Source organism: Cellulomonas alba, from assembly GCF_030362835.1.
Taxonomy (GTDB): Bacteria; Actinomycetota; Actinomycetes; order Actinomycetales; family Cellulomonadaceae; genus Cellulomonas; species Cellulomonas alba.
In genome coordinates this window covers 286,690-342,782 of the sequence record NZ_JAUCGQ010000001.1, presented here as the reverse complement: position 1 = coordinate 342,782, position 56,093 = coordinate 286,690, and the positions used below count along the sequence as shown (strand labels likewise).

Annotated in this window: 55 protein-coding genes (2 of these 55 only partly in view); 32 read left to right on the top strand and 23 right to left on the bottom strand. The window is 73.5% G+C overall.

Going from position 1 to position 56,093, the window contains the following annotated elements:
• Positions 1 to 393: the 3' portion of a cytochrome c oxidase subunit 4 gene (locus QRT04_RS01595; protein ID WP_289453133.1), read on the top strand. The gene continues 6 nt to the left of window position 1, outside the view; the window shows 393 of its 399 coding nt (coding positions 7-399); the start codon falls outside the window, past its left edge; it ends in the stop codon at positions 391 to 393.
• Between the two features lie 83 nt (positions 394 to 476).
• On the opposite strand, the gene QRT04_RS01590 is transcribed toward QRT04_RS01595, so the two are convergent.
• From QRT04_RS01590 to ctaE, 7 genes are all read right to left on the bottom strand, one after another.
• Positions 477 to 1,211 (bottom strand): class I SAM-dependent methyltransferase, encoded by a 735-nt coding sequence (locus QRT04_RS01590; RefSeq protein ID WP_289453132.1) that lies wholly within the window; start codon positions 1,209 to 1,211, stop codon positions 477 to 479.
• Positions 1,212 to 1,314: 103 nt separating this feature from the next.
• Positions 1,315 to 2,043, bottom strand: a complete 729-nt coding sequence (locus QRT04_RS01585; RefSeq protein ID WP_289453131.1) for a 2-phosphosulfolactate phosphatase — start codon at positions 2,041 to 2,043, stop codon at positions 1,315 to 1,317.
• Positions 2,044 to 2,109: 66 nt separating this feature from the next.
• Positions 2,110 to 2,739, bottom strand: a complete 630-nt coding sequence (locus tag QRT04_RS01580; RefSeq protein WP_289453130.1) for a superoxide dismutase — start codon at positions 2,737 to 2,739, stop codon at positions 2,110 to 2,112.
• A gap of 117 nt (positions 2,740 to 2,856) precedes the next feature.
• On the bottom strand, positions 2,857 to 4,584 hold the full coding sequence (gene qcrB, locus QRT04_RS01575; RefSeq protein WP_289453129.1) for a cytochrome bc1 complex cytochrome b subunit: 1,728 nt from the start codon (positions 4,582 to 4,584) through the stop codon (positions 2,857 to 2,859).
• Positions 4,581 to 5,615: a cytochrome bc1 complex Rieske iron-sulfur subunit gene (gene qcrA / locus QRT04_RS01570; RefSeq protein WP_289453128.1), complete on the bottom strand. Its 1,035-nt coding sequence runs from the start codon at positions 5,613 to 5,615 to the stop codon at positions 4,581 to 4,583. The genes qcrB and qcrA overlap by 4 nt, the downstream gene beginning before the upstream one ends.
• Positions 5,612 to 6,397: a cytochrome bc1 complex diheme cytochrome c subunit gene (qcrC, locus tag QRT04_RS01565; RefSeq protein ID WP_289453127.1), complete on the bottom strand. Its 786-nt coding sequence runs from the start codon at positions 6,395 to 6,397 to the stop codon at positions 5,612 to 5,614. The genes qcrA and qcrC overlap by 4 nt, the downstream gene beginning before the upstream one ends.
• Positions 6,398 to 6,447: 50 nt before the next feature.
• On the bottom strand, positions 6,448 to 7,095 hold the full coding sequence (ctaE, locus tag QRT04_RS01560; protein WP_289453126.1) for an aa3-type cytochrome oxidase subunit III: 648 nt from the start codon (positions 7,093 to 7,095) through the stop codon (positions 6,448 to 6,450).
• Between the two features lie 288 nt (positions 7,096 to 7,383).
• Here ctaE and QRT04_RS01555 point away from each other — a divergent pair, with 288 nt between their 5' ends.
• Both QRT04_RS01555 and trpD read left to right on the top strand, forming a co-directional pair.
• On the top strand, positions 7,384 to 7,797 hold the full coding sequence (locus QRT04_RS01555; RefSeq protein ID WP_289453125.1) for a response regulator transcription factor: 414 nt from the start codon (positions 7,384 to 7,386) through the stop codon (positions 7,795 to 7,797).
• Positions 7,794 to 8,840, top strand: coding sequence for an anthranilate phosphoribosyltransferase (gene trpD / locus QRT04_RS01550; protein WP_289453124.1), 1,047 nt, complete (start codon positions 7,794 to 7,796; stop codon positions 8,838 to 8,840). The genes QRT04_RS01555 and trpD overlap by 4 nt, the downstream gene beginning before the upstream one ends.
• A gap of 164 nt (positions 8,841 to 9,004) precedes the next feature.
• On the opposite strand, the gene QRT04_RS01545 is transcribed toward trpD, so the two are convergent.
• The gene (locus QRT04_RS01545) at positions 9,005 to 9,286 is read right to left on the bottom strand and encodes an Lrp/AsnC family transcriptional regulator (RefSeq protein ID WP_289453123.1); all 282 of its coding nucleotides are present in this window, start codon (positions 9,284 to 9,286) and stop codon (positions 9,005 to 9,007) included.
• A gap of 8 nt (positions 9,287 to 9,294) precedes the next feature.
• Positions 9,295 to 11,154 (bottom strand): DEDD exonuclease domain-containing protein, encoded by a 1,860-nt coding sequence (locus tag QRT04_RS01540; protein WP_289453122.1) that lies wholly within the window; start codon positions 11,152 to 11,154, stop codon positions 9,295 to 9,297.
• 186 nt (positions 11,155 to 11,340) lie between these two features.
• On the opposite strand from QRT04_RS01540, the gene QRT04_RS01535 reads away from it, so the two are divergent.
• The gene (locus QRT04_RS01535) at positions 11,341 to 11,532 is read left to right on the top strand and encodes a hypothetical protein (protein ID WP_289453121.1); all 192 of its coding nucleotides are present in this window, start codon (positions 11,341 to 11,343) and stop codon (positions 11,530 to 11,532) included.
• 3 nt (positions 11,533 to 11,535) lie between these two features.
• Here the strand turns inward: QRT04_RS01535 and QRT04_RS01530 are convergent, their stop codons facing one another.
• Entirely contained in the window at positions 11,536 to 13,338 is a 1,803-nt protein-coding gene (locus QRT04_RS01530; RefSeq protein ID WP_289453120.1) for an AMP-dependent synthetase/ligase, read from the bottom strand.
• Positions 13,339 to 13,530: 192 nt separating this feature from the next.
• On the opposite strand from QRT04_RS01530, the gene QRT04_RS01525 reads away from it, so the two are divergent.
• A complete protein-coding gene (locus QRT04_RS01525; protein ID WP_289453119.1) occupies positions 13,531 to 14,475 on the top strand; it encodes an ROK family glucokinase in 945 nt (314 codons plus the stop codon).
• A 27-nt stretch (positions 14,476 to 14,502) separates the two neighbouring features.
• Here the strand turns inward: QRT04_RS01525 and QRT04_RS01520 are convergent, their stop codons facing one another.
• A complete protein-coding gene (locus tag QRT04_RS01520) occupies positions 14,503 to 15,075 on the bottom strand; it encodes a hypothetical protein (protein WP_289453118.1) in 573 nt (190 codons plus the stop codon).
• A 107-nt stretch (positions 15,076 to 15,182) separates the two neighbouring features.
• Here QRT04_RS01520 and QRT04_RS01515 point away from each other — a divergent pair, with 107 nt between their 5' ends.
• From QRT04_RS01515 to QRT04_RS01505, 3 genes are all read left to right on the top strand, one after another.
• Positions 15,183 to 15,983 carry a lysophospholipid acyltransferase family protein gene (locus QRT04_RS01515; RefSeq protein ID WP_289453117.1) on the top strand — a complete coding sequence of 267 codons (801 nt, stop codon included), beginning with the start codon at positions 15,183 to 15,185 and terminating at the stop codon, positions 15,981 to 15,983.
• A 127-nt stretch (positions 15,984 to 16,110) separates the two neighbouring features.
• Positions 16,111 to 17,331, top strand: a complete 1,221-nt coding sequence (locus QRT04_RS01510; protein ID WP_289453116.1) for a pyrophosphate--fructose-6-phosphate 1-phosphotransferase — start codon at positions 16,111 to 16,113, stop codon at positions 17,329 to 17,331.
• A complete protein-coding gene (locus QRT04_RS01505; protein WP_289453115.1) occupies positions 17,328 to 18,680 on the top strand; it encodes a class II 3-deoxy-7-phosphoheptulonate synthase in 1,353 nt (450 codons plus the stop codon). Before QRT04_RS01510 ends, QRT04_RS01505 begins: the two co-directional genes overlap by 4 nt.
• A 156-nt stretch (positions 18,681 to 18,836) precedes the next feature.
• Here QRT04_RS01505 and pknB read toward each other — a convergent pair whose 3' ends face one another.
• Both pknB and QRT04_RS01495 read right to left on the bottom strand, forming a co-directional pair.
• On the bottom strand, positions 18,837 to 20,828 hold the full coding sequence (pknB, locus tag QRT04_RS01500) for a Stk1 family PASTA domain-containing Ser/Thr kinase (protein WP_289453114.1): 1,992 nt from the start codon (positions 20,826 to 20,828) through the stop codon (positions 18,837 to 18,839).
• 45 nt (positions 20,829 to 20,873) lie between these two features.
• On the bottom strand, positions 20,874 to 22,031 hold the full coding sequence (locus QRT04_RS01495; RefSeq protein ID WP_289453113.1) for a lytic transglycosylase domain-containing protein: 1,158 nt from the start codon (positions 22,029 to 22,031) through the stop codon (positions 20,874 to 20,876).
• A 142-nt stretch (positions 22,032 to 22,173) separates the two neighbouring features.
• Here QRT04_RS01495 and QRT04_RS01490 point away from each other — a divergent pair, with 142 nt between their 5' ends.
• Complete coding sequence (locus QRT04_RS01490) at positions 22,174 to 22,584, top strand: Rv2175c family DNA-binding protein (protein WP_289453112.1); 411 nt, start codon at positions 22,174 to 22,176, stop codon at positions 22,582 to 22,584.
• A gap of 33 nt (positions 22,585 to 22,617) precedes the next feature.
• Here the strand turns inward: QRT04_RS01490 and QRT04_RS01485 are convergent, their stop codons facing one another.
• Positions 22,618 to 23,739 (bottom strand): polyprenyl synthetase family protein, encoded by a 1,122-nt coding sequence (locus QRT04_RS01485; RefSeq protein ID WP_326522447.1) that lies wholly within the window; start codon positions 23,737 to 23,739, stop codon positions 22,618 to 22,620.
• Between the two features lie 9 nt (positions 23,740 to 23,748).
• Complete coding sequence (locus QRT04_RS01480; protein WP_289453111.1) at positions 23,749 to 24,276, bottom strand: hypothetical protein; 528 nt, start codon at positions 24,274 to 24,276, stop codon at positions 23,749 to 23,751.
• A gap of 114 nt (positions 24,277 to 24,390) precedes the next feature.
• Between QRT04_RS01480 and QRT04_RS01475 the strand changes: the two genes are divergently transcribed.
• The 6 genes from QRT04_RS01475 (at position 24,391) to QRT04_RS01450 (ending at position 29,118) form a co-directional block, all read left to right on the top strand.
• Positions 24,391 to 25,542, top strand: coding sequence for a DUF4192 family protein (locus QRT04_RS01475; RefSeq protein ID WP_289453110.1), 1,152 nt, complete (start codon positions 24,391 to 24,393; stop codon positions 25,540 to 25,542).
• Between the two features lie 96 nt (positions 25,543 to 25,638).
• A complete protein-coding gene (locus tag QRT04_RS01470) occupies positions 25,639 to 26,031 on the top strand; it encodes a universal stress protein (protein ID WP_289453109.1) in 393 nt (130 codons plus the stop codon).
• 177 nt (positions 26,032 to 26,208) lie between these two features.
• Positions 26,209 to 27,780: an RNA polymerase sigma factor gene (locus QRT04_RS01465; protein WP_289453108.1), complete on the top strand. Its 1,572-nt coding sequence runs from the start codon at positions 26,209 to 26,211 to the stop codon at positions 27,778 to 27,780.
• Positions 27,781 to 27,924: 144 nt separating this feature from the next.
• Entirely contained in the window at positions 27,925 to 28,284 is a 360-nt protein-coding gene (locus QRT04_RS01460; protein WP_289453107.1) for a VOC family protein, read from the top strand.
• The gene (locus QRT04_RS01455; protein WP_289453105.1) at positions 28,281 to 28,634 is read left to right on the top strand and encodes an ArsR/SmtB family transcription factor; all 354 of its coding nucleotides are present in this window, start codon (positions 28,281 to 28,283) and stop codon (positions 28,632 to 28,634) included. Before QRT04_RS01460 ends, QRT04_RS01455 begins: the two co-directional genes overlap by 4 nt.
• The gene (locus QRT04_RS01450) at positions 28,615 to 29,118 is read left to right on the top strand and encodes an SRPBCC domain-containing protein (RefSeq protein WP_289453104.1); all 504 of its coding nucleotides are present in this window, start codon (positions 28,615 to 28,617) and stop codon (positions 29,116 to 29,118) included. Before QRT04_RS01455 ends, QRT04_RS01450 begins: the two co-directional genes overlap by 20 nt.
• Before the next feature lie 84 nt (positions 29,119 to 29,202).
• Here QRT04_RS01450 and QRT04_RS01445 read toward each other — a convergent pair whose 3' ends face one another.
• Positions 29,203 to 29,457 carry a DUF7455 domain-containing protein gene (locus tag QRT04_RS01445; RefSeq protein ID WP_289453103.1) on the bottom strand — a complete coding sequence of 85 codons (255 nt, stop codon included), beginning with the start codon at positions 29,455 to 29,457 and terminating at the stop codon, positions 29,203 to 29,205.
• A gap of 117 nt (positions 29,458 to 29,574) precedes the next feature.
• Between QRT04_RS01445 and QRT04_RS01440 the strand changes: the two genes are divergently transcribed.
• A complete protein-coding gene (locus tag QRT04_RS01440; protein WP_289453102.1) occupies positions 29,575 to 31,704 on the top strand; it encodes a DNA gyrase/topoisomerase IV subunit B in 2,130 nt (709 codons plus the stop codon).
• Positions 31,705 to 31,762: 58 nt separating this feature from the next.
• Here the strand turns inward: QRT04_RS01440 and pcp are convergent, their stop codons facing one another.
• Positions 31,763 to 32,410, bottom strand: a complete 648-nt coding sequence (gene pcp / locus QRT04_RS01435; protein ID WP_289453101.1) for a pyroglutamyl-peptidase I — start codon at positions 32,408 to 32,410, stop codon at positions 31,763 to 31,765.
• Between the two features lie 158 nt (positions 32,411 to 32,568).
• Between pcp and QRT04_RS01430 the strand changes: the two genes are divergently transcribed.
• Together QRT04_RS01430 and QRT04_RS01425 are read left to right on the top strand one after the other, a co-directional pair.
• Positions 32,569 to 33,594 (top strand): GNAT family N-acetyltransferase, encoded by a 1,026-nt coding sequence (locus QRT04_RS01430; RefSeq protein WP_289453100.1) that lies wholly within the window; start codon positions 32,569 to 32,571, stop codon positions 33,592 to 33,594.
• 140 nt (positions 33,595 to 33,734) lie between these two features.
• Positions 33,735 to 34,496, top strand: a complete 762-nt coding sequence (locus QRT04_RS01425; RefSeq protein WP_289453099.1) for a lysoplasmalogenase — start codon at positions 33,735 to 33,737, stop codon at positions 34,494 to 34,496.
• Positions 34,497 to 34,509: 13 nt separating this feature from the next.
• Here the strand turns inward: QRT04_RS01425 and QRT04_RS01420 are convergent, their stop codons facing one another.
• Positions 34,510 to 36,981, bottom strand: a complete 2,472-nt coding sequence (locus QRT04_RS01420) for a DNA gyrase/topoisomerase IV subunit A (RefSeq protein ID WP_289453098.1) — start codon at positions 36,979 to 36,981, stop codon at positions 34,510 to 34,512.
• Between the two features lie 134 nt (positions 36,982 to 37,115).
• Here QRT04_RS01420 and QRT04_RS01415 point away from each other — a divergent pair, with 134 nt between their 5' ends.
• Genes QRT04_RS01415 through QRT04_RS01400 form a run of 4 tightly spaced genes read left to right on the top strand, consistent with a single transcriptional unit; the run spans position 37,116 to position 42,357 of the window.
• Positions 37,116 to 39,809, top strand: a complete 2,694-nt coding sequence (locus tag QRT04_RS01415; RefSeq protein ID WP_289453097.1) for a GNAT family N-acetyltransferase — start codon at positions 37,116 to 37,118, stop codon at positions 39,807 to 39,809.
• Positions 39,810 to 39,869: 60 nt separating this feature from the next.
• On the top strand, positions 39,870 to 40,463 hold the full coding sequence (locus tag QRT04_RS01410; RefSeq protein WP_289453096.1) for a DUF5998 family protein: 594 nt from the start codon (positions 39,870 to 39,872) through the stop codon (positions 40,461 to 40,463).
• The gene (locus tag QRT04_RS01405; protein WP_289453095.1) at positions 40,460 to 41,647 is read left to right on the top strand and encodes an alkaline phosphatase family protein; all 1,188 of its coding nucleotides are present in this window, start codon (positions 40,460 to 40,462) and stop codon (positions 41,645 to 41,647) included. Before QRT04_RS01410 ends, QRT04_RS01405 begins: the two co-directional genes overlap by 4 nt.
• Before the next feature lie 53 nt (positions 41,648 to 41,700).
• Entirely contained in the window at positions 41,701 to 42,357 is a 657-nt protein-coding gene (locus QRT04_RS01400; RefSeq protein WP_289453094.1) for a thymidine kinase, read from the top strand.
• A gap of 43 nt (positions 42,358 to 42,400) precedes the next feature.
• Here the strand turns inward: QRT04_RS01400 and sepH are convergent, their stop codons facing one another.
• Positions 42,401 to 43,474: a septation protein SepH gene (gene sepH, locus QRT04_RS01395; protein ID WP_289453093.1), complete on the bottom strand. Its 1,074-nt coding sequence runs from the start codon at positions 43,472 to 43,474 to the stop codon at positions 42,401 to 42,403.
• Positions 43,475 to 43,678: 204 nt separating this feature from the next.
• Between sepH and QRT04_RS01390 the strand changes: the two genes are divergently transcribed.
• On the top strand, positions 43,679 to 44,524 hold the full coding sequence (locus QRT04_RS01390) for an inositol monophosphatase family protein (protein WP_289455675.1): 846 nt from the start codon (positions 43,679 to 43,681) through the stop codon (positions 44,522 to 44,524).
• 184 nt (positions 44,525 to 44,708) lie between these two features.
• Positions 44,709 to 45,008, top strand: coding sequence for a DUF4193 domain-containing protein (locus QRT04_RS01385; protein WP_289453092.1), 300 nt, complete (start codon positions 44,709 to 44,711; stop codon positions 45,006 to 45,008).
• 89 nt (positions 45,009 to 45,097) lie between these two features.
• Here the strand turns inward: QRT04_RS01385 and QRT04_RS01380 are convergent, their stop codons facing one another.
• Positions 45,098 to 45,562: a DUF3093 domain-containing protein gene (locus tag QRT04_RS01380; RefSeq protein ID WP_289453091.1), complete on the bottom strand. Its 465-nt coding sequence runs from the start codon at positions 45,560 to 45,562 to the stop codon at positions 45,098 to 45,100.
• Between QRT04_RS01380 and dut the strand changes: the two genes are divergently transcribed.
• The 4 genes from dut to QRT04_RS01360 all read left to right on the top strand — a co-directional run bounded on the left by dut (position 45,561) and on the right by QRT04_RS01360 (position 48,041).
• Positions 45,561 to 46,100, top strand: a complete 540-nt coding sequence (gene dut / locus QRT04_RS01375) for a dUTP diphosphatase (protein WP_407653528.1) — start codon at positions 45,561 to 45,563, stop codon at positions 46,098 to 46,100. The two genes, QRT04_RS01380 and dut, sit on opposite strands and share 2 nt — an antisense overlap.
• Before the next feature lie 78 nt (positions 46,101 to 46,178).
• Entirely contained in the window at positions 46,179 to 46,877 is a 699-nt protein-coding gene (locus tag QRT04_RS01370) for a DUF3710 domain-containing protein (RefSeq protein WP_289453089.1), read from the top strand.
• Entirely contained in the window at positions 46,874 to 47,242 is a 369-nt protein-coding gene (locus QRT04_RS01365; RefSeq protein ID WP_289453088.1) for an OB-fold nucleic acid binding domain-containing protein, read from the top strand. Before QRT04_RS01370 ends, QRT04_RS01365 begins: the two co-directional genes overlap by 4 nt.
• 1 nt (position 47,243) lies before the next feature.
• Positions 47,244 to 48,041, top strand: coding sequence for a DUF3159 domain-containing protein (locus QRT04_RS01360; protein WP_289453087.1), 798 nt, complete (start codon positions 47,244 to 47,246; stop codon positions 48,039 to 48,041).
• On the opposite strand, the gene QRT04_RS01355 is transcribed toward QRT04_RS01360, so the two are convergent.
• Positions 47,974 to 48,648: a potassium channel family protein gene (locus tag QRT04_RS01355; RefSeq protein WP_289453086.1), complete on the bottom strand. Its 675-nt coding sequence runs from the start codon at positions 48,646 to 48,648 to the stop codon at positions 47,974 to 47,976. The genes QRT04_RS01360 and QRT04_RS01355 overlap by 68 nt on opposite strands.
• A complete protein-coding gene (locus QRT04_RS01350) occupies positions 48,645 to 49,295 on the bottom strand; it encodes a potassium channel family protein (protein ID WP_289455674.1) in 651 nt (216 codons plus the stop codon). Before QRT04_RS01350 ends, QRT04_RS01355 begins: the two co-directional genes overlap by 4 nt.
• Positions 49,296 to 49,388: 93 nt before the next feature.
• Between QRT04_RS01350 and QRT04_RS01345 the strand changes: the two genes are divergently transcribed.
• The 4 genes from QRT04_RS01345 (at position 49,389) to acnA (ending at position 55,820) form a co-directional block, all read left to right on the top strand.
• Positions 49,389 to 51,389, top strand: a complete 2,001-nt coding sequence (locus QRT04_RS01345) for an APC family permease (protein ID WP_289453085.1) — start codon at positions 49,389 to 49,391, stop codon at positions 51,387 to 51,389.
• Positions 51,379 to 52,641: a class I SAM-dependent RNA methyltransferase gene (locus tag QRT04_RS01340; RefSeq protein WP_289453084.1), complete on the top strand. Its 1,263-nt coding sequence runs from the start codon at positions 51,379 to 51,381 to the stop codon at positions 52,639 to 52,641. Before QRT04_RS01345 ends, QRT04_RS01340 begins: the two co-directional genes overlap by 11 nt.
• A 132-nt stretch (positions 52,642 to 52,773) precedes the next feature.
• Complete coding sequence (locus QRT04_RS01335; RefSeq protein ID WP_289453083.1) at positions 52,774 to 52,938, top strand: translation initiation factor 2; 165 nt, start codon at positions 52,774 to 52,776, stop codon at positions 52,936 to 52,938.
• A gap of 140 nt (positions 52,939 to 53,078) precedes the next feature.
• Positions 53,079 to 55,820 carry an aconitate hydratase AcnA gene (gene acnA, locus QRT04_RS01330; protein ID WP_289453082.1) on the top strand — a complete coding sequence of 914 codons (2,742 nt, stop codon included), beginning with the start codon at positions 53,079 to 53,081 and terminating at the stop codon, positions 55,818 to 55,820.
• Positions 55,821 to 55,877: 57 nt separating this feature from the next.
• Here acnA and QRT04_RS01325 read toward each other — a convergent pair whose 3' ends face one another.
• A protein-coding gene (locus QRT04_RS01325; RefSeq protein ID WP_289453081.1) for an alpha/beta hydrolase crosses the window boundary here: on the bottom strand, positions 55,878 to 56,093 show its final stretch. Its footprint extends 699 nt past the window's final position; the window shows 216 of its 915 coding nt (coding positions 700-915); the start codon falls outside the window, past its right edge; it ends in the stop codon at positions 55,878 to 55,880.

Genomic DNA, 56,093 nt, shown 5'->3' with positions numbered 1-56,093 from the left:
CTCGAGGTCAAGCTCTTCCTCTACGGGATCCTGTTCTTCTTCCCCGTCGGTCTGATCTACGGCGTGTGGAGCCACGGCGAGCCCGTCGGCACCGTGGGCATCCCGCTCGTCGGTGGCCTCGTCGGCATGATCGGCGCCTATCTCGCGCTCCTCTCGCGGCGGATCGACCCGCGGCCCGAGGACGACGAGCAGGGGGAGATCGCCGAGGGCCAGGGCGACCAGGGCGTGTACAGCCCGTGGTCGTGGTGGCCGCTGGTCATCGGTGCCGCGGCGGCGATCGCGTTCCTCGGTCTGGCGGTCGGCTTCTGGCTCACCGGCATCGGTGTCGCGCTCGCGATCATCGGCCTCGTCGGCTGGGTGTTCGAGTTCAGCCGCGGGATCCACGCGCACTGACCCCACGACGGATCAGCGACGGCCCCCTCCAGCTTCCTGGCGGGGGCCGTCGCCGTTGCGAGGGCCGGGCGCCGCCGCCCGGTTCAGCGCCGACGCAGCACGATGAGCGGCGTCGCGTAGTGCTCCGTGACGACACCACCGAGCTCTCGCGCCGCGTCCGCAGCCTCGTCGACCTCCGCCGCCGACCAGTTGCTGAACGTCGTGAACAGGTCGCGCACCTGGTCGGAGCTCAGCCGCACGGACCAGCGGAACCGTCGAGCGGTCACCACCTCGAAGTGGCCGCCGGCCGTCAGAGCGACGGGCCACTCGGCCGGGTCGAGGGCCCGCTCCGTCCGAGGCGGTGCGCCCCGGCGGGCCACGATGTCGCCGACGCGCTCGCGGAACGGCGTCGTCACCGCGGGGTCGCCGAACTCGTTCATCCAGACCGCGAGGTGGCCGCCGTCGGCCAGCGCGTCGTGCAGCCGCGGGAGCACGAGGTCGAGGTCGAGCCAGTGCACCGCGGTGGCGCAGACCGCCAGGTCGAACGACGCGGCGTCCAGGACCGCGGACTCCGCCGTGCTCGGGAGCACGACAGCGTCCGGGTAGCGCTCCCGGAGCTCCGCCGCGAGCGCCGGACCCGGTTCGACCGCCGTCACGCGCATGCCCGCGTCGAGGAGCGGACCGGTGGCCTGACCGGTGCCGGCGCCGAGATCGAGCACCCGGCCGCCGGGCTGGAGGAGCCCGAGCTCGGCGAGCTCGCCCCACAGCGCTGCGGGGTACGGAGGCCGCGCCCGCGTGTACAGGCTCGCGTGCCGGTCGAAGTGCTGCGGACCTGTCATCCCGCCGAGGATACGAGGCCGGTCAGCAGCCGCAGGGCCGGCTCCGCGATGCGTGCGAGGGCGAGCGGTGCCCGGTCGTGCGACGCGGTCGGCTGACGCGGTGTCACGGCCGGACCGGGACGTAGACACCGTCGTGCAGGACCGCGGCCGCGTCGCCGCGATCGACCTCCGCAGCGATGACGACGTCCGAGGTGAAGCCGGCCGATGCGAGCTCCCTCCCGCTCTGGCAGGGCAGGAGCGACGCCTGCGCGCGGTCCGCGACGCCGTCCCACACGTCTCGCGCCCGGGCCGCCGCCTCCGACGGCCGTGCGCCGCCGTCGACGAGCGCGTCCACGACCGCACCGGCGCCCCAGAGGTCCTCCTCGGCGCGGCGGATCGTGCCGTCGTCCCGGCGTTCACCGCACGCGACCACGAGCGTGCGTGCGCCCGGGTGGCGAGCACGGATCCAACGCCCCACGGCGTGCGCGTTGTACAGCGCCGCCCCGATCACGACGCGGCCCGAGGCGGCCAGCTCCGCGCTCACGGCTGCGCCGTTGGGGGATGGCAGCACGAGTCGGCGCACGTCCGCCGCCGTGCGGACCGAGGCGGGGGAGAGCGACACCTCGCCGGGTCCGGCGGTGCGTCGGTGCGACGCGAGCCGGGCGTGGTGGCGTTCGGCGAGCACGGCGGCCTCGCGCCCGTCCAGGTCGCACGGGACCACCTCGATGCCGCGGTCCGCGGCGACCGCGAGCGTCGTCGTGAAGCTCAGGACGTCCACCACGACGAGGACGTCGGCGCCGGCGAGATCTGGCTCGTCCTGCCACCAGGCGACGTCGACACGCGAGCTCGGCACCCCGGTTGTCTACCAGACGACGAAGGGCCGCACCCGTGCGGGGTGCGGCCCTTCGAGGCTGTGGCGTCAGACGGCGGGGACGATGAGCCCCGCGGTCTGCGAGCGGGCACGGTCGAAGCGCGCCGCCGCGTCGGACCAGCTGACGATGTTCCACCACGCCTTGACGTAGTCCGCCTTGACGTTGACGTAGTCCAGGTAGAACGCGTGCTCCCACATGTCGAGCACGACCACCGGGACGAGGCCGAGCGCGATGTTGCTCTGCTGGTCGTAGAGCTGCACGATCACGAGCTTCTGACCGATCGAGTCCCACGCCAGGATCGACCAGCCCGAGCCCTGGATGCCCACGGCGTTGGCGGCGAAGTGCTTCTGGAACGCGTCGAACGAGCCGAAGAACTCGTCGATCGCGGCACCGAGCTCGCCGTCGGGGCGGTCGCCACCCTCGGGGGAGAGGTTCTGCCAGAACACGGAGTGGTTGACGTGGCCGCCGAGGTTGAACGCGAGGTTCTTCTCGTGGAGGTTGACCGCGGCGTAGTCGCCCGACGCGTGCGCCTCGGCGAGCTTCTCGAGCGCCGTGTTCGCACCCGTCACGTAGGCGGCGTGGTGCTTGTCGTGGTGCAGCTCCATGATCCGGCCCGAGATGTGCGGCTCGAGCGCCGCGTAGTCGTAGGGCAGGTCGGGAAGTGAGTAGTCAGCCATGCGCGATTACCTCTCCTGCATCAGGCCGCGACCGACTGTTCGGTCGGCGGCGGAAACGCGAGCGGGCGGCTCGCCGTCACGGCGAGCCGCCCGACCCCGGTCAACTCTTGTCGAGATTCAGTGATCGCGCGCGTCGGCGCTCAGGTGGTCCCGGCCGTCGGACACGACGCCCGCACCGACTCCCGCCGTGACCTCGGCGTGCGCGTCTGCCGCGGCCAGCGAGTCGTGCTCGCCGTGCGAGTGCGCAGCCGCGAGCTCCGCGGGCGTGACCGGCTCGACGCGGTCCTCGTAGAAGACCGTCGAGATCCGCTGGCGCATGCGGTCGATGCGGTAGCCCTTGCGGCGCACTCCGCGCGAGTCCTCCGCCGGCTCGATCTCGAGCGGACGGATCGCGTCGTGCTGCACGCGGATCCAGCGCTCGTGCGCGTCGAGCGGCTTGTGCACCTCGATGTACTCGCCGCTGGCGAACCGCACGATGCGGCCCGTCTCGTGGCCGTGGAGCACGAGCTCGCGGTCCTTGCGCTGCAGGCCCAGGCAGATGCGCTTGGTCACCCAGAACGCGAACCACGGGCCGACGAAGATCAGCACACGGAACGCCCACGTGATGTCGTTGATCGACAGGTGGAAGTGCGTCGCGATCAGGTCGTTGGAGCCTGCGAGCACGAGGATCAGGAACGCGACGAGCAGCGAGACGCCGAAACCGGTGCGGAACGGTCGGTTGCGCGGCCGGTCGAGCAGGTGGTGCTCACGCTTGTCGCCGGTCACCCACGCCTCGAGGAACGGGTAGATCGCGAGCGCCGTGAAGAGCACGCCCGGCACGATCATGGCGGGCACGATGATGTTGAGCGACAGCGTGAAGCCGCCGATCACGATCTCGGCCTGGCCCGGCATCAGACGTAGCGCACCCTCGAGGAAGAGCATGTACCAGTCGGGCTGCGCACCCGCGGAGACGGGGGACGGGTCGAACGGACCGTAGCTCCACACCGGGTTGATCGACATCGTCGCGCCCATCAGCGCGATGACTCCGAACACCAGGAAGAAGTAGCCGCCCGCCTTCGCGACGTAGATCGGGAACAGCGGGTAGCCGACGACGTTCTTGTTCGACCGGCCCGAGCCCGGGTACTGCGTGTGCTTGTGCAGCACGACGAAGAACAGGTGCAGGCCGATGAGCGCCAGGATCAGGCCGGGCACCACGAGGATGTGCACGGTGAACAGGCGGGGGATGAGGTCCTGGCCCGGGAACTGGCCGCCGAACAGCAGGTACGAGGCGTAGGTGCCGATGATCGGGACGGCGAGCGCGACGCCGTCGGCGATGCGCAGGCCGTTGCCCGACAGGACGTCGTCCGGCAGCGAGTAGCCCGAGAAGCCGGCCAGCAGGCCGAGGATCAGCAGCGTGAAGCCGACCAGCCAGTTGAGCTCGCGCGGCTTGCGGAACGCGCCGGTGAAGAAGATCCGGAACATGTGCGTGACGATCGACGCCATGAAGATCAGCGCGGCCCAGTGGTGGATCTGTCGCATGAGCAGACCACCGCGGACCTCGAACGACAGGCGCAGCGTGGAGGAGAACGCCTCCGACATCTGCACGCCGTTCAGCGACGCCCAGGGCCCGTGGTAGACCGTCTCCGTCATGCTCGGCACGAAGAACATCGTCAGGAAGATGCCGGAGATGATCAGCGTGATGAAGCTGTAGAGCGCGATCTCGCCGAGCAGGAACGACCAGTGGTCGGGGAAGATCTTCCGCGCGAACGTCTTGACGGCCGCGCCGAGGCCGGTGCGCTGGTCCAGGTAGTCGGCGGTGCCGGCGGCGAGCCGCTCGGTGCGCGTCGGGGCGGCGGTGGTGCTCACTTGAGACGCTCCCAGAAGCTCGGGCCGACGGGCTGGTGGAAGTCGCTCTGTGCGACCAGGTAGCCCTCGTCGTCGACGGTGATCGGCAGCTGCGGAAGGGGTCGCTTGGCGGGCCCGAAGATGACCTTCGCGCCGTCCGCGACGTCGAACGTCGACTGGTGGCACGGGCACAGCAGGTGGTGCGTCTGCTGCTCGTACAGGGCCACGGGGCAGCCGACGTGCGTGCAGATCTTCGAGAACGCCAGGATCCCGTCGTACGACCAGCCCACGCCCTGCTCGCGCTTGATGTCGCGCGGGTCGAGGCGGAGCAGCAGCACGACGGCCTTGGCCTTCTCGTCGAGCGGGTGAGGCTCCTTGTCGAGCCCCTCGGGGATGATGTGCCAGACCGAGCCGATCGTGACGTCGGAGGCCTTGACGGGACGGCCGACCGGGTCGGTCGTGAGTCGCGTGCCCTTCTTCCACATCGTGTGCTTCAGCTGGCCGATGTTCCAGTCCTCGCCGATGTTGCCGATGAGGGCCAGCACGATGGGCAGCGGGAAGAGCGCGAGCGCCGTGATCATGGCGCCCTTGAGCACGCCGCGGCGGCCGATCGCCGAGTCGGCGGCGCCGTCCTTGAGGACCTCGATCGCCCCGGCGCGCGTGTCGTCGTCGCTGCGCTGCTCGTGGCGCTCCTCGGACTTCTCGTGGTCGTTCATGAGCGCCTTGGCCCAGTGGATCGCCGCGGTGCCGATGCCGAGCAGGGCGAACGCGAGCCCGAGGCCGAGCGCGAGGTTCGACCGGCGCATCTCGACGGGAGTCGTGCCCGGGGGCCACACGAAGTAGGCGATCAGGAAGAACAGCGTGCCCAGGATCGAGATCGTGAACAGCGCGACGACGATGCGCTCGGACTTCTTGTTCGCGTGCTCGTCGAGGTCACCCATGCGCGGGTGGTGCTTCTCGAACCCCGGGTTCTCGAACCGTGCAGGCAGCGCGTCGCCGTCGTGGACGACGACGTCGTGACCGGCCTCGTGGCCGTTGTCGTGAGTGCTCACGAGGACTTCGCTCCGATCCAGACTGCCGCACCGATGAGGAGACCGAGGCCGACGACCCACGCCCACAGGCCCTCGCTCACGGGGCCGATGGCACCGAGGTCGAGGCCGCCCGGAGCGGCGCCGCCCTGCTCGTTGATGAACGCGATGATGTCGCGCTTCTCGTCAGGGGTGAGGTTGGCGTTGTTGAACACCGGCATCGACTGCGGGCCGGTGAGCATCGCCTCGAAGAGGTGCGTGGGGGACGTCTCCCACAGGTTCGGCGCGAACTTGCCGCGCGACAGCGCGCCGCCCGCGCCGACCGCGTTGTGGCACATCGCGCAGTTCGTGCGGAACAGGGCCATGCCGGTGGCCGGGTCGCCCTTCGCCGGGTCGACCTCCTCGGCGGTCGGGATCGCCGGGCCGGGGCCGAGCGACGCGACGTAGGCCGCGAGCTGGTTGATCTGCTCCTGGCTGAACTGGACCGGCTTCGCCTCGACCTGGGGGCCGTCCATGACGGCGGGCATGCGGCCCGTGCCGACCTGGAAGTCGACGGCGGCAGCACCGACGCCGATGAGCGACGGGCCGCTCGCGGTGCCCGCCGCCGACGGCCCGTGGCACGTCGAGCAGTTGGCCTGGAAGAGCTGCTTGCCCTTGGCGATGTCGTCCGCGCTCGCCGAGGTGGGAGCTGCGGCGGAGGCCGACGGCGCGAACGCCGCGTACAGCCCGCCGGTGAGCAGCAGCGCCAGCAGGAGCAGGACGATCGGCGCGCGCCGGTCGTGCCTGCGGGCTGCGAGTGCCTTCACGGATTGGTCCTCGTCTCGCAAAGTGTGGGGATGGACGTGCGCGGCGCGCGTTACTTCAGGAGGTAGATCACCGAGAAGAGGGCGATCCAGACGATGTCGACGAAGTGCCAGTAGTACGACGTCACGATCGCCGTGGTCGCCTCGTGGTGACCGAAGCGCTTGGCCGAGAAGGACCGGCCGAGCAGGAAGAGGAACGCGATGAGGCCGCCGACGACGTGGAGGCCGTGGAAGCCCGTCGTCAGGTAGAAGACCGAGCCGTACGGGCTCGAGGAGATCGTGAGGCCGTCACGCACGAGGCTCGCGTACTCGAAGATCTGGCCGCCGATGAAGAAGGCGCCCATGAGATAGGTGACCGTGATCCACTCGTGCATGCCCCAGCGGTTGACCTGCCAGAGCTTGCCGGAGCGGGCCGGCTGGAAGCGCTCGGCGGCCCAGACGCCGAGCTGGCACGACACCGACGACAGCACCAGCACCGTGGTGTTGACGCTCGCGAAGGCGACGTTGAGCTTCTCCGTCTGCAGCGCCCACTCGTCCGGCACCGCTGCGCGGACGGTGAAGTACATGGCGAAGAGGCCGGCGAAGAACATGAGCTCGCTGGCCAGCCACACGATCGTCCCTACCGACACCGGGTTGGGTCGGTTGACGCTCACGTGAGGGGCGGTGCGAGGGGCAGCCGTTGCGGTCGACACGCTCGTCATTATGGCGGACGGACGGTCCGCATGGGCCATTGGGCCCAGGCCGCGCCGCGCGGTAAATGTCACATCGTCACCTCGATGCCGGACGCGCGACTTCGTGCCGCGTGATCACGCGGCGATCGGGCGCTCGCCGGCGCCGCAGCGAGCCCTGGTCGACGACGCGCCAGGGCGGCGACGGGCGCCGATGTGCTAGTGCGACGGCGGGCCGCGGCCCGTGGCGGTGTGCGACGCGGCACGGCGGATCTGCCAAGATGCCTGCTGGACCACGTCGACGACGAATGAGGACCACCGATGAGCGCGGAGCAGACCTCCACCGGACCCCGGATCCTGCTGTACAGCGACGACGTCGACGCGCGCGAGCAGGTACGCCTGGGCGTCGGCCGGCGGCTCGGACGCGGTGAGCCCGACATCGAGTGGACCGAGGTCGCCACGGCCGCCGGCGTCATCGCGACCGCCGAGCAGGGCGGTCTGGACCTGCTGATCCTCGACGGGGAGGCCGACAAGGTCGGCGGCATGGGCCTGGCGCGCCAGCTCAAGGACGAGGTGTTCCGGTGCCCGCCGGTGCTGGTCCTGACCGGCCGCCCCCAGGATGCGTGGCTCGCCTCCTGGTCGAACGCCGACGGCGTGGTGAGCCGGCCCCTTGACCCGGTCGAGCTGCACGACGCCGTCGTCGCGCTGCTGCGCGCCTCGGCCGTCGCCGGATGACCGCGCAGCGCACCTGGTCGGACCTCATCACGGCGCTCGTCGCCCGGCAGGACCTGACCACCGAGCAGACCGCCTGGGCGATGACCGAGATCATGGCCGGCGAGGCGTCGCCGGTGAAGGTCGCCGGCTTCCTGGTCGCGCTGCGCGCGAAGGGCGAGACCGTCGACGAGCTGACCGGTCTCGCCGCGGGCATGCTCGACGCCGCGATCCGGATCTCGGTGCCCGGCCGGAGCGTCGACATCGTCGGCACGGGCGGGGACCGCGCGCACACGGTCAACATCTCGACGATGTCCGCGCTCGTCGTCGCCGGAGCCGGCCTCACCGTCGTCAAGCACGGCAACCGTGCGGCGTCGTCGTCGTCCGGCTCGGCCGACGTGCTGGAGGCGCTCGGCATCCGGCTCGACCACGAGCCGGCGCGCGTCGCCGCCCTGGCGTCCGAGGTCGGCATCACCTTCTGCTTCGCCGCGCGGTTCCACCCGTCGATGCGGCACGTCGGCGCGGTGCGGGGCGACCTGGGGATCGCCACGGTGTTCAACTTCCTCGGTCCGCTGACGAACCCCGCGCAGCCCGCGTCGGCCGCGATCGGCGTGGCGGACCATCGGATGGCCGGGATCATCGCCGGCGTGCTCGCCGGTCGGGGCACCGACGCGCTGGTGTTCCGCGGCGAGGACGGGCTCGACGAGCTCGCGGCGAGCGGGCCGTCCCGGGTGTGGGACGTACGTGACGGCATCGTGGCGGAGCACGTCGTCGACTGGGCGGCGCTGGGGGTGCCGGCCGTGACGGTCGACCAGCTGCGCGGCGGGGACGCGGCGCACAACGCGGACGTCGCGCGCCGGCTGCTCGACGGCGAGGCGGGGCCCGTGCGCGAGACCGTGCTGCTCAACGCCGCCGCCGCGATCGTGGCCGACGGCACGCTGCCGGGCGTCGGCGAGGGGCCGCTCGAGGAGCGGCTGCTCGCCGGGGTCGGGCTCGCCCGCGAGGCGATCGACTCAGGGGCTTCCGCCGACGTGCTGGCGCGTTGGCGGGCGGCGAGCGGCGACTGACCTCGGGCGCGCGCTGCGCTGCGGGCGAGTGCCGCGCTGCGCGCGACCCTTACCCTCCGCTCCGCTCCGCCTCAGTCCTCCAGCCCGTGGTCGGACTGCGGCTGCGCTGCGCTGCGGGCGAGTGCCGCGCTGCGCGCGACCCTCACCCTCCGCTCCGCTCCGCCTCAGTCCTCGAGCCCGAGTGCGAACGCCTGGTCGAGGTCGTGCTGCGAGTACGTGCGGAACGCGATGAACGTCTGAGTGCGGACGACGCCCTCGACCTTGCTGACCCGGTCCGCGATGACGTCGGCGAGCTGGTCGTGCTCGCGGACCCGCACGACCGCGATGAGATCGGCGCCGCCGGTGACGGAGTAGACCTCGCTCACGCCGCGGATCTCCGCGATCTCGGCGGCCGCCTCCGGGATCCGGGAGGCCTCGGTGTCGATCATCACGATGGCGGTCAGCATGGTCGTCATCATGCCGTGCGCGGCATCGCGGTGCGCCGCGGTGCCTCCGGCGCGTCCTCGCCGACGGGACCTGGGGCGTCGGCGACCGGGGCCTCGGTGCCGGCGACCCGCTCGAGGTGCGCCGCGATCGCGCTCCCGGGATCCGTGGTGGCCTGGGCCGAGTGCGTCGGGGCCGCCCAGGTCCCGTCGATCGTGACGAGCCGGACGCCCGGCTGCTCGAGCCACGCCAGGACGAGGTCGGTCTCCTCCGGGTGCGCCGCGGGCGCCGGAGCGACGGGCGGCGCGACGTGCTCGGCCGTCGCCTGGAGCGTGGTGAGCACCGGCCGCGGGTCGGTGAGGCGGTCGACCCGTGCGGTCGCGGCGAGCCGGCCGTGGCGGACGAGGAGCAGCTCCCAGCCACCGTCCGGCAGCCGCAGCGCGGCCCCGAGCTCGGCGCACCGAGCGATCGGGTCGAGCCGCTGCGCCCGAGCCGAGCCGCGCAGGAACGCGCCGAGCCGGTCGCGGACGGAGGCGGCCTCCTCGTAGCGCTGCTGCGCCGCGAGCATCTCGATCCGCTCGGCATGCACGCCGACGACCCGCGCGGGGTCGCGGAGCATGCCGGACCGGACCAGCTCGACGATCTGCGCGTAGTCGTCGGGGGTCTGGCCGCCGGTGCACGGCGCGCCGCAGCGGCCGAGACCGGCCAGCACGCAGGCCGAGGCCCCGCGGGCCGGGACGAGCGGCAACCGCCGGGCGCACTGACGGATGGCGTACGCCTCGTGGAGCGCGTCGACGGCGAGCTGCGCGGACCCGGCGGACGTGAACGGGCCGAGGTAGGCGGCGCCCTCCTCGTCGCGGACGTCGCGGACGACGCTCAGCCGCGGGTACGGCTCGACCGTCAGCCGCACCCAGGGCATCCGCTCGGGGAAGCGCGACCGCCGGTTGTAGCGGGGGGAGTGCTCGGCGATGAGGCGCAGCTCGCGCACACGCGCCTCGAGCGGCGTCGCGCAGACGACGGGGTCCACGCGCTCGGCGATGCGCACCATCTCGACCATCCGGCCGCGCTTCTCGGCCGACGTGAAGTAGGAGCGCACGCGTTTGCGCAGCGACGTGGTCGAGGTGCCGACGTAGAGCACCTCGTCGTGCGGGCCGCGGAACAGGTAGACCCCGGGGGCGTCGGGCAGGTGGTCCGCGAGCGTGCGCTTGCGACGGACGTCGGAGGGCACCGGGTCGCTCGCGGTGGCGAGGTCCTCGAGGTGCGTGACGCCCAGGGGAGCGAGCCGGCCAAGCAGCGCGTGCAGCACGTCGACCGTGGCGCGAGCGTCGGACAGCGCGCGGTGGTTCGGCGTGACCTGCGCGTGGAACAGCGCGGCGAGCGTGCCGAGCCGGTGGTTGGGCGCCTCGTCACGCGTCACGACGCGCCGGGCGAGGCGCACGGTGTCGACCACGCGGAACCCGGGCCAGGCGTGGTCGGTGCGGGCGGCCGCCGCCTTGAGGAAGCCGACGTCGAAGGGCGCGTTGTGCGCGACGAGCACCGACCCGTGGGCGAACTCCAGGAAGCTCGGCAGGACCTCCTCGATCGGTGGTGCGCCGACGAGCATGGAGGTGGTGATGCCCGTCAGCACCTGGATGTACGCGGGCACGGGGCCGCCCGGGTCGACGAGCGTCTGGAACTCGCCGAGCACCTCGCCGCCGCGCACCTTGACCGCACCGATCTCGGTGATCGACGAGTCGACGGCGCTGCCGCCCGTCGTCTCGAGGTCGACGACGACGAACGTGACGTCCGAGAGCGGCGTGCCCACGTCGTCCAGGCTGGGCTGGACCGCGACGGCCCCTGGCGCGACCGTCTCGCCCGCCCAGACGGGGCGCAGGCGACGCGTCGGTGGCATGGGCGGCACGGTACCCACGAGCACCGACACGGCCCGGTCGCCGCCCTCGGCGTGGCGCGCACCGGCCCTGGGGCGCCGGCGGCGGGCTCGGCCCGTTGCGGCAGACGAACCGCCGGCGGAGCCGTCCGTCCGCCCGGAGCGCCGCCACCCGGACCCGTGTCGGACCCCGTGGCTAGCGTCCGCGGCATGGTCATCGACTGCGACTCGTGCACCCACCGCGGTGCGGCGTGCGCCGACTGCGTCGTCTCGTTCCTCACGATCCCCGTGCGCGCCGCGGCGCCGCCTGCGGTCGACCTCGACGACGCGGAGCAGCGCGCGATCGACGTGCTGGCGGCGTCGGGGCTCGTCCCTCCGCTGCGACTGGTGCGTGCGGTGTGAGGGTCAGTCCCGCGCGTACAGGGCGTCGACGTCGGCCGCGAAGTCCTTGAGCACCACGCCGCGCCGCACGCTGAACTTCGGCGTCAGGTAGCCGTTGTCGATCGTGAGGTCCGTGTCGAGGATGCGGATCTTGCGGATCGACTCGGCGCGTGAGACGGCCAGGTTCGCCTTCTCGACGGCCTTGTCCAGCGACGCCAGCACGTCCGGGTCCTTGGCGGCCTCGGCGAGCGACATCGCGGGCTTGCCGTGCGCGGCGAGCCACCCCGGCACGCCCTCGGGGTCGAGCGTGACGAGCGCCCCGATGAACGGACGCTGGTCGCCGACGACGACCACCTGCGAGATCAAGGGGTGGGCGCGGAGGCGGTCCTCGAGCACCGCCGGCGCGACGTTCTTCCCCGCCGAGGTGACGATGATCTCCTTCTTGCGACCCGTGATCGTCAGGTAGCCGTCGGAGTCGAGCTCACCGAGGTCGCCCGTGCGGAACCACCCGTCCTCGAGGGCCTCCGCGGTCGCGGCGTCGTTGTTGCGGTAGCCGCGGAACACCGGGATCCCGCGGACCTCGACCTCACCGTCCGCCGCGATGCGCACCGACGTGCCCGGCATCGGCAGGCCGACGGTGCCGATCTTGATGTTGTCGGGCCGGTTCACGGTGGCCGGGGCGGTCGTCTCGGTGAGGCCGTAACCCTCGAGCACGTGCAGGCCCAGGCCGCGGTAGAAGTGCCCGAGCCGCTCGCCGAGCGGCGCGCCGCCGGAGATCGCCCACCGGGCCTGGCCGCCGAGCGCGGCCCGCAGCCGGCGCAGCACCAGCACGTCGGCGACCTTGTGCTGCAGGCGCAGCCACGGGCTCGGCCCGCGAGGGGTCGACAGCGCGCGCGAGTAGACGATCGACGTCTTGGCGGCGCGCTGGAAGATCGCGCCCTTGCCGCCGATCGCGGCCTTCTGCTCGGCGCCGTTGTAGACCTTCTCGAACACGCGCGGCACGGCGAGGATGAACGTCGGCCGGAACGTCGCGAGGTCCTCCATGAGGGTCCGGGTGTCGGGCGCGTGTCCCAGCACGGCGCCGGCGGGGACGCACAGCACCTCGATGAACCGCGCGAACACGTGCGCGAGCGGCAGGAACAGCAGGGTGCGGGCGTTCGGGTCGGCGACGACGACCGCCAGGTCCGCGACCGTGTTGGCCGTCAGCTCGTAGAAGTTGCCGTGCGTGAGCTCGGCGCCCTTGGGTCGGCCGGTCGTGCCGGACGTGTAGATGATCGTCGCGACGTCGGAGAGCCGGGCCAACCCGCGGCGGCGGGCGATCTCCTCGTCGGGAACGCCCGTGCCCGCGGCGACGAGGTCGTCGATCGCGCCGTCGTCGATCGTGTGCACGGCGCGCAGCGTCGGGAGGTCCGGCCGCACCTCGGCGACGGTCGCGGCGTGCTCGGTGGTCTCCACGAACACGACCGAGACGTCCGAGTCCGCGAGGATCCACTGCACCTGCTCGGCGGACGAGGTCTCGTACACCGGCACCGGCACGGCGCCCACGGCCCACGTCGCCCAGTCGAGCAGCGTCCACTCGTACCGGGTGCGCGCCATGATCGCGACGTGGTCGCCCGGCTCGACGCCGTACGCCACGAGCCCCTTCGCGACGGCGACGATCTCGGCGTCGAACTCGCGGGCCGTCAAGGGGATCCACGGGCCGCCCGCCTGCGCCTTGTGCTCGATCACGACCTTGTCCGGCGTGCTCGTCACGCGCGCGGCGAGAAGGTCGTTGAGGTTGTGGTCGGGATCGACCTCGACGCGCAGGGCGACGCGCGACTCGTCCATGCTGGCTCCAGTGACAGTGGCGAAGTGTGCGACGAGGATACGGGACTTGTGTAGGACCTTCGGTACCACGCTCTCCCTGCGTGTTCGCCGTTGCGGGACCGGTTCCACACCTGTCCGGACGCCCCGCTAGCGTGGGGGTCCGTCGCGGGGTCGAGACCCGCAGAAACCGACCTCGTGGGAGAGATCGAAACAATGCGCGCCATCGGTGTGGACATCGGCGGGACCAAGATCGCGGCCGGCGTCGTGGACGAGGACGGGACGATCATCGCCCAGACCCGTCGCGACACCGAGCCCGACGACGTCGCCAGCATCGACGCCGCCATCGCGGACGTGTACGCCGAGCTCTCGGCGAAGCACGAGGTCGGCGCCATCGGTGTCGCGGCAGCGGGCTTCGTCTCCGCGGACCGCAGCGGCGTGCTGTTCGCGCCCAACATCGCGTGGCGCGACTACCCGCTGCGCGACAAGGTCGCGGCGCTGATCGAGGACGACATCACGATCGTCGTCGAGAACGACGCGAACGCTGCCGGGTGGGCCGAGTTCCGGTTCGGGCCCGCGCGCGACGTGGACGACATGCTGATGCTCACCCTCGGGACGGGGCTCGGCGGCGCCATCGTCACCGAGGGTCGGCTCGTGCGCGGCGCGTGGGGTGTCGCCGCCGAGATCGGTCACATGCGCGTCGTCCCCGGTGGCCACTACTGCGGCTGCGGGCACGAGGGCTGCTGGGAGCAGTACGCGTCGGGCAGCGCGCTCGTCCGCGAGGCACAGGCCGCCGCGATCGCCCAGCCGGATCGCGCGGAGACGCTCGTCGCGCTCGCGGGCGGCGACCCCGCGAAGATCGTGGGCCCGCACGTCACGAAGGCGGCGCAGGACGGCGACCCGCTCTCCGTCGAGCTCCTCGCCGAGCTCGGGCGCTGGGTCGGCGAGGGCGCGGCGTCCGTGGCGGCGCTGCTCGACCCCGAGCTGATCGTCGTCGGTGGCGGTGTCGCCGCGGCCGGTGACCTCGTGATCGTGCCGGCGCGGCGGGCGTTCGCCGAGCAGCTCTCGGCGCGCGGGCACCGGCCGGAGGCGACGATCACCGTCGCGTCGATGGGCAACGACGCCGGCATGGTCGGCGCCGCGGACCTCGCTCGGCTCTGAACCCGACTCGACCTGCGTCGCAGAGCGTCAGACGACGGCGCCGTTGTCCGGGTCGTGGTCGTCGGGGTCCCGCCTCTGCGGCATGCGCCAGACGAGCACGGCCACACCGACGACGAACACGAGCGCCGCGGCCTGGACCAGCGCGATCGGTGCGCTCCGCCAGAAGATCAGCACGATCAGCAGGAAGAGCGGCATGCCCGCCGCCGCGAACCACGCCATGGTGAGCAGCGGGTCGCCCCCGAGCACGGGACCGGGGTCCGGCGGCACGAAGTGCTCGTGCGCGTCGACCGTCGCCTCGGCCTCGTCGTACTGCGCGGTGCCGTCCCAGTCGCGCCCGGCGAGCTCGGGCCGGGCCGGCGGCTCCGGCTGCTCGGCGGGGCGCACGACCCGCGCGTCGTCGGAGCGGATTGGCAGGCCGCCGTCCTCGAGCGTCGTGAACGTCTCGAGGTCGTCGAGCGCGTCGAGGTCGCCCAGGTCCGCGACGATCTGCGCCCAGCGCTCGTCGTCGGTCGGCTCGTGGTCGCCCGGTACGCCGTCCCGCGGCGCGTCGGCACCCGGTGCGGGGGCCGCGTCGTCGGGGTCGTCGGGGCGTGGAGCCATGGAAGCACTCTAGAGTCGGACGCAGCGGTCGGGGTGGCCTCATGCCGCGGCGAGGGTTCGGAACCGCGCGTGGACGTCGACGACCGGCGGCCTGGAAAGGTGAGCTGTTGTTCTACTGGCTGATGAAGCGGGTGTTCGTGGGCCCGCTGCTGCACCTGGTCTACCGGCCGTGGGTGCGCGGCGCCGAGCACGTGCCCGCCTCGGGCGGCGCGATCCTCGCGAGCAACCACCTCGCGGTGATCGACTCGTTCTTCCTGCCGCTCGTGCTGGACCGCGAGCTCGTGTTCATCGGCAAGCAGGAGTACTTCACCGGCTCGGGCGTCAAGGGCCGGATGACCGCGGGCTTCATGCGCGGCGTCGGCACGATCCCAGTCGACCGGGGTGGCGGCAAGGCCTCGGAGGCGGCGCTCCGGACCGGCCTGCGGCGGCTCGAGGAGGGCGGCCTGTTCGGGATCTACCCCGAGGGCACGCGCAGCCCGGACGGTCGCCTGTACCGCGGCAAGACCGGCATCGCGCGACTCGCGCTCGAGTCCGGCGCGCCGGTCGTCCCGATCGCGATGGTCGGCACCGACGTCGCGCAGCCCATCGGCCGCCGCATCCCCAAGGTGATGCGGATCGGCGTCGTGATCGGCGAGCCGCTCGACTTCTCGCGCTACCGCGGCATGGAGAACGACCGGTTCATCCTCCGCGCCGTCACCGACGAGATCATGTACGCGATCATGAGCCTCTCCGGCCAGGAGTACGTCGACGTGTACGCCGCGACGCAGAAGGCGCGCATCGCCGCCGGCCACCCTGCCGCGGCGGGCGAAGAGCCAGGCGCGGCCGCAGCGGCGCCGGGCGGCCGTCCGGTGCCGGACGTCCAGGTGCCGGTCCCCCCCCAGGAGCAGGACGAGCCGTCAGTAGGATGACGCGGTCGCCGGCGCAAGCCCGTGCGGCCGCACGCGTGCGCGACCCGGACCAATGGCCTGGCGGCGCACGACCTGGCTCGGGCACCGTGGGGTGTCCGGTCGTCTGACCCAACGGAAGGTGTGTCTCATGTCGGTTCGTCGCGTCGCTCTCCTCACCGCGGGTGGCTTCGCTCCGTGCCTGTCCTCCGCCGTCGGTGGCCTCATCGAGCGCTACACCGAGATCGCGCCGGAGATCGAGATCATCGCCTACGAGCACGGGTACTACGGGCTGCTGCGCGGCGACAAGATCGTCGTGACGGACGAGGTGCGCAAGAACGCGGGCGTCCTGCACCGCTTCGGCGGCTCGCCCATCGGCAACTCGCGCGTCAAGCTCACCAACGCCAAGGACTGCGTCAAGCGCGGCCTGGTCAAGGAGGGCGAGGACCCGCTGCAGGTCGCGGCCGAGCAGCTCAAGGCGGACGGCGTGGACGTGCTGCACACGATCGGCGGCGACGACACCAACACGACCGCTGCGGACCTCGCGGCGTACCTCGCGGACAACGGCTACGGGCTGACGGTCGTCGGCCTGCCCAAGACGATCGACAACGACGTGGTGCCGATCCGCCAGTCGCTGGGCGCGTGGACGGCGGCCGAGGAGGCCGCGGGCTTCGCGGCCAACATCATCGGAGAGCACCGCTCGGGCCCCCGCATGCTGATCGTGCACGAGGTCATGGGCCGGCACTGCGGGTGGCTGACGGCGGCCGCCGCCGCGGAGTACCGCAAGTGGCTCGACACGCAGGAGTGGGTGCCGGGCATCGGCCTCACGCGCGAGCGCTGGGACATCCACGCCGTCTTCGTGCCCGAGCTCGCGCTCGACATCGACGCCGAGGCGGAGCGCCTGCGCAAGGTCATGGACGAGCAGGGCAACGTCAACATCTTCCTGTCGGAGGGTGCGGGCATGCACGAGATCGTCGACCAGCTCACCGCCGCGGGCACGCCCCCGGAGCGCGACCCGTTCGGTCACGTCAAGCTCGACACCATCAACCCGGGCCAGTGGTTCGCGAAGCAGTTCGCCGAGAAGCTCGGCGCCGAGAAGACGATGGTCCAGAAGTCCGGCTACTACTCGCGCGCCGCTGCGGCGAACGCCGAGGACCTGCGCCTCATCAAGTCGATGACGGACCTCGCGGTCGAGTGCGCGCTGCGCGGCGAGTCCGGCGTCATCGGCCACGACGAGGAGCGCGGCGACGTGCTGCGCGCGATCGAGTTCCCCCGCATCGCGGGCGGCAAGCCGTTCGACGTGCAGCAGGAGTGGTTCGGCGCCCTGCTCTCGGACATCGGTCAGCAGCTCGTCCCGGCGAGTCACTCGTGAGCGTCGAGCCGGACCCGGCCGTCGTCGAGGGGCTCGACGCCTGGCGTGGCCTGAACGCGCTGCAGCAGCCGACGTGGCCGGACCAGGACGAGCTCGCGCGTGCGACGGCCAAGCTCGGGCAGCTGCCGCCGCTCGTGTTCGCCGGTGAGGCGGACGCCCTGCGCGCGCAGCTCGCGGCGGCGAGCCGCGGTGAGGCGTTCGTGCTGGTCGGCGGCGACTGCGCCGAGACCTTCGCCGAGGCGACGGCCGACAACATCCGGAACAAGATCAAGACGATCCTCCAGATGGCGGTCGTGCTGACCTACGGCGCGAGCCTGCCCGTGGTGAAGGTCGGCCGGATGGCGGGCCAGTACGCGAAGCCGCGGTCGTCGGGCGACGAGACGCGCGACGGCGTGACGCTGCCCGCGTTCCGCGGCGACATCGTCAACGGCTTCGGGTTCACGCCGGAGGACCGGCGCCCCGACCCGCAGCGGCTGCTCGAGGCGTACCACACGTCCGCCTCGACGCTGAACCTGATCCGGGCGTTCACGACGGGTGGCTTCGCGTCGCTGCTGCGCGTGCACGAGTGGAACCGCGGCTTCATCAAGAGCCCGGCGTACGCGCGCTACGAGGTGCTCGCGGCCGAGATCGACCGCGCCATCCGCTTCATGGCGGCGTGCGGCGCCGACTTCGAGCAGCTGCGGACGGTCGACTTCTACTCGAGCCACGAGGGGCTGCTGCTCGACTACGAGCGGCCGCTGACGCGGATCGACAGCCGCACGGGCCTGCCGTACGACTGCTCGGCCCACTTCGTGTGGATCGGGGAGCGCACGCGCCAGCTCGACGGGGCACACGTCGACTTCTTCTCGCGCGTGCAGAACCCGATCGGGGTCAAGCTGGGCCCGACCACGACGACGGACGACGCGCTCGCGCTGCTCGACCGGCTGAACCCGACGGGGGAGCCGGGCCGGCTCACGTTCGTGACCCGCATGGGCGCGTCGAAGGTGCGGGACCTGCTGCCGGAGATCGTCGAGAAGGTGTCGGCGGACGGCCGTCCCGTCACGTGGGTCTGCGATCCGATGCACGGCAACGGCTTCACGTCGGCGTCCGGCTACAAGACGCGGCGGTTCTCCGACGTGGTCGACGAGGTCGCGGGCTTCTTCGAGGTGCACCGCGCGCTCGGCACGGTCCCGGGCGGTCTGCTGATCGAGCTGACGGGTGACGACGTCACCGAGGTGCTCGGTGGCTCGGAGGAGATCGACGACGACGGCCTCGCCCGCCGGTACGAGACGCTCGTCGACCCGCGGCTCAACCACCAGCAGTCGCTCGAGCTCGCGTTCCAGGTCGCGGAGCTGCTGCGGCAGGCCTGAGGTGACGAGGGGCCGGTGCCGGGCCGACCCGGGCACCGGCCTTCGTCGTCTCCGGTCACGCGGGCGCGCGGCACGCGTCCTGCCGGGCGCGACCGACCGCTCCGGACGCGCCGATCCGGGGACGCCCGGGTCACGCGGGCGCGGCACGCGCGCGTGTCAGAAGACGTTGATGACGACCGTGCTGCCCTTGGGTGCCTGCTTGCCGCCTCCGCCGCCCGGGTGCTGCGAGTACACGATGTTGAGCGGCGTGATGCCCTGAGGCTGGTGGACCTCGACCTTGAAGCCCGCCTCCTGGAGCCGCTTCGTCGCGTTGGCCACGTTCTCGCCGTAGACGTTGGGCAGGTCGACGAGCTCTGGACCCTGGGAGACGGTCACCGTGACGGTCTCGCCGCGATGGCCCTCGGCGTCGGGCTTCGGTGACTGCGCCATGACCTGCCCGGCCGGCACCGTGTCGCTGTACGCCTTCTTGACGGCGAGCTTGAGTCCCGAGCCGCTCAGCGTCTCCTTCGCGTCGGCCTGCGAGCCGCCGAGCACCGACGGGATCGTCACGGGTGCGGGGCCGTCGGAGATCACCAGCTGCACGGTGGTGCCCCACGGCACCCTGTCGCCGCCGATCGCGGCGCTGCCGTCGGGGAGCGTGGCGTGCAGCACCGCGCCGCGCGGCGCCGCGTCGTCGTACTGCTGCTCGCCGTAGGACACGCCGAGGTGCGCCGCCTGGAGGGTCGCGGCGGCCTGGTTCTGCATCACGCCGATCAGCTTCTTCGGCATCGTCGTCAGCCGCGGGCCCTGCGACACCGAGATCGTGACGTCCGAGCCCTTGTGCACCTGCGCGCCGGACCGGGGCTGGCTCGAGAAGACCGTGCCGACCGAGGCGTCGTCGTACGCCTGCACCGCGTGCGCGTGGAGCCCCCGGGCGGCCAGCGCACGCGTCGCGGCCTGCTGCGACAGACCGGCGAGCGGCGGGACGGTGGCGTGCGCGGCGGGACCTGCGGCCACGTACCACCAGGCGCCTCCGCCGAGCAGGAGCACCAGCACGAGCAGCGCCGCCAGCAGACGGTGCCGCCGACGTGGCGCGGCCACGCGTCCGGCCGCGGGAGCCGTCGCCGCGGGAGCGGACGCGCTCGCCAGGCCGATCGGGAGCGCGACGGTGCTGCCGTGGTGGTCGACCGGCTCGATCCACGTCGTCTCGTCGGTCGACGCGGAGCCGGTGTCGAGCTCGGTCTCGTCGGGGTCGGTCGCGGCGGGCAGGACGATCGTCGGCGGGACGTCGGCGGCGCGCGCGAGCGTCTCGGGGTCGAGCTCGGCGCGGGTGCGGCGAAGCAGCGCGGCGGCCGCGGCCGCGTCGACGGGGCGGTCGTCGGGGTCGCGGGCGGCGAGCGCGCGGACCAGCTCGTCGACCTCGATCGGCAGCCAGTCGACCTGGTCGGACGGTGCGGGCACATCGTTGTTGACGTGCTGGAACGCGACCTGGATGGGCGTGTCGCCCGTGAACGGCTGCTTCCCGGTGAGCATCTCGAAGAGCAGCACCCCGCACGCGTACACGTCGGTGCGGGCGTCGGAGACGCCCCGGACGACGAGCTCGGGCGCGAGGTACGCGACCGTGCCGAGCACCGTGCCCGTGGTCGTCGCGGTGACCTCGGTGACGGCGCGGGCGAGGCCGAAGTCGGCGAGCTTGACGCGGTCGTCGTTGGCCAGCAGCACGTTCTCGGGCTTGATGTCGCGGTGCACGAGGCCGCCCCGATGTGCCGCGGCGAGCGCGTCGAGCACGGCGTCCGCGATCCGCAGGGCCTCGCCGACGCTGAGGGCGCCCCGCTCGCCGAGCCGTCGTCGCAGCGTGACGCCGTCGACGTACTCCATGGTCAGGTAGCTCGTGTCGCCGTCGACGCCCTGGTCGTACACCCCCACGAGGCCGGGGTGCGTCAGCCGCGCGGCCGTCCGCGCCTCGCGTCGGAACCGGGCGACGAAGTCGGCGCCGGACGTGCCCTCTGCCAGGTGCGGGTGCATGACCTTGAGCGCGACCTCGCGGTCGAGGCGCCGGTCGACGGCCAGGTAGACGGTCGCCATGCCGCCGCGGGCGATGCGCGAGAGCACCTCGTAGCGCCCGTCGACCAGACGGCCGACGAGCGGATCGGTGACGGTCGCTCCCACGTGCAGGAGTCTACGGTCGGGCGGTGCCGGGCCTCGGGAGGCTGGTCAGCGGAACTTCACCATCAGGGTCTGCACGTTGGCGACGTAGCGGCGGGTGTCGGCGAACATGCCGTTCTTCCGGACGGACGACAGGCCCTGGTAGTAGCCGGCGATCGCGCTGCGCACGTCGGGCGCGGAGTGGACGAGCGCGCGGAGGATCGCGACGCCCGCGACCACGTTGTCCCGCGGCTCGAGGAGGTCGAGCTTGCGGCCGACCATCTCGGAGGCCCACTCGCCGGAGCTCGGGATCACCTGCATGACGCCGATCGCGTTCGCGGGGGAGACGACCGCGGCGTTGAACCCGGACTCCTGGTACGCGATCGCTTGCGCGAGCGCAGGGTCGACGCCGAGCGACCGTGCGGTGGACGCGACCATCGCCTGGACGGCTGCGCGCGACGGGACATGCTGGCTGCGCAGCGCGGCGAGGTTGGCGTTCGCGGCGGCGACGACCGAGGACGAGTAGGTGCGACCGGCGAACGTGCTGCCGACCAGCTGGGCCTGCGGCTTGCCCGGGACCTGCAGCTTCTGCCCGATGCGGATCATCGCGGTGGCGCGGACGTGGTTCAGCCGGGCGAGCTCGGCCACGGTCGTGCGGTGCTGCGCGGCGATGCGGGTCAGCGTGTCTCCCGCCACGACGGTGTAGGTCGTCGTCGTGCTGGTCGGACGGGCGGCCGGCGCCTGGGTGCCCGCGGTCGACGTCACGGCCTTGCCGGGGATCGTGAGCACCTGTCCGATGCGGATGAACGCACGGTGGTCGAGGTGGTTCGCCTTGACGACCGCCGCGACGGTCGTCCCGTGCCGCTTCGCGATCGCCGAGACCGTGTCACCGGCGCGAACCGCGTAGTGCGTCGCGGGCGTGCGCGTCACGGTCGGGCCGTGGTGCGCGGCGGGGGTGCGCGCGGCGGTCGACGGGATGGTCAGGACCTGACCCACGAGGATGCGTCCCGGGTCGTGCAGCGCGTTGGCGTGGCTGATCGCGGCGACCGTGGTGCCGGTGCGCGCGGCGATGTGGCTCACGGTGTCGCCCGGGCGGACCGTGTACCGGTCGGCGGCGTGCGCTGCTCCGGCGCTCGTCGTCACGGCGACCGCGGCCAGCGCGATGGTGGCACCGGTTCCGGTGGCGGCACGGCGCAGCGCGTCGGGTCTGGCGGCAGCGTTCGGCATCGCGGACCTCGCAGGGTTCGACTGGGACTGGTGTGACTCATGTGACAGGTGTGACGAATGCGAACGTAGCCCACGCGTGCGCGACGGGAAACCCCACGGGCGAATTGCGGTGGTGGCCGACGGCCACCCGTACTCTCGTCGGGTGACAGACGCGACCACCCCCGAAGCACTCGTCGACGAGTGGCTGACCGTTCCCGACGTCGCCGAACGGCTCGGTGTCGACGCCGGCAAGGTCCGCCGTCTCGTGCAGGAGGGCAAGCTCGCCGCCGTGCGGCGGGGCGACCCGGCCGTGCTCTCCGTCCCCGCGGCGTTCCTGGTGCCGGGACACCTCGCCAACCCGGCCGCCCCGAGCCGCGCGGAGGACGGGGCCGAGTGGACGGTGCTCGCGGCGCTGCAGGGCACGCTCACGGTCCTGTCCGACGCGGGCTTCTCCACGGCCGAGGCGATCGCGTGGCTCTTCACGCCGGACGAGTCGCTGCCGGGCACGCCGCTCGAGGCGCTGCGGGCGGGGCGGAAGACCGAGGTCCGCAGGCGGGCGCAGGCCGAGCTCTGAGGGGCTGACGCCGGCGACCCCGGCGCCCGCGCGTCAGGCGTGCCGGTCGACCGCGGCGTGCGCGAGGGCGACCAGCTGCGACGCGGCCGGGTCGGCCCACCCGCGCGCGGCGATCAGGCGGAACGCCCGGCCCGCGAGCTCGTCGATGAGCTCCTCGACGTCGTCGGGCGCACCCGTGCGGGCGATCGCGTCGGCGAGCTGCGCGACGGCGTCGTCGGTCAGCGCACGGTCGCCGAGGCTCGCCCGCAGCAGGTCGGCCGTGCCGTCGTCGGAACCGTCGGAGGCGCGCGCCAGCGCCCGCGCCACGAGGACCGTCCGCTTGCCCTCGCGCAGGTCGTCGCCCGCGGGCTTGCCCGTGGCGCCGGGGTCGCCGAACACGCCGAGCAGGTCGTCGCGGAGCTGGAACGCCTCGCCCAGCGGCAGTCCGAGCTCGCGGCAACCGGCCAGCTCTGCCTCGTCGGCGTCGGCGAGCGCGGCGCCGAGCACGATCGGGTGCTCGACGCTGTAGCGCGCGGCCTTCGCGCGGATGACCTGGCGGGCGCGCTCCTCGTCGGTGCGCGGGTCCGCGCCCCAGGGGAGTGCCTGTGCCAGGACGTCGAGGTACTGGCCGATGGTGACCTCGGTGCGCATGAGGTCGAAGACGATGCGCGCCGCACGGGCCCGGGCCGCCGGGGCGCCGGCGAGCGCCTCGGAGAACTCCTCCTCGCTCGCCACGAGCGTGAGGTCGCCGAGCAGGATCGCGGCCGCGACGCCGAACCGCCCCGCGTCGCCGGTGAGCCCGTGCTCGTCGTGCAGGCGGGCGAACTCGCGGTGCGCGGCGGGGAAGCCGCGCCGCGTGTCCGAGTCGTCCATCACGTCGTCGTGGAACAGCGCCGCAGCCTGGAACAGCTCGAGCGCCGCCCCGACCCGCAGCACCGCGTCGGCCTCGGGCGTGCCCGGCACCCCGCCGTGCGCGCGCCACGACCAGTAGCAGAACGCCGCGCGCAGGCGCTTCCCGCCGGACAGCATCTGCGCCGCCGCGTCCGCGAGCCGGTCGGTGTCGCCGCCCGTGGCGGCCAGGACGCGGCGCAGTCGTCCGACGTATGCCTCGAGCAGCCCGTCCACACGGGGTCGAACGCCCTCGACGTCGACCAGGGCGGGGACGTCGGGGATCACCGCTCCAGCCTACGGGTTGGCGTCGACGGTCCCGCCCAGCGTGAGGGTGCGCACCCCGTCACGGTCGAGCACCCCCGCGGTGAGGATCTCGCCCGCGTGCCGCGAGAACGACGCCTGCGCCGCGAGGCCCGGCTCGGACTGCGGCGCACCCTCGGTGAACCCGGCCGCGACGAGCGGCGCCCGGACCTCCGCGAGGAGCTTCTTCGCGTCGTCCGTCGAGCGCAGGTTCAGTCCGATCTGGAGCAGCTCCGTGCCCTCGACGGGCGCCGCCGACGAGACGAGGACGGTCGCGCCGGCCGGGACGGGCACGAGGTCGGTCGGGAAGCCGTCGACGATGCCGCCGACCTTCGAGTGGCTGTCCTCGGACGGCTCGAGCAGCGTCTCGCCAGGTGACGGGCTCGGACCCACGAGCGCGGTCGCCGTGTCGGTGGGCGCGACGACGGCGGGCGCACTCGTCGAGCAGGCGCCCAGCGCAAGCGCCAGCGTCATCGCCGCGACGGCGGACGCGAGGAGGCGGTGGCGGCGGGACGACGGCACCGCGTCAGGGTAGGCCCGGCCGCCGAGCCGCCCACAATCGGGCTGTGGGCACGGTCGCGCACAGATCGCGCTGCCCGGCGTCGGGGGCGGTCCCGGACGCGGTGAGGTCGGGGCATGACGACCACGCCCACTCTTCGTGTCAGCGAGCCGCGCGAGCTCCTCGCCCTCGTCCCGCACCGGCTCGGCTTCCGGGCCGCCAAGAGCGCGGTCGCCGTCAGCCTGCGGACGTCGCGCGGACGCGTCGGCCTGGTCGTGCGGGTCGACCTCGCCGACCTCGCGGACGCCCGTACGGGTCCGCACGTGGCGCGGCTCCTGGTGGCGCGCCTGGGCAGGGACGGCGCAGCGCGCTCGGTTCTCGTCGTCTACGTCGACGACGACCCCCGGCCGGTCCCCGACGGGCCGGCGCACCAGGCGGCGAAGCACTTCCGCGCCGCGGCCGAGCCGGCGCTGGGGGAGGTGCCTGTGTGGGTCGTGACTCGCACCGGCTACCTCGCCCTCGACGGCGACGACGAGTGCTCGCCGCCCGGTGGTCGCCCGCTGCGCGAGCTGGACGCGACGCAGGTGGGCGCCCACTACGTGCTCGCCGGGTCGGCCGTCGCGGACGACCGGTCGGACGTCGCGCGGATCCCGCGCGCGACGGGCGACCAGCGTCGCGACGCCGCGCGGGCGCGGAGGCGGCAGGAGCGGCGGCTCGAGGAGGCGCTGCTCGTGGGCGAGGAGGAGCTTCAGGCGTGGCGGCTCGAGGCCCTCGAGGCCTGGCGGTCCGTGGTCGCGCGCTACGAGCTCCGCGACGGCGTCGTCACCGCGCTCGGGGATGTCTCCGCCGCGCGCTGGGGGCGGCTCGAGGCCGGGCTCGCCGATCGCCGGACGCGTGACGCGGTGCTCGTCTCGCTCGTGCCCGGCACCGGCGACCTGCCGGAGCGGTCGCTGCACGGTGACTCGCTGGGCAGCCCGGAGGACGCGGCGGTCGGGTCGGCGCTGGCCCGGATCGTCGACGCGGCGGTCGGCGTCCGGCCGCCCGTCGGCGCCACCGCGGTCCACGAGCACGTGCTCGAGGGCGTCGTCGGGCACGGCCGCTCGGGCGCGCAGGCGCCGGCGCTGACCCTGCTCGCGCTGCTCGCGTGGTGGCGGGGGGAGGGCGCGCGAGCCGGGCAGCTCCTCGAGCGCGCGCTGCACGACGAGCCGACGCACCGCCTCGCCGGGCTGGTCGCCCGGGCGGTCGGGGCGGGCATCGCCCCAGGGTGGGCCGCCGCGCAGGGCGGTTGAGCCCCCGTCCCGAGCGGTCGTCCAGGTCGCCGACCCGCGGTACGGTCGCGGCAGGCGCCGACGAGCGTGCGCCGCGACGGACCCGAGGGGGTTGCGATGGGTGTCGTGGTCGGCTACCTGGCGACGCCGGAGGGCCGCGCCGCGCTCGACGCCGCCGTCCGCGAGGCAGGGGCGCGGAGCGGCTCGGTGGTCGTGGTCGTGAGCGCACGGCCCGACGACGTCGTCGACGAGCGTGCGCGGCTCGAGCACGAGCTCGCCGGTGTCGACGCCGAGCTCTCGGCCGCGGGGATCGAGCACGAGATCCGGCTGCTCGACGGAGGCGACGTCGCCGACGACCTGATCACCACGGCCGAGGAGCTCTCCGCCGACCTCATCGTCATCGGCCTGCGTCGCCGGAGCCCGGTCGGGAAGCTGATCCTGGGGGCCAACGCCCAGCGTGTGCTGTTCGACGCGCCGTGCCCGGTGCTGACGGTCAAGCCTGCATCCTGAGCCCGTCGCCCGGGAATCTTGGGCGCTGCTCGGCCGTTGATCGGGGAGATCCCCTCCGGCGGCGCCCTGCGGCGTGCCCGGAGTCCACCGAACTCCCGCGGACGCGCGGAAGGCGTCGGTACAATATCTACCTACCCACCGGCTCCCTCCGGGTGTCGTGCTGCCGAAAGGTCGTTCGTGACGCTTCAGACTCCGCACCCCGCTCTGCCCCGCGAGTTCGAGCACCCCTCTCTCCAGGAGCTCGTCCTGCGTGGCCGGACGCACGGCAGCGTCGGCGCCGCCGAGGTGCGCGCCGCGTGCGAGCAGGCCGGCGTCGAGGACGCCAAGCGCCTGCGCGCGGTCGTCCGTGGGCTGGCCACCGCCGGCGTCGTCGTGCGTGACGCCGCCGCTCCGGCCCCCGCCCGGGCCGTCGCCGCGACCGCCGCCAAGGCGCGCACGGCCACGAAGGCCGTGGTCCCGGACACCGAGGGCGAGGACGCGCCCGCCAAGCCGGCCGCGAAGAAGCCGGCGACGAAGGCCGCGGCGCCCAAGGCGGCGGCCGCCAAGGCCGCCGCCCCGAAGACCGCTGCGAAGGCGAAGGAGGCGGACGCCGCCGACGTCGACGTCGAGGACGAGGACGCCGAGGTCGAGATCGACGACGAGGCTGTGGTGGTCGAGGAGGTCGAGGCGGAGGTCGAGACCGACGAGGCGACCGAGGACGCCGAGGAGACCGAGGACGGCGAGGAGGGCGACGAGACCGCCGCCAAGCCCGCGTCCGAGGCCGGCGACGACGACACCGGCTTCGTCTACTCGGACGCCGACGACGACGACGCCCCGGCCCAGCAGGTCGTCACGGCCGGCGCGACGGCTGACCCGGTGAAGGACTACCTCAAGCAGATCGGCAAGGTCGCGCTGCTGAACGCCGAGCAGGAGGTCGAGCTCGCCAAGCGGATCGAGGCCGGCCTGTTCGCTGAGGAGCGCCTCAACGCCGGCATCACCATGGAGCCGAAGCTGCGCCGCGAGCTCGAGTGGATCGCGCAGGACGGCCGCCGCGCCAAGAACCACCTGCTCGAGGCGAACCTGCGCCTCGTCGTCTCGCTCGCCAAGCGCTACACGGGCCGCGGCATGCTCTTCCTGGACCTGATCCAGGAGGGCAACCTCGGTCTGATCCGCGCGGTCGAGAAGTTCGACTACACCAAGGGCTACAAGTTCTCGACGTACGCGACGTGGTGGATCCGCCAGGCGATCACCCGTGCGATGGCCGACCAGGCGCGCACGATCCGCATCCCGGTGCACATGGTCGAGGTCATCAACAAGCTGGCTCGTGTCCAGCGGCAGATGCTCCAGGACCTCGGCCGGGAGCCCACTCCGGAGGAGCTCGCCAAGGAGCTCGACATGACGCCGGAGAAGGTCGTCGAGGTGCAGAAGTACGGCCGCGAGCCGATCTCGCTGCACACCCCGCTCGGCGAGGACGGCGACAGCGAGTTCGGTGACCTCATCGAGGACTCCGAGGCCGTCGTGCCCGCGGACGCGGTGAGCTTCACGCTGCTCCAGGAGCAGCTGCACCAGGTGCTCGACACGCTCTCCGAGCGCGAGGCGGGCGTCGTCTCGATGCGGTTCGGCCTCACCGACGGCCAGCCCAAGACGCTCGACGAGATCGGCAAGGTCTACGGCGTGACCCGCGAGCGGATCCGCCAGATCGAGTCCAAGACGATGTCGAAGCTGCGCCACCCGTCCCGCTCGCAGGTGCTGCGCGACTACCTGGACTGAGTTCCGGACCACCGCGAGCCCGGCTCCTCCCGTACGGAGGGGCCGGGCTCGCGTCGTCTCACCGGGTCTGCCATACGGTAAGTGTTGACTAACGGTTAGTGATGACTGACGATGGTGTCTCCGCTTCGACGATGGAGGTGCACCATGGGACGTCCGCTCGCCTGGTTCGAGATCGTCAGCCCCGACGCCGCACGCGCGCGGGACTTCTACACGACGCTGTTCGACTGGAAGTCCGAGCAGCCGGAGTACCTCGACGGGTACACGCTCCTCGACACGGGGTCCGAGCCGGTGGCGGTCGGCGGCGGCATCGGCGCGGCACGTTCGGGCGGGATGCCCCCAGGCGTCCTCGTGTACTTCCGGGTCGACGACCTCGACGCCACCCTCGCGCACGCCAAGGAGCTCGGCGGCTCGACGCTGCTCGAGCCGATGACGTTGCAGGGTGACGCGGGGACCATCGCGGTGCTCGCCGACCCCGACGGCAATGCGGTAGGACTCTGGGCATGACCTCGACCGACGACGTGCTCCGCGCCCTGGCGGAGCCGCGCCGTCGGGAGATCCTCCGGCTGCTGTCGCGTGACGAGGTGCCGGTGGGTCGGCTCGCCGACCAGTTCGACGTCACGCGCAGCGCCGTGAGCCAGCACCTGCGCGTGCTCGAGGACGCCGGGCTCGTCACGCACCGCACCGCCGGTACCCGCAACTACTACCGCGCGCTGCCGGAGGGGCTCGCAGACCTGCGGGCCTACCTCGAGGAGACGTGGTCGTCGGCGCTCGACGTGGCCAGGCGCCTCGTCGAGACGGACGCCGGCGTCCTGGACGACGAGGGGAACGAAGCCGATGAGCGAGCCCTGGCCTGAACCCGACGTCGTCATGCTCGCGACGCCTCCCGTGCGGCGCTCGACGACGGTCCGCGCAGGGATCGAGCGGACGTTCGACGTGTTCGTCAGCGAGCTCGGCGCGTGGTGGCCCGTCGACCCGTACTCGCTCGGCGGGTCGGCGCGCGTCCGCGACCTGCGGGTGGAGCAGCGGGTCGGCGGACGCGTCGAGGAGGTCTGGGACGACGGGACGACCCGCGCCTGGGGCGAGCTGGCCGCCTGGGACCCGCCGCACGGCTTCACCATGTCGTGGCTCGTCACGCCGGTGGCCACCGAGGTGGAGCTGACGTTCCGTGCACTCGGGCCCGCGCTGACGCGCGTCGACGTCGAGCACCGCGGGTGGGAGCGGCTCTCGCCCGAGCAGCGCACGGCGTCGTCGATCGACCCGGACGGCTACGTGGGCGGCTCGTACCACCGAGGGTGGGGCGTCATCCTCGGTGAGCTCGCCCGGCACGTCGAGGGCTGACGCGGCCGCCGGAATCCCGCACGAACGGACGAGGCCCGGACCGTCTCCGGTCCGGGCCTCGTCGCCGTTTGTGTGCGGGGCGCGTCAGTTCGCTGCGCCGGCCCCCGCGCCGTGCTCGGCGAGCAGGCGATCGGTCTCGTCGTGCACGTGCGTGGCGACCTCCGCGAACTTCGGCGCGTGCTCGCGCGCGTGGTGCGCGCAGAAGAGGAGCTCACCCACGGGCAGGACGACGCGGACGTAGGCCTGGGCACCGCAGCGGTCGCAGCGGTCGGCCGCGGTAAGCGGTTCGGTCGTCGTCGTGGTCACGCCTCCATACAACCATCCCGTCCGGACATTCATCGCACCTGGGCCGGGTGGTTCGCTCTGCGCGTAGCGAGCCGTCACCGGTTCGTCACGTGTCTGTGACGAACGGCCCGGTTCCCCGGGCGTGTCCCACCCGGCGGCTACCCTGACGCCGTGACGACGACCTCCTCGCAGTCCGGCTACACGGCCCGGCACCTGTCGGTGCTCGAGGGCCTCGAGGCCGTCCGCAAGCGCCCCGGCATGTACATCGGGACCACGGACAGCCGCGGTCTCATGCACTGCCTGTGGGAGATCATCGACAACGCGGTCGACGAGGCTCTCGCGGGCCACGGCGACCTGATCGAGGTCGTGCTGCACGCCGACAGCTCGGTCGAGGTGCGCGACAACGCGCGCGGCATCCCCGTCGACGTCGAGCCCAAGACGGGGCTCACGGGCGTCGAGGTCGTGTTCACCAAGCTCCACGCGGGTGGCAAGTTCGGCGGCGGCTCCTACGGTGCCTCGGGCGGCCTGCACGGCGTCGGCGCGTCGGTCGTCAACGCGCTGTCGGCCCGGCTCGACGTCGAGGTCGACCGCGACGGCAAGACCCACAAGATGTCCTTCCACCGGGGCGAGCCGGGCGTGTTCGACGACCGCGGCGGCGTCGGCCCGGACTCGGCGTTCGAGCCCTTCGTCTCGCGGTCCGAGCTCTCGGTCGTCGGGCGCGTGCCCAAGGCTCGCACCGGGACGCGCGTGCGGTACTGGGCGGACCGCCAGATCTTCCCCGCGTCGGCGCACTTCTCGTACGACGAGCTGGTGACGCGCGCGCGCCAGACCAGCTTCCTGGTGCCCGGGCTCGCGCTCGTCGTGCGCGACGAGCGGCGCATCAAGGGCACGCCGGGGGAGGACGGGCCGCACGAGGAGACCTTCGTGCACACGGGTGGCGCGGTCGACTTCGTCGACTTCCTCGCGCCCGACGCGGCCGTCACCGACACGTGGCGGCTGTCCGGCAGCGGGTCGTTCACCGAGACCGTCCCGGTGCTCGACGAGCGCGGTCACATGACGCCGCAGGAGGTCGCGCGCACGTGTGAGGTCGACATCGCGCTGCGGTGGGGGACGGGCTACGAGACCGAGGTCCGCTCGTTCGTCAACATCATCTCGACGCCCAAGGGCGGCACACACATGTCGGGCTTCGAGATGGGCCTGCTGCGCACGCTGAAGAAGCAGGTCGACGCGAACGCGCGCCGCCTGAAGATCTCCGTGAAGGACGCCGCGACCGAGAAGATCGAGAAGGAGGACGTGCTCGCCGGCCTCACCGCCGTCGTGACCGTCCGCCTTGCCGAGCCGCAGTTCGAGGGCCAGACCAAGGAGGTCCTCGGCACCGCGCCGGTGCGCGCCATCGTGGCGAAGGTCGTCGACACCGAGCTCGCGGCGCTGTTCTCGTCGCCCAAGCGCGATCACAAGGCGCAGACCTCGTTGCTGCTCGACAAGATCGTCGGAGAGATGCGCGCGCGCCTCTCGGCCCGCAAGCAGAAGGAGATCTCGCGCCGCAAGAACGCGCTCGAGACGTCGTCGCTCCCGTCCAAGCTCGCCGACTGCCGCGTCGACGACGTCGAGCGGTCCGAGCTGTTCATCGTCGAGGGCGACAGTGCCCTCGGCACCGCGAAGCTCGCGCGCAGCTCGGACTTCCAGGCTCTGCTGCCGATCCGCGGCAAGATCCTCAACGTCCAGCGGGCGTCCGTCACCGACATGCTCAAGAACGCCGAGTGCGCCGCGATCATCCAGGTGATCGGCGCCGGCTCGGGCCGCACGTTCGACCTCGACGCGGCCCGCTACGGCAAGGTCATCCTGATGACCGACGCCGACGTGGACGGCGCGCACATCCGGACGCTGCTGCTCACGCTGTTCTTCCGGTACATGCGCCCGCTCGTCGAGGCCGGCCGGGTGTATGCCGCCGTGCCGCCGCTGCACCGCATCGAGGTCGTCAACGGGGGCGGCAAGAAGAACGAGTACGTGTACACCTACTCGGAGGCCGAGCTGACGGCGACGCTCGCGCGGCTCACGAAGGCGGGCCGGCGGTTCAAGGACGACATCCAGCGCTACAAGGGCCTCGGCGAGATGGACGCCGAGCAGCTGGCGTCGACCACGATGGACCCGCGGTTCCGGACCCTGCGCCGCGTGAACGTCGAGGCCGCGGAGCGCGCGGAGGCGGCGTTCGAGCTGCTCATGGGTGCCGACGTCGCGCCGCGCAAGGACTTCATCGTCGCGGGTGCGCACGCGCTCGACCGGAGCCGCATCGACGCCTGACGCGTCCCTCTGACGGTCCGGCCAGGCGGATGTCGCGCCTCAGGCGGACCGCGGCGTCTCAGTGGGCCGCGCCGCCGACCAGCCGTGCGTCGTCGTGCCCGTGGTACGCGACGATCGCCGCGAGCCCCGCTTCGAGACCCGTGACCATGGCGTCGAGGCTGAGCGACGGCGTGCCCGGCCTGCCGAGCGCCTGCGACGGCAGGTACGGCAGGTGGACGAACCCCGCCGTCGTGCCCGGGAACTCGCGCTCGACGAGGTGCCGTGCGGCGTAGAAGACGTGGTTGCACACGAACGTGCCCGCCGAGTTCGAGACCCCGGCGGGAACACCCGCCTCCGTCATGGCGGCGACCATCGCCTTCACCGGGAGCGTGCTGAAGTACGCCGACGGGCCGTCCGGCGCGATCGGCTCATCGATCGGCAGCACGCCGTCGTTGTCGGGGATGCGGCCGTCGTCCACGTTGATCGCGACGCGCTCGGGTGTCACGGCGGACCGCCCGCCCGCCTGCCCGAGGCTCACGACGGCGTCGGGTTCGTGCGCGACGACGGCGGAGCGCAGGGCGGACGCCGACCGGCGGAACGACGTCGGGAGCTGGATCGCCACGACGTCGGCGCCGGCGATCGTGCCCGGCAGCCGCCGCGCGACCTCCCACGAGGGGTTCAGCGGCTCGCCCGCGAACGGGTCGAAGCCGGTGACCAGGATCTTCACGTCGTTCCCTCCTCGACCCGGCGCGCGGGCGCCACCCGCGCATGGACCGTCCACGGCCCATCCTCTCAGCGGCGTCGCCGCCGGGTGTCGCCGCGGGAACCGGGTGGCGCGCAGGGAATGGGGTGGCCTGCGGCACGCGCCTTCGTCAGGGTGGTCGGGTGACCGACCTCGGACCTATCGCCCTGCGCGCCGCCGCCCCTGACCGCCCGCGCCTGCCCGACTCCGCGCTGGGCCTCGCCTGGCGCCCCGGGGCCGACGTGCCACCCGCCTCGCTCGGGGCCCTGCTGCGGCGCGTCGAGGAGGGTGACGGCTCGCCGTTCCGCACGTCGGACGCCGAGCTCACCGAGCACCTCGGCGTGCCGTGGCACGACGCCGCGGCGGACGACCTCGTCGGCCTCGACCCCGACGGGACGCCGCGTGCCTTCGCCCTGGTGAACCGTTCGCCGGGCGACGTCGCCGTCACGCGCGCGTTCGTCTGGGCGGGCGTGGACCCCTCGTGGCGCGGGCGCGGCGTGGGGCGGGAGCTGCTCGGCTGGGCGCTCGGGCGGGCACGGCAGGTGCTCGTCGAGTCGGGGACCACCGGGCCGGCTCGGATCGTCGAGCACATCGACGACTCGGCCGCCGCGACCGTCGCGCTGCTCCGGCACGCGGGGTTCGTCGCCGTCCGGTTCGACGCGCACATGAGTCGCATGCTCGACGGCGACCTGCCGGCGGCCGCGCTCCCTCGTGGTCTGCGCCTCGAGACGTGGACGCCCGAGCGGGACGAGCAGGCCCGGCTCGCCCACAACGAGGCGTTCGCCGACCACACGGGCAGCGAGCCGCGCACGCCCGAGCAGTGGCGGTCCGGTCGGGGCACGTTCGTCCCGGCGTGGAGCGCGGTCGTCGTCGACGAGGCGACCGACGACGTGATCGGCTACCAGCTCTCGCACCGGTACGAGGAGGACTGGGCGCTGACCGGGATCCCGGCCGGGTACACCGGCACGCTCGGGGTGCGGCGGGCATGGCGACACCGCGGCGTCGCACGCGCGCTGCTCGTGGACGCGATGCGCCGCTACCGGGCCGACGGCATGCAGGCCGCCGAGCTGGGCGTCGACACCGAGAACCCGACCGGCGCGTTCGGCCTGTACGAGGGACTCGGCTACGCGCGGACCAGCAGCTCGGCGATGTGGGTGCTGGACGTCTGACACGCGCAGCCGTGCGCGGCGGCCGCCGCGCGGAGCGTTAGCATCGCTGCGCCCGGGCGGTGGCCCGGTGTCGCGGTCGCCGGACGACGAGGTCCGGCACGTCCGCCGGACGACGGTGTCCGGCGTCCAGGGAGGTCGCTGTGGGGCGTGCCCCGTTCGAGCTGTCCGTCGTCGCGCGCGGCTGGGCGGCCGCGTTCCTGCTCGTCAGCCTGGTGCACGTCGGTGCGCTCGTCGCGAGCGCCGCCACGGTCGCCGACGTCTCGCAGGCGCTCCTGATGCCCGCGCTCGCCGCGTTCGTCGTGAGCGCGACGCGCTGGCCCCGGGGGCACCTCGTGCGCTGGACGCTGGGGGCGCTCGGGGCGTCGTGGCTGGGGGACAGCCTGCCGGCGCTGCTCGACGGCGACGCCGCGTTCCTCGCGATGGTCGGGTGCTTCCTGCTCGCGCAGGTCTCGTACGTGGTCGCGTTCGCGCCGTACGCGCGCAGGTCGGTGGCGTTCCGCCGGCCCGTGGCTCTCGTCGGGTACGGCGCGGTGCTCGTCGGGCTCGTCGCGTGGTGCGCCCCGCACGCGGGCTCGATGCTCGTGCCGGTCGCGGTGTACGGCGGGTGCCTGGTCGCGATGGCGGTGCTGGCCACGGGCGTCTCGCGGGTCGCGGGTGTCGGCGGCGCGGTGTTCGTGCTGAGCGACTCGCTGATCGCGCTCGAGCGGTTCGTGCCGGGCTGGCACCTGCCGGGCCAGGACGTCTGGGTGATGGTCACCTACCTCGTCGGGCAGGGGCTCATCGCCGCAGCCGTCGTGCACGCCAACCGGTCCGTGCGTCGGGCGCGGTCCGGTGCCGTGCCGTCGCCCGTGGCCGCGCGCCCGGCGGTGCCGGACAACGTGGTCGCGCTCGCCTGGGTCTGAGCGCGGCCCGGCGTCAGCCGACGGCGTGCACGGGTGCCGCCAGCACGGCGCCTGACATGTCGCGACGCGGGTCGGGCGCGGGCAGCTCGACGGGCTGACCCGCGGAGCCGGTGGCCCACGCCGGGCCGACGCCGACCCACGCCAGGATCAGTGCGTCCTCGCCGCGCAGGAACCGGTGCGAGCGGACGCCGCCCGTCGCGCGGCCCTTGCCGGGGTACGTCTCGAACGGCGTCACCTTGGCCGAACCGGCCTGCGTGCCAGGCAGCGCCGAGGAGGAGCCGGCGACGGTCACGACCTGCGCGTCGGCGGCCGACTCGGTGGGGACGGCGCCGAACGCGACCACACGCTGGCCCGCGGCGAGCTTGATGCCGGCCATGCCCCCGGCCGCGCGGCCCTGCGGACGGACCGCCGACGCGGGGAAGTGGAGCAGCGACGAGTCGGAGCTGACGAGCACCAGCTCGTCGTCGTCCGTGACCTCCGCGGCGCCGACGACCTCGTCGCCCGGCTTGAGGGCGATGGCCTCCCAGGCGTCGCGGTTGCCCGGGACGTCGCCCGAGACGACGCGCTTCACCGTGCCCTGCGCGGTGGCGAGCGCCAGCGTCGGCGCGTCGGCGGTGAGCGAGGCGAGCGCGACGACGCGCTCACCCGGCTCGAGCGCGACGACCTCGCGGAGCGGCACGCCGCCCGAGAGCGAGGGCGCGCCGTCCGTCGGCGGCAGCGCAGGCAGGTCGAGCACGGAGACGCGGACGATGCGACCGCGGCTCGTGACGGCGCCGACCTCGGCGCGCGCGGTCGTCGCGACGCGCGAGCCCAGGACGTCGTGCTTCGCGCGGCGGTCGCCGCGGACGAGCGGCTCGTCCGACGCGGTGCGGGCGAGCAGGCCGGTGCCGGACAGCAGCGCCCAGCACGGCGTGTCGGCGATCTCGAGCGGCGCGACCGCCGAGCGCCCCGCGGCCGGCGCGCCGGTCACCGAGGAGCCGCCGGCGGACTCGAGCAGGATCGTGCGGCGCGGCGTGCCGTACGTGGCGGCGACCTCCGCCATCTCGTCGGACACGAGGGTCCGCAGGCGCAGGTCGTCCGCGAGGATCGCCTCGAGCTCGGCGATCTCCTCGGTCAGCTGCTGCTGCTCGCGCTCGAGCTCGAGGCGCGAGAACTTCGTCAGGCGCCGCAGCCGCAGCTCGAGGATGTACTCCGACTGAGCCTGCGAGAGGTCGAACACCGTCATGAGGCGCCCGCGTGCGATGTCGGCGTCGTCGGAGGACCGGATGACCTGGATGACCTCGTCGATGTCGAGGATCGCGACGAGCAGGCCCTCGACCAGGTGGAGCCGCTCGCGCCGCTTGGCCAGCCGGTGGCGCGACCGGCGGCGCACGACGCCGATCCGGTGCTCGACCCAGACCGACAGGAGCTCGCGCAGCCCGAGGGTGCGCGGCTGGCCGTCGACGAGCGTGACGTTGTTGATCGAGAACGAGTCCTCGAGCGGCGTCGTGCGGTAGAGCTGCTCGAGCACGGCCTCGGGGTCGAAGCCCGTCTTGACCTCGATGACGAGGCGCAGGCCGTGCTGGTGGTCCGTCAGGTCGGTCGCGCCCGAGATCCCGGAGAGCTTGCGGGACTGCACGCCCTCCTTGATCTTCTCGATGACCTTCTCGGGCCCGACCATGTAGGGCAGCTCCGTGACGACGATCCCGCGCCGCTTGGGCGTGACGTTCTCGATGCGCGCGGTGGCGCGCGTGCGGAACGCACCCCGGCCGGTCCGGTACGCGTCGCGGACGCCGTCGAGGCCGACGATCTTGCCGCCCGTCGGCAGGTCCGGGCCCGGGACGAACCGCATGAGGTCCTCGAGGGTCGCCTCGGGGTGCATGACGAGGTGCCGCGCGGCCGCGACGACCTCGACGAGGTTGTGCGGCGCCATGTTGGTGGCCATGCCGACCGCGATGCCGGCTGCGCCGTTGACCAGGAGGTTCGGGATCGCGGCGGGCAGCACCTCGGGCTGCGTCAGCTGGTTGTCGTAGTTCGGCACGAAGTCGACGGTGTCCTCGTCGAGGTTCGCCGTCATGGCGAGCGACGCGGGCGCCATGCGGGCCTCGGTGTACCGCGGTGCCGCGGGACCGTCGTCGAGCGAGCCGAAGTTGCCGTGGCCGTCCACGAGCGGCAGGCGCAGGCTGAACGGCTGCGCGAGGCGCACCATCGCGTCGTAGATCGCCGCGTCGCCGTGCGGGTGGAGCTTGCCCATGACCTCGCCGACGACGCGCGCCGACTTCACGTACGGCCGGTCGGGGCGCAGCCCCATCTCCGACATCTGGAAGAGGATGCGGCGCTGCACGGGCTTGAGTCCGTCGCGCGCGTCGGGCAGCGCGCGGCTGTAGATGACCGAGTACGCGTACTCGAGGTACGAGCCCTCCATCTCGGTGGCGACGTCGATGTCGACGATCTTCTCGACGAGGTCCTCGGGCGGGAGGTTCGGGGTCGCGGGGCGACGCGCCATGCGGGGTGCTCTCCTCGGTGCGGCGGTGGTGCGGCCCCATTCTCGCGTGCCGTCGGCCGTGGCCCGTGCGCGGCACGCGGGGCCGGACGCCGCCACGTGAGCCGCGGGGCGCGGCCGCGACTAGGTTGACCGGCATGACGAGCGACGCCGGTGTCGCCCCGGGCTACCCCGCGGCGTGGGAGGCCGACGTCGTGCTGCACGACGGGAGCACCACCCACCTGCGGCCGATCCGCCCGTCGGACGCCGACGCCCTGCAGGCGTTCCACGTCGGCCAGTCGGAGCGCTCGACCTACCTGCGGTTCTTCGCCCCCCTCGAGCGCCTCCCGGAGCGCGACCTGCAGCGACTCGTGACGGTCGACCACGACGACCGCGCCGCGCTGGTCGCCGTGCAGGGGGAGGACGAGCGGATCATCGGTGTCGCGCGGTACGACCGCGTGTCGCCCGACGAGGCCGAGGTCGCCTTCAACATCTCGGACGCGCACCAGGGCCGGGGGCTCGGCTCCGTGCTGCTCGAGCACCTCGCCGCCGCGGCGCGCGAGCGGGGCGTGCGCCGGTTCGTCGCCGAGGTGCTCCCGCAGAACGGGCGGATGATCGCGGTGTTCCGCGACGCCGGCTACGAGGTCGTCTCGCGCACCGAGGACGGCGTGGTCCAGGTGGGCTTCGACATCGACCCGACCGACCGGTCGCTGGCCGTCGTGGCCGACCGCGAGCACCGCGCCGAGGCCCGGTCGATGGGCGGCCTGCTGCGGGCGCGGTCCGTGGTGGTGGTCGGGCCCGGACCCGCGGCGGCGGACTCGCTGCCCGGACGGGCGGCCGCTGCGGCGTACACGCATCTCGTGGCCGGGGACGCGACGCTCGTCGTGCACGCGGTCGGCGTGGCGGGGGTGCCCTCGGCGAGCCTGCTCGCGGACGTCCCCGCGCCGGTCGACCTCGCGGTCGTCGCGGTTCCCGAAGAGCGCGCGCTCGAGCTCGTGCGTGCGCTCGCGCCGCTCGGCGTGCACGGCGTGGTGCTGCTCTCGGGCGGCTTCGCGGAGCACGGTGCCGAGGGGCTCGCGCGGCAGCGGGCCGTCCTGCGCGCGGCGCACGGCGCGGGCATGCGCATCGTCGGCCCGGCGTCGTTCGGCATCGTGGCGCCGGCGCCCGACGGCGCGACGCTCAACGCCTCGCTGTCGCGCGTCGCGCCGCAGGCCGGGCCGATCGGGCTGTTCTGCCAGTCGGCGCCGCTCGCGGTCACCCTGCTCGGCGCGGTCGAGCGGAGGGGTCTCGGGCTGTCCGGGTTCGTCTCGGCCGGCCACCGCGCGGACGTGTCCGGCAACGACCTCATGCAGTTCTGGGCCGACGACGACCGCACCGAGGTGGTCGGCCTCTACCTCGAGTCGATCGGCAACCCGCGCAAGTTCACGCGCGTCGCGCGGCGGCTCGCCTCGACCAAGCCGGTCGTCGTGCTGACCGCCGGACGGTCCGGCCAGGTCGTGCCTCCGGGCCACGCCGTGCGCGCGACCCACGCGCCGCCACGGACCCTCGACGAGGTGCTGCGCCAGTCGGGGGTCGTCCGCGTCGAGAACACGCACCAGCTGCTCGACGTCGCGGAGCTGCTCGCGCACCAGCCGCTTCCCGCGGGTCGCCGGGCCGCGATCCTCGCGAGCTCGCCCTCGGTCGCCGCCCTCGTCGCCGAGGCGCTCGCGGCCTCGGGGCTCGTCGTCGCGGGCGGCTTCGTGCACCTCGCGGAGGACGCCTCGCACGCGCGCGTGCGCGAGGCCGTCGCCGAGCTGTACGCGGACCCCGAGGCCGACGTCGCCGTCGTCGTCCGGATCCCCACGGTCGGCGGTCCCGAGCCGCTGCTCGCGTCGGAGGTCGCCACGGCTGCGGCGGCGAGCGGGCGCACCACGGTGGCGTGCCTGCCCGACCTGCGGGGCATCACGCCGGCGCTCACGGCGACCGACGCCCAGGGGCGGCGGCGCACGGTCCCGGCGTACGGGACGCCCGAGGACGCCGCGGTCGCGCTCGGGCACGCCGCGCGCTACGCCCGGTGGCGCGCCGAGGACCGCGGCCTGCCGCTGCACCCGCGCGGGGCGGACACCCGGGCGGCGCGCCGGCTCGTCGCGGACTGGCTCACCGGCTCGACGGGCGACGCCCTCGCGCTCGACGCGGGCCGGACCGCCGAGCTGCTCGCCTGCGTCGGCATCACCGTGCTCCCGGCGACGCCCGTGCGCGACGCCGATGAAGCGGTGGCGGCGGCCCGCGCGATCGGCTGGCCGGTGGCGCTCAAGACGACAGTCCCCGCGCTGCGCCACCGGGCGGACCTGGGTGGCGTGCGGCTCGACGTCGCCGACGAGGCCGAGCTGCGCGCCGACGTCGCGCAGGTGCTCGCGCTCGCCGCGACGCACCACGCCGACCCCACGGCGCAGGCTCCGCTCGAGGTCCAGGCCATGGCGCCGCTCGGCATCCCGTGCGTCGTGCGGTCGGCCGAGGACCCGCTGTTCGGCCCGCTGATCAGCTTCGGGCTCTCGGGGGACGCGTCCGACCTGCTGGGCGACGTCGCGTTCGGCGTGCCGCCGCTCACGGACGTCGACGTGGCCGAGCTCGTCCGCGCGGCCCGCGCGGCGCCGCGGCTGTTCGGCTACCGCGGCCTGCCCGCCCGGGACGTCGCGGCTCTCGAGGACGTCATCGCGCGGGTCGCGGTGCTCGCGGACGACCTGCCGGAGCTGCGCTCGCTCGAGCTCAACCCCGTGACCGTCGCGGAGCGCGGCGTCTGCGTGCTGGGGGCGCGCGCGACCCTCGCGCCCGCCGACCGCGTCGACGTCGCGCGTCGGCTCGCGCGTGCCTGAGGTCCACCGACCGGGGGACGGGCGCGCCCCGCGAGGACCCCGAGGTGCGAGGATGGACCGGTGCCCGCCGCCTCCGACCTGACCGACCTGCGCGCCGAGCTCCACGACGAGCTCCGCCGCGCGGGGTACTACCCGCAGCTCGTCGCCGACGTGCTCGACGTCGCGCTCGCGGACGAGGCGGTGATCGCGCACCTGGTGCAGCCGGAGACGACGTTCGACTCGACCGAGGTCCGGCGCCACATGACGGTGCTCGTGCTGACGCCGACGCGGTTCGTCGTGACGCACGTCGACGACCATCCGGCCGACTCCGAGAACCCGTCGGCGAGCGCGTCCGCGACGACCGAGGCCGTGCCGCTCGCGGAGCTGCGCTCCGTCGCGCTGACGCACGTGGTGCAGAACCCGGAGTCGCACCAGTCCGGCGGTGGCGCTTCCGAGCTGACGCTCGTCGTCGGGTGGGGCGCGCTGCAGCGCATCGACCTCGAGCCCGCGACGTGCGGCGACCCCGCGTGCGAGGCGGACCACGGCATGACGGGCACGCTCGCGGCGGACGACGTCGTGGTGCGCGTCAGCTCGGCCGCCGAGGGCGCCGGCGCGGTCGACGCGGCGACGCGGTTCGCCCGCACCCTCTCCGCGGCGAGCGCCCGCAACCGATGACCGAGCGCACCGCTCCCGTGCTCGCGCCGGCCACCGCCGAGCCGGCGCCCCTCGACCTGCTCCTGCCGTGCACGCGGACGCCGGACATCGGCCACGTGCTCCCCGGTGTCGCGCACGCGCTCGGCGGCCTCGACGTCCCCTCGGCGGCCGAGTCCCGCGCACTGCTCGGCCTGCCGACGGTCGCGCGCGCGTGCGTCGTGCTCGTGGACGGCCTCGGGTTCGTCAACCTCGCCGAGCGCGCGGGCCACGCCCCGTTCCTGCGCCGGCTGCTCGCGGGGTCGACGCCGCTGGCCAGCACGTTCCCCTCGACGACCGCCACCGCGATGGGCACGTTCGGCACAGGGCGGCCACCGGGCGCGACCGGCATGCTCGGCTACACCGTGCGCGACCCGCGCACGGGTCGGCTCGGCAACCTCGTCTCATGGACGGACCTGCCGCCGGCGCGCGAGTGGCAGCCAGCGCCGAGCGTGCTCGAACAGCTCGTCGCGGCCGGCACGCGCGTCACGAGCGTCGGGCCCGCGCGGTTCGCCGGCTCGGGCCTCACGGAGGCCGCGCTGCGGGGCGCGGGCTACCGCGCCGCGGAGTCGCTCGACGCGCGCGTCGACGCGGCCGCCGACGCGCTGCGTAGCCCGGGCCTCGTCTACCTGTACTGGGGCGACGTCGACAAGGCGGGCCACCACCACGGCTGGGGCTCGTCGGTGTGGGGGGACGCGCTGGGGGAGCTCGACGCGGGGCTGTCCGCGCTCGCCCGCCGGATGCCCGCGAACACGCTGATGCTGGTGACGGCCGACCACGGCATGGTCGACGTCGACCTCGCGCAGCGCTGGGACGTGGCGCACGACGCGGTGCTGGGCCGCGACGTCGCGCTCGTCGCGGGGGAGCCGCGGGCGCTGCACCTGCACCTCGAGCCGGGCGCCGACCCGGCCGACGTCGCCGCGCGGTGGAGCGCGCACCTCGGCGAGCACGCGCTCGTCGTGACCCGCGACCGGGCGGTCGCGGAGGGCTGGTTCGGGCCGGTCGACGACCGGGTGCGGCCCGTCGTGGGCGACGTGGTCGTGGCGATGGCCGGCCGCGCGACGGTCGTGGACTCGCGCACGCAGACGCCGGCCTCGCTCGACCTCGTCGGCGTGCACGGCTCGCTCACGCGGTCGGAGATGCTCGTCCCGTGCCTCGTCGTCGCGTGACGCCGGCGCGGCACCCGAGGCTGCGCACGGGCAGCCGGAAAGGTCGGTGACGCGTGGCCGAGCTCGTGTTCTTCTCCGGCACGATGGACTGCGGCAAGTCGACGCTCGCGCTCCAGACGCACCACAACCACGCCGCGCGCGGTCGTGACGGCGTCCTGTTCACGCGGAACGACCGCGCGGGGACGGCGACGATCTCCTCGCGGCTCGGTCTGGTGCACGGGGCGGCGGAGGTCGGCGACGCCACCGACTTCTGGGACGAGGTCGTCCGCCGCCGCACGCAGGGTCGACCGGTCGACTACGTGATCGCGGACGAGGCCCAGTTCTACACGCCGCAGCAGGTCGAGCAGCTCGCGCGAGTGTGCGACGAGCTCGCGGTCGACGTCTTCGCGTTCGGCATCTCGACCGACTTCCGGGCGCGTCTCTTCCCCGGCGCGGCGCGCCTCGTGGAGCTGGCGGACCGGGTCGAAGTGCTTCAGGTCAAGGCGCTGTGCTGGTGCGGGGCCCGCGCGACGCACAACGCACGCACCGTCGGCGGCGTCATGGTCGTCGAGGGCGAGCAGGTCGTGGTGGGCGACGTGACCGGCGCGCAGGACGAGGTCGCGTACGAGGTGCTGTGCCGCCGCCACCACATGCGGCGCATGACGGCAGCGACCGCGCGCGCCGCGGCACCGAGTCCGCAGACGCTCGCGTCGACGCTCCCGCTCGACTGAGCGCGGCCCGCCGGGGCAACCGGAACGGCGGGCGCCCCCGGCGCTACTCGGGCTTCGCGCCGAAGACGATCTCGTCCCAGCTCGGCACCTTCGCGCGCTCGCGCCGCGACCGCGGCTTGCGCGGCTCGTCGTCCGCCGCGTGGCCGTGGTGCTCGACCGGGTCGACCGCGGCCGCAGGCGCCTCGGACCCGGGGGGCGCGACCGGCGCGGTGACGGCGGCGGGCCGCAGCACCACGGCCTCTGCCCGTTCGTCCGCGTCCCCGGGGTGCGCGCCCGGCGGGTCGCCGGCCGCGTCGAGCCGGCCGAAGTCGAACGCGCGCTGCGGCCCGAAGCCCTCGAACTCCTCGGCGTCCTCGTCGAGCTCGACGGGCTGGCGCACGCCACGGCGGCTGCGCAGGTCGTCCAGCAGCGAGTGCGTCGTCTCCTCGGGGTCCGCGACCTGCGGCTCCGCGGCGGCGACCACGGGCTCGCGCAGCGTCGGGACGTCGTTCGTGAAGTCGAACACCACGTCGCGAACGGCCGCGAGGTGACGCCGCGCCACCGGCTCGTCGGGGAGCTCCGTCTCCGACAGCCAGCGCGCCTCGTCCTCGTCGGCCACGAGCGCGCGGCTCGCGACGTCGAACGTCCAGCGCGCCTCGTGCTCGACGTCGCCGACGGCGAACCGGGCGAGCACGAGCCACGGGCCCGACGGCTCGCGTGCCGCGTCCCACGAGAGGGAGCCCAGGTCCACCCCGCGTGCCGCGAGGCGGTCGGTGACGAGGTCGCCGAGCGCCGGGGCGCCCGAGTCGCGACCGACGCGTGTCGCGCGGGCCTGCTCGGCGACGTACTCGCGCTCGGCGAGCACCGGACCCTCGTAGCGCCGGACGTGCTCGACCGGCAGGCCGGACGCGTCGGCGACCTCCTGGGTCGTCGCTCCGGCGCGGATGCGCGCCTGGATCTCACGCGGGCTCAGCGTGCCGGCGCCCTCGGCGCGCAGCTGCTCGAGCTGCGGCCGGTCGCGGCGCACCGCGGCGCGCAACGGCTCGTCGATGCGCAGTCGGAACCGCTGTCCGTCGGGGGCCGCCAGGACGAGGTGCTCACCGTCCTCGTGCAGACCCACCAGCTCGAGCTCACCCATACGACCTCCCGGTACCTCGCCCTAGAGGGTGCCACCGATCTGCCCCGTGCCCGCGGACGCGCGGCCGGTGCGCCGCGACCCGGCGGGATCGCTCCGCCCAGCGACGCGCCGGCATCGTCCGCGCCCCGAGGCGGCAGGATGGTCGTCGTGCCCGACACCACCCCCGGCCCGACCCCCGACTCCGACCCCGCCGCAGCGCCCCCGCTGCCGGCCGACCTCGCCGCGTTGCTCCCAGAGCTGCTCGACGTGGCGACGGCGCTGGCGCGCGAGGCAGGCGCGCTCGTCCACGACGGCCGACCCGAGCGGGTCGACGTGGCGGCGACGAAGAGCAGCCCGGTCGACGTCGTCACCGCGATGGACCTCGCGTCGGAGGACCTGCTGCGCCGCCGGCTCGCCGAGCTGCGTCCCGCCGACGGCATCCTGGGGGAGGAGCAGGGCTGGACGCGCGGGTCGACGGGCATCACGTGGGTCGTCGACCCGATCGACGGCACGGTCAACTACCTGTACGGGCTCGCGAGCTGGTCGGTGTCGGTGGCGGCGGTCGTCGACCCCGACTCCGGCGCCGCGCCCGACCCGGCGACGTGGACCGCGCTGGTCGGCTGCGTGCACGCGCCGGTCGACGGGCGCACGTTCCAAGCGGCGCTCGGCCGCGGAGCGGTGCTGGACGGCCGTCCGATTCGCGTGAACGCGTCGAAAACGTTGTCGGAATCACTCGTGGGCACCGGGTTCGGATACCGCCGCGCGAGACGCGTGTCACAGGCGCGCGTCGTTGCGGGTCTGTTGCCCGAGGTGCGTGATATTCGGCGGCTGGGATCCGCGGCGCTCGACCTGTGCGCCGTCGCGTGCGGCACGCTCGACGCGTACTTCGAGCGCGGGCTCAAGCCGTGGGACCTCGCGGCCGGCGCGCTGGTCGCCCGCGAGGCAGGTGCGCAGGTCACCGGTCTGCGTGGCCAGCCGGCGGGCGAGGACATGACGGTCGCCGGCCCGGCCGCGACGGTCGCGGCGCTGCGCGGGCTGCTCGAGGCCGCAGGGGCCGACGCCGACGACTGAGAACGCGCCCGGAACGCGACGCACAACCGCTGTGTGGCGACCCGCGCAGGCTTTCTGGCGGGGCGCGTTCGCGCCGGGGAGAGAAGTGGTGCACAATCCTCGCGCGCACGGGAACAAAACGCTCCGGCGGTGCATTGATCCCCCGTACGAGAATCGATCCAAGACTCGGAGTGTGACGCCACACATGGCTACCGACTACGACGCCCCGCGCAAGACCGAGGAGGACCTGAGCGAGGACTCGCTCCAGGAGCTCCAGGCTCGGCGCTCCGACAAGAACTCGGGCGTGGTGGACGAGGACGAGACCGAGGCGGCCGAAGGGTTCGAGCTGCCGGGTGCGGACCTGTCCGGAGAAGAGCTCTCCGTCCGGGTGCTGCCGCGGCAGGCCGACGAGTTCACGTGCTCGAGCTGCTTCCTGGTGCATCACCGCAGCCAGCTCGCGTACGAGCGCAACGGCATGCCCGTGTGCTCGGAGTGCGCTGCCTGATCCCGATCCCGGCGCCCTGACGCCCGACCAACGGCCGGCTACCCCTGGGGTGGCCGGCCGTTCGCGTCCCCCGGCCAGGGGGCGACGCCTCAGGAGGCGAGCGCCCGCACGAGGTCGTCGGGACGGCGCGTCGAGACCAGCCAGTACGGCGTCGGGTCCTCCGGGTCGACGACCTCGACGCGCACCGCCGTCGGGATCCACCCGCGCAGGCACACGTGCGCCCGGGCGTCGAGGCGCGGGCCCAGCTCCGTCCGCGTCCGCTGCGCGTCGAGCGCCTGAGGCTGGGCGAGCAGCTGGACCGGGATGTGCGCCTGCCCGGCGCGGAGCTCGCCACCGGCCACCTCGACGCGCGGGCTGGTCCGCACGAGCAGCACGACGCCGACGACGAGCACCGCGACCGCACCGCCGATCGCGATCCGCGGGTCGAGGACCGCCAGCGCGAGCCACGCCATCAGCGCGACCGTCCCCACGAGCGCCCACCCGAGCGGAGCGGGCCACAGGACCTCCCGGAACGCGGGCGGCGGTTCGGGCGGCGTGAGCCGGGCGTCGTCCATGGGCCCCAGCATCCCATCCGGGCCGGTAGGGTCTGGCCCCGTGACGGCCGAGACCACGACCGAGGTGCTGCTGCTGCGGCTCGACCCCGAGCTGCCCGCACCCTCGTACGCGCACCCCGGCGACGCAGGCGCCGACCTGGTGGCGCGCATCGACGTGACGATCGCGCCCCAGCAGCGGGTGACGGTGCCGACCGGCATGGCGATCGCGCTGCCGGACGGCTACGCGGCGTTCGTGCACCCGCGCTCGGGGCTGGCGGCCAAGCACGGGGTGACCATCGTCAACGCCCCGGGGACCGTCGACGCGGGCTACCGCGGCGAGATCGCGGTGACGCTGCTCAACACGGACGTCGAGCACGCGGTCGAGCTGCACCGCGGGGACCGCATCGCGCAGCTCGTGATCCAGCGGGTCGAGCGGGCGCGGTTCGTCGAGGTCGAGCGACTGCCCGGGTCGCACCGCGGCGAGGGCGGGTTCGGGTCGAGCGGCGGGTGGCACGGAGCCGTGCCGACCGCCGAGGGCAGCCCGCTGCACGCCGGCTAGGACGCGACCCCGGACGGGGTTACTGTCGTGGTGGAGCATGAGTCGGCGCGCCCAGCGGTGCGCCAGGAGGAGTGAGCTGTGGGTCTGTTCCGCCGAGGCGGGAAGGACGCCGACGACGAGCTCGTCGAGGCGGCCGAGCCGGACGAGCAGGTCGACGAGCGACCGCGCACCACGGGTCCGTTCGACGTCGAGGACGTCGACGACGACCTGCCCCGCGTCGACCTGGGCGCCGTGCGCGTCCCGGGCGTCCAGGGCATGGAGCTGCGCATGGAGGTCGACAACACGACCGGGACCATCTCCGCAGCGTCCGTGCTGTTCGACGGCTCGTCGCTGCAGCTGCAGGCGTTCGCCGCGCCGCGCAGCGAGGGCATCTGGGACGAGATCCGCGCCGAGATCGCCGAGTCGGTCGCGCAGCAGGGCGGGTCGGTCGACGACCTCCCCGGTCCGTTCGGGCGCGAGCTGCTCGCACGGCTCCCCACGCGCTCGCCCGAGGGGCGGACGAGCCACCGGCCGGCGCGCTTCGTCGGCGCGGACGGCCCGCGTTGGTTCCTGCGTGGCGTCATCACCGGCCGCGCGGCGGTCGAGCCCGAGGCGGCGCAGGTGCTCGAGCGCGTGTTCGCGGCGACGGTCGTCGTGCGCGGCAACGACGCGCGCCCGCCGCGCGACCTGCTCGCGCTGCAGCTGCCCGACCAGCCCGAGGTCACGCCGACTCAGGAGCCCGAGCAGCCCGACTTCGACCCGCTGACGCGCGGGCCCGAGATCACGGAGATCCGATGAGCCTGCGGGATCGGCTGCACAAGGTCGTGGCGTCCCAGGACGAGCTCGAGGCCGACGAGGAGCGCGAGCAGGCGGTGCGCCAGGTCGGCTGCACGCCCGTCGCGCAGCTCGACAACCGCTCGCGCGCGAGCGTGTCGGGTGTGATCCGGTCCACCACGCTGCGCCCGCGGGAGGGCGTGCCGGCGCTCGAGGCCGAGCTGTACGACGGCACCGGCACGCTGGACCTGGTCTGGCTCGGCCGCCGGGAGATCTCGGGCATCGCGCCCGGGCGGCGGCTGCGCATCGACGGCCTGGTCTGCCTGGTCGACGGTCGCCGCACCGTCTTCAACCCGCGCTACGAGCTGCGCCCGCGCCCGGGCGAGTGACGTGACGCAGCCCGACGAGGCGCGCGACCTCGCCGACGAGGCCGAGCACCTGATCGACGCGGTCGACGACGTGGTCCAGCCCGAGGAGGGCGGCCTGCGGGGCCTGCGCGCGCTCGGCGGCGAGACGTTCTCCGCGTCCGAGGCCGTGGGCGGCGTGCGCGGTGTCGTCGAGTCCGTCGCGCCGGGCCTGCTGTTCGTCGTCGTCTACCTGCTGGCCGGCCAGGAGCTCAAGCCCGCGCTGATCGCCGCCTCGGCCGCGGCCGTGCTCGCTGTCGTCGCGCGGCTCGCTCAGCGGCAGCCCGTCACGCAGGCGTTCTCCGGCGTCCTGGGTGTCGCGATCGGCGTGATCTGGGCCTGGCGCTCGGGCGACGCGACCAACTACTTCGCCTGGGGTCTGTGGACCAACGTCGCGTACCTCGTCGCGACGCTCGTCAGCATCCTCGTCGGCTGGCCGCTGGTCGGTGTCGTGGTCGGCGCGTTCCGCATGAGCGGCGTCCGCGGTGGGGACGGCGACGAGCCGGACTCGGTGCGCGACGCGCTCGCCGACGCGTTCACGTGGCGTTCCGACCCCGAGCTGCGCCGCCGCTACGCCCTGGCGACGTGGCCGTGGGTCGCGATGTTCGCCGTGCGGCTGGCGGTGCAGGTGCCGCTGTACTTCGCCCACGAGGTCGGATGGCTCGGCACGGCCAAGCTCGCGATGGGCATCCCGCTCACCGCGCTCGTGCTGTGGATCAGCTGGCAGCTGGTCCGTGGGTCAGGAGAGCCTCGAGCGCGGACTCGTCCGCGTCCCGTCCCGTGACGAACAGCAGCTCGTCCCGGCCCTCGAGCGTGTCGTCCGCTGAGGGCGCGATCGGACGGGCGTCGCGGACGATCGCCGCGAGCACGGTGTCCGGCGGCCAGGCGATCTGACCGACGCGGAGGCCCGCGATCGGCGAGTCCACCGGCAGGGTGATCTCGAGGATGTCCGCCCGCGACTGGTGGAACGTGAAGATGCGGACCAGGTCGCCGACGGTGACGGCCTCCTCGACCATCGCCGTCATGATGCGCGGCGTGGACACCGCGACGTCGACGCCCCACGCCTCGTCGAACATCCACTCGTTCTTCGGGTTGTTCACGCGCGCGACCGTGCGCGGCACGCCGAACTCGGTCTTGGCGAGGAACGCGATGACGAGGTTCGCCTTGTCGTCGCCCGTCGCGGCGACCACGACGTCCGCCTCGTCGGCCTTGACCTGGCGCAGCGTCGGCAGCTCGCACGCGTCGGCGAGGAGCCAGTCGGCGTCGGCGACCTGCGCGACGCGCATCGCGGACGGCTGGCGGTCGATCAGCGTCACCTCGTGGCCGTGGCCGAGGAGCTCGCGCGCGATCGAGCGGCCCACCGAGCCCGCGCCGGCGATGACGACCCTCACTCGGTCACCGCCGGGGCGGCCGTGAGGACACGCTCGACCGTGGCCGAGTCGTCGGTGCGCATGAGCACGTGCACGGTGTCGTTCTCCTGGAGGACGGTGTCGGACGTCGGCAGCACACCGTCGCCGTAGCGGGTCAGGTAGGCGACGCGGGCTCCGCTCGCCTCCTCGAGGGCGCGCAGCGGGCGGCCGACCCAGCCCTCGTGCACGTCCACCTGCGCGAGCTCGAGCTGGCCGGAGGGGTCGCGGAACTCGCCCGTGGCGCCCATCGGCAGCAGGCGGCGCAGCACCTGGTCGGCGGTCCAGCGCACGGTCGCCACGGTCGGGATGCCGAGCCGCTGGTAGATCTCGGCACGGTGCGGGTCGTAGATGCGCGCGACCACGTTGTCGATGCCGAACGTCTCGCGCACCACGCGTGCGGCAAGGATGTTCGAGTTGTCGCCGTCCGAGACGGCCGCGAAGCCGAACGCCTCGTCGATGCCCGCCTGCGTCAGCGTGTCGCGGTCGAAGCCCAGGCCGGTCACCTTGCTGCCGGCGAAGTCCGCGTCGAGGCGGCGGAACGCCTCGGGGTTCTGGTCGATCAGTGCGACCGAGTGGCCGTGGCTCTCGAGGTTCTGCGCGAGCGTCGCTCCGACGCGGCCGCAGCCCATGATGACGAAGTGCACGAGGCGTCACGCTACCGTGCGGCGCGTCCTGAGACGTGGTGGTGTGACGCCCCCGTCCGGCGCCTACGATCGTGCCTCGTGTCGGATCTCTCGGATGCCGCGAAGCGCCTGCTGCTGGGACGGCCCGTCCGCAGCGACCGGCTCGGGCACACCCTCCTGCCCAAGCGGATCGCCCTGCCCGTGTTCGCGTCCGACGCGCTCTCGTCCGTCGCGTACGCGCCCGACGAGATCCTGCTGACGCTCTCCCTCGCGGGAATGTCGGCACTCGTCATCTCGCCCTGGGTCGGCCTGGCTGTCGCCCTCGTCATGGTCACCGTGGTCGCGTCGTACCGGCAGAACGTGCACGCGTACCCGTCGGGCGGTGGCGACTACGAGGTCGCGACGACGAACCTCGGCGCGAACGCGGGCCTGACGGTCGCGAGCGCGCTGCTCGTCGACTACGTGCTCACCGTCGCGGTCTCGATCTCGTCGGGCGCGCAGTACGCGGCCGCCGCGATCCCGTCGCTGCGCGGGCACGAGGCGGCGTTCGCCATCGCGCTCGTCGTGCTCATCACGCTCGCCAACCTGCGCGGCGTCCGCGAGTCCGGCACCGCGTTCGCCATCCCGGTGTACCTGTTCATGATCGCGATCGGGTCGATCGCCGTGGTCGGCGCCATCGAGTCGGCGCTCGGCACGCTGCCGATGGCCGAGAGCGCGCAGTACACGGTCGCGGGCACCGACCAGTTCCAGGACGGGCTGACCGGCTTCGCCGGGTTCTTCCTGCTGCTGCGCGCGTTCGCGTCCGGCTGTGCCGCGCTCACCGGTGTCGAGGCGATCAGCAACGGCGTGCCGTCGTTCCGCAAGCCGAAGTCCCGCAACGCGGCGACGACGCTCGCGCTGCTGGGGAGCATCGCGGTCGCGATGCTGCTCTCGATCCTCGTGTTCGCGCGCGCGACGCACGTGCACTTCGTCAACGACCCTGCGACGCAGCTGCTGCTCAACGGCCAGCCGGTGGGCGACTCCTACGTGCAGGACCCGGTCATCAGCCAGCTCGCGGGCGCCGTCTTCAAGAGCGCGCCGTTCCTGATCGTCATCGTCTCGGTCGTGACGGGCCTGATCCTCGTGCTCGCCGCGAACACCGCGTTCAACGGGTTCCCCGTGCTCGGCTCGATCCTCGCGCGCGACGGCTACCTGCCCCGCCAGCTGCACACGCGCGGCGACCGGCTCGCCTTCTCGAACGGCATCATCACGCTCGCCGCGGTCGCGATCGTCCTCATCTGGTCGTTCGACGCCGAGGTCACGCGGCTCATCCAGCTGTACATCGTGGGCGTGTTCGTCTCGTTCACCATCAGCCAGCTCGGCATGATCCGGCACTGGACGCGGCACCTCGCGACCGAGCCGGACCCCGCGGTGCGCGCGCGCATGCAGCGGTCGCGGGTGATCAACTCGATCGGCTTCGCGATGACGGCGACGGTGCTCGTGATCGTGCTGATCACCAAGTTCACGCGCGGCGCGTACATCGCGATCATCGCCATGGGCGTCGTCTTCGTGCTGATGAAGGCGATCCAGCGGCACTACCGCCGCGTGCGCGCCGAGCTCGCGCTGGGCGACGACGCCGAGGCCGCGCGCGCCCTGCCGAGCCGCGTGCACGCGATCGTGCTGGTCTCCCGCCTGCACAAGCCGACGATGCGCGCGCTGTCCTACGCCCGTGCGTCGCGTCCGAGCCTGCTCGAGGCCGTCACCGTCGGCGTCGACCCGGAGGAGGCCGAGACGCTGCAGGCCGAGTGGGAGGCGCTCGACATCCCGGTGCCGCTCAAGGTGCTCGACTCGCCGTTCCGCGAGATCACCCGGCCCGTGCTCGCGTACGTGCGGTCCGTGCGGCGCGACAGCCCGCGCGACCTCGTCGTCGTGTACATCCCGGAGTACGTCGTCGGCCACTGGTGGGAGCAGCTGCTGCACAACCAGAGCGCGCTGCGGCTCAAGGGCCGCCTGCTGTTCACGCCCGGCGTCGTGGTCGCGTCGGTGCCGTGGCAGCTCGCGTCGAGCGAGGGCCAGACCGGGCTCGAGCACCTGCGGACGAGGCTGCCCGGTGGCTTCTGACACGGCCGCGACGGGCGACACCGTCGAGCTCGAGGTCGGATCCGTCGCGCACGGCGGGCACTGCGTCGCGCGCCACGAGGGCCGGGTCGTGTTCGTCCGGCACGCGTTGCCGGGCGAGCGCGTGCGGGCCCGGCTGACCGACGCGGGCGAGACGGCGAAGTTCTGGCGTGCCGACGCGATCGAGGTCCTCGAGGCATCGCCCGACCGGGTGCCGTCGGCGTGGCCGGCGGCCGGCCCGGGTGGCGTCGGCGGGGGAGAGCTCGCGCACGTCGCGCTGCCCGCGCAGCGGCGGTGGAAGGCCGACGTGCTGCAGGAGCAGCTGCGCCGGCTCGCGCGCGACGACCGCGAGGTCACGGTGCACGCGGCACCGGGGGACGACGAGCGCGGGGGCCTCGGCTACCGCACACGCATCGACCTCGTGGCCGACGACTCGGGGCGCGCGGGCATGCGCGGGTACCGGTCGCACGACGTGCACCCGCTGAGCGACATGCCGCTGGCGTCACCGGCGATCGCGGCACTCGACCTGTTCGGCCGGCGCTGGCGCCCCGGCACGCGCATCGAGGCGGTCGCGCCCGCGGGCGGCGACAGCCCGCTCGTGCTCATCGACGACCTCCCGCTCGACCTGCACCGCAGCCGCCCCGACCCGCGCCCCAACGCGCGCACGTCGGTGCGCGAGCGGGTCGCGGCCGGGGGAGCGGAGCACGTGTTCCGCGTGAGCGCCGCGGGCTTCTGGCAGGTGCACCGCGAGGCGCCCGGCCTGCTGGTGGACGCGGTGCTCGCCGGCGTCGGAGACGTCGCCGGCGCTGCGGTGCTCGACCTCTACTCGGGGGCCGGCCTGTTCACGCTGCCGCTGTCCGACGCGGTCGGGCCGGACGGCGAGGTCGTGTCGGTCGAGGGCGACGCCCGTGCGGTGCGAGACGCGCGCCGCAACGCGCACGACCGCTCGAACGTCGAGCTCCACCAGGGCGACGTGGCGCGCATCCTCACCGGCCGCGACGACGCCGACTCGGACGTCGTGCACGCGGACGTCGTGGTGCTCGACCCGCCGCGGGTCGGCGCGGGCCGCAAGGTCGTGACGGCGATCGCGGCGCTGCGGCCCGAGCGCGTCGTGTACGTCGCGTGCGACCCCGCGGCACTCGCGCGCGACGTGGCGCTGCTCGGCGAGTCGGGCTACGGCCTGCGCTCGGTCGCGGGGTACGACCTGTTCCCGATGACGCACCACGTCGAGGCCGTCGCGGTCCTCGAGCGCTGACCGCCGCGGGATCCCGAGCCCGTGCGCCACCCCGTCGTCCGGCCTAGCGTGGGCCGCAGAGCCGGCGTGCGCGTGGGCCGGCGAGACGCCGACCAGGCGTGAGGCCGAGCAGCGACGGACGTGGAGGACGACATGACCGAGAGCGACGCCCAGCACCGGCTGGCGGAGGCGAGCCGCCTGGTGAGCGCGGAGCTGCACAAGTCCGGGACCCCCGACTACGACATCCGCGCGCACGAGCGTGCGCTCGAGGCCGAGCGCAAGGCGCGCGAGGCGGTCGAGGCCGAGAAGAAGGCCTGACGCCCGACACGCGGCCTCACGCGCGACGTGCGCCGGCGGCCCTCGAGGATGTATCTTGATGTCGAGATAATCTGCGGCGGGCCCCCACCGTCGCGCCCGGGCGTGCCGCCCGGCTGACTCACCAGCGAAGGAGCCCCCACGTGAGCAGCGTCGACAGCTTCGGAGCCAAGGGAACCCTGCAGGTCGGTGACGCCTCGTACGAGGTGTACCGCCTGTCGGCCGTGCCCGGCCTCGAGCGCCTCCCGTTCAGCCTGAAGGTGCTCGCGGAGAACCTCCTGCGCACCGAGGACGGCGCGAACATCACCGCCGAGCACGTGAACGCGCTCGCCACGTGGGACCCCGACGCCCTGCCCGACACGGAGATCCAGTTCACGCCGGCGCGCGTGATCATGCAGGACTTCACCGGCGTCCCGTGCGTCGTCGACCTCGCCACGATGCGCGAGGCCGTCGCGGAGCTCGGGGGCGACCCGTCGCGCATCAACCCGCTCTCGCCCGCCGAGATGGTCATCGACCACTCGGTGCAGATCGACGTGGCGGGCCGCGCCGACGCCTTCGAGCGCAACGTCGACTTCGAGTACCAGCGCAACCGCGAGCGCTACCAGTTCCTGCGCTGGGGTCAGACGGCGTTCGACGACTTCAAGGTCGTCCCGCCCGGCACCGGCATCGTGCACCAGGTCAACATCGAGTACCTGGCGCGCGTCGTCATGGTCCGCGACGGGCGCGCGTACCCGGACACGTGCGTCGGCACGGACTCGCACACGACGATGGTCAATGGCCTCGGCGTGCTCGGCTGGGGCGTCGGCGGCATCGAGGCCGAGGCGGCCATGCTCGGCCAGCCCGTCTCGATGCTGATCCCGCGCGTGGTCGGCTTCAAGCTCACGGGCCAGATCCCGGCGGGCGTCACGGCCACGGACGTCGTGCTCACGATCACGCAGAAGCTGCGCCAGCACGGCGTGGTCGGCAAGTTCGTCGAGTTCTACGGCGACGGTGTCGCGGCCGTCCCGCTCGCCAACCGCGCGACGATCGGCAACATGAGCCCGGAGTTCGGCTCGACGGCCGCGATCTTCCCGATCGACCAGGTGACGCTCGACTACCTGCGCCTCACGGGTCGCAGCGACGAGCAGGTCGCGCTCGTCGAGGCGTACGCCAAGGAGCAGGGCCTGTGGCACGACCCGGTCGGCGCGGCCGAGCCGGTGTTCTCGGAGTACCTCGAGCTCGACCTGTCGACGGTCGTCCCGTCGATCGCCGGCCCGAAGCGCCCGCAGGACCGCATCGAGCTGAGCCGCGCGAAGGAGCAGTTCCAGCGCGACCTGCCGACCTACGCGCCCGAGGCCGCGAACGGCGTCGACGAGGCGGAGGAGGAGTCGTTCCCCGCGTCGGACTCGCCCGCGATCTCGTCGGGTGCCCTGCGCACGTTCGGCGTCACCGACTCCGAGGGCCGCGAGTACGACCTGTTCCACGGCGCGGTGGCGATCGCGTCGATCACGTCGTGCACCAACACGTCCAACCCGTCGGTGATGCTCGCCGCGGCGCTGCTGGCGAAGAACGCGGTCGAGAAGGGCCTCGTCGCCAAGCCGTGGGTCAAGACGTCGATGGCGCCGGGCTCGCAGGTCGTCACGAACTACTACGAGAAGGCCGGCCTCTGGCCGTACCTCGAGAAGCTCGGCTTCCACCTGGTGGGCTACGGCTGCGCGACGTGCATCGGCAACTCGGGCCCGCTCGACGAGAAGGTGTCGGCCGTCGTCCAGGAGCACGACCTCGCGGTGGCTGCGGTCCTGTCCGGCAACCGCAACTTCGAGGGGCGCATCAACCCCGACGTCAAGATGAACTACCTCGCGTCGCCGCCGCTCGTCATCGCGTACGCGCTGGCCGGCACGATGGACTTCGACTTCGACAGCGACCCGCTGGGCCGCGACGAGGCCGGGCAGCCCGTGTTCCTGCGCGACATCTGGCCCGCGCCGGAGCAGGTCCAGGCGACGATGGACGCGTCGATCGACCGCCAGATGTTCGAGGACGACTACGCCGACGTGTTCGCCGGCGACGACCGCTGGCGCTCGCTCGAGACGCCCGAGGGCGACACCTTCGCGTGGGACGCCCAGTCGACCTACGTGCGCAAGCCCCCGTACTTCGAGGGCATGGGTGCGACGCCCGAGGCCGTCACCGACATCACCGGCGCGCGCGTGCTCGCCAAGCTCGGTGACTCGGTGACGACCGACCACATCAGCCCCGCGGGCTCGATCAAGGCGGACAGCCCGGCCGGCACGTACCTCGCCGAGCACGGCGTGGACCGCCGCGACTTCAACTCGTACGGCTCCCGGCGCGGCAACCACGAGGTGATGATCCGCGGCACGTTCGCGAACATCCGCCTCCGCAACCAGCTCGTGCCGGGCACGGAGGGCGGGTTCACCAAGAACCTGCTCACGGGCGAGGACACGACGATCTACGACGCGTCGGTGGCCTACGCCGAAGCCGGCGTCCCGCTCGTCGTGCTCGGCGGCAAGGAGTACGGCTCCGGCTCGTCGCGCGACTGGGCGGCCAAGGGCACGCGCCTGCTGGGCGTCCGCGCGGTGATCACCGAGTCGTTCGAGCGCATCCACCGGTCGAACCTGATCGGCATGGGCGTGCTGCCGCTGCAGTTCCCCGAGGGCGAGTCGGCCGACTCGCTCGGCCTCGACGGCACCGAGACGTTCGACATCGCCGGCGTCACCGAGCTCAACGCGGGCACCACGCCGCGGACCGTCAAGGTGACGGCGACCAAGGAGTCGGGCGAGACCGTCGAGTTCGACGCGGTCGTGCGCATCGACACCCCCGGCGAGGCGGACTACTACCGCAACGGCGGCATCCTGCAGTACGTGCTGCGCCAGGTCGCCGGCGTCGCCTGACGCCCGCCGCGCCGCGACGACGGCCCGCGTCCCCGCTCGGGGCGCGGGCCGTCGGCGTCAGCGGTGGACGGGCGCCGCGGTCACGTGCCGGAGCACGGACCGGACGACGTACGCGTCGTCGAGCACGCGGTTGTGGCCCAGCCCGGACGTGACGAGCAGATCGCTGCCGGGGTGCGCGGCGTGCAGGCGGCGCGAGTCGCCCGGCTGGCCGAGCGTGTCGTCGACGTCGCGGACGAAGAGGGCGGCGACCCCTGGGGGCGCGGGGTGCTCGAC

Coding starts and splice junctions, on each gene's coding strand:
- QRT04_RS01590 (WP_289453132.1), bottom strand. CDS start 1,211: ATGACAGGTCCGCAGCACTTCGACCGGCACGCGAGCCTGTACACGCGG.
- QRT04_RS01580 (WP_289453130.1), bottom strand. CDS start 2,739: ATGGCTGACTACTCACTTCCCGACCTGCCCTACGACTACGCGGCGCTC.
- ctaE (WP_289453126.1), bottom strand. CDS start 7,095: ATGACGAGCGTGTCGACCGCAACGGCTGCCCCTCGCACCGCCCCTCAC.
- QRT04_RS01555 (WP_289453125.1), top strand. CDS start 7,384: ATGAGCGCGGAGCAGACCTCCACCGGACCCCGGATCCTGCTGTACAGC.
- trpD (WP_289453124.1), top strand. CDS start 7,794: ATGACCGCGCAGCGCACCTGGTCGGACCTCATCACGGCGCTCGTCGCC.
- QRT04_RS01545 (WP_289453123.1), bottom strand. CDS start 9,286: ATGCTGACCGCCATCGTGATGATCGACACCGAGGCCTCCCGGATCCCG.
- QRT04_RS01540 (WP_289453122.1), bottom strand. CDS start 11,154: ATGCCACCGACGCGTCGCCTGCGCCCCGTCTGGGCGGGCGAGACGGTC.
- QRT04_RS01535 (WP_289453121.1), top strand. CDS start 11,341: ATGGTCATCGACTGCGACTCGTGCACCCACCGCGGTGCGGCGTGCGCC.
- QRT04_RS01530 (WP_289453120.1), bottom strand. CDS start 13,338: ATGGACGAGTCGCGCGTCGCCCTGCGCGTCGAGGTCGATCCCGACCAC.
- QRT04_RS01525 (WP_289453119.1), top strand. CDS start 13,531: ATGCGCGCCATCGGTGTGGACATCGGCGGGACCAAGATCGCGGCCGGC.
- QRT04_RS01520 (WP_289453118.1), bottom strand. CDS start 15,075: ATGGCTCCACGCCCCGACGACCCCGACGACGCGGCCCCCGCACCGGGT.
- QRT04_RS01510 (WP_289453116.1), top strand. CDS start 16,111: ATGTCGGTTCGTCGCGTCGCTCTCCTCACCGCGGGTGGCTTCGCTCCG.
- QRT04_RS01495 (WP_289453113.1), bottom strand. CDS start 22,031: ATGCCGAACGCTGCCGCCAGACCCGACGCGCTGCGCCGTGCCGCCACC.
- QRT04_RS01475 (WP_289453110.1), top strand. CDS start 24,391: ATGACGACCACGCCCACTCTTCGTGTCAGCGAGCCGCGCGAGCTCCTC.
- QRT04_RS01470 (WP_289453109.1), top strand. CDS start 25,639: ATGGGTGTCGTGGTCGGCTACCTGGCGACGCCGGAGGGCCGCGCCGCG.
- QRT04_RS01460 (WP_289453107.1), top strand. CDS start 27,925: ATGGGACGTCCGCTCGCCTGGTTCGAGATCGTCAGCCCCGACGCCGCA.
- QRT04_RS01455 (WP_289453105.1), top strand. CDS start 28,281: ATGACCTCGACCGACGACGTGCTCCGCGCCCTGGCGGAGCCGCGCCGT.
- QRT04_RS01450 (WP_289453104.1), top strand. CDS start 28,615: ATGAGCGAGCCCTGGCCTGAACCCGACGTCGTCATGCTCGCGACGCCT.
- QRT04_RS01445 (WP_289453103.1), bottom strand. CDS start 29,457: ATGAATGTCCGGACGGGATGGTTGTATGGAGGCGTGACCACGACGACG.
- QRT04_RS01420 (WP_289453098.1), bottom strand. CDS start 36,981: ATGGCGCGTCGCCCCGCGACCCCGAACCTCCCGCCCGAGGACCTCGTC.
- QRT04_RS01415 (WP_289453097.1), top strand. CDS start 37,116: ATGACGAGCGACGCCGGTGTCGCCCCGGGCTACCCCGCGGCGTGGGAG.
- QRT04_RS01405 (WP_289453095.1), top strand. CDS start 40,460: ATGACCGAGCGCACCGCTCCCGTGCTCGCGCCGGCCACCGCCGAGCCG.
- sepH (WP_289453093.1), bottom strand. CDS start 43,474: ATGGGTGAGCTCGAGCTGGTGGGTCTGCACGAGGACGGTGAGCACCTC.
- QRT04_RS01385 (WP_289453092.1), top strand. CDS start 44,709: ATGGCTACCGACTACGACGCCCCGCGCAAGACCGAGGAGGACCTGAGC.
- dut (WP_407653528.1), top strand. CDS start 45,561: ATGGGCCCCAGCATCCCATCCGGGCCGGTAGGGTCTGGCCCCGTGACG.
- QRT04_RS01380 (WP_289453091.1), bottom strand. CDS start 45,562: ATGGACGACGCCCGGCTCACGCCGCCCGAACCGCCGCCCGCGTTCCGG.
- QRT04_RS01365 (WP_289453088.1), top strand. CDS start 46,874: ATGAGCCTGCGGGATCGGCTGCACAAGGTCGTGGCGTCCCAGGACGAG.
- QRT04_RS01350 (WP_289455674.1), bottom strand. CDS start 49,295: ATGGGCTGCGGCCGCGTCGGAGCGACGCTCGCGCAGAACCTCGAGAGC.
- QRT04_RS01335 (WP_289453083.1), top strand. CDS start 52,774: ATGACCGAGAGCGACGCCCAGCACCGGCTGGCGGAGGCGAGCCGCCTG.